Source organism: Nonomuraea sp. K271, assembly GCF_009908215.1.
Lineage (GTDB): Bacteria > Actinomycetota > Actinomycetes > Streptosporangiales > Streptosporangiaceae > Nonomuraea > Nonomuraea longispora.
Window position 1 is genome coordinate 1 of the sequence record NZ_JAAAHR010000066.1, and the last position, 44,529, is coordinate 44,529.

45 protein-coding genes and 1 riboswitch are annotated in these 44,529 nt (G+C 71.3%); of the genes, 32 read left to right on the forward strand and 13 right to left on the reverse strand.

Annotation, left to right across the window (positions count from 1 at the left end; all coding sequences use genetic code 11):
- Positions 1 to 84: 84 nt before the first annotated feature.
- The 5 genes from GUY59_RS22840 to GUY59_RS22860 all read left to right on the forward strand — a co-directional run bounded on the left by GUY59_RS22840 (position 85) and on the right by GUY59_RS22860 (position 4,841).
- A complete protein-coding gene (locus tag GUY59_RS22840) occupies positions 85 to 351 on the forward strand; it encodes a hypothetical protein (protein ID WP_138203395.1) in 267 nt (88 codons plus the stop codon).
- Positions 351 to 2,120 carry an IlvD/Edd family dehydratase gene (locus tag GUY59_RS22845; protein WP_138203393.1) on the forward strand — a complete coding sequence of 590 codons (1,770 nt, stop codon included), beginning with the start codon at positions 351 to 353 and terminating at the stop codon, positions 2,118 to 2,120. The genes GUY59_RS22840 and GUY59_RS22845 overlap by 1 nt, the downstream gene beginning before the upstream one ends.
- Positions 2,107 to 3,114 (forward strand): C-terminal binding protein, encoded by a 1,008-nt coding sequence (locus tag GUY59_RS22850; protein ID WP_171055481.1) that lies wholly within the window; start codon positions 2,107 to 2,109, stop codon positions 3,112 to 3,114. Before GUY59_RS22845 ends, GUY59_RS22850 begins: the two co-directional genes overlap by 14 nt.
- Positions 3,115 to 3,366: 252 nt before the next feature.
- Positions 3,367 to 4,320, forward strand: coding sequence for an endonuclease/exonuclease/phosphatase family protein (locus GUY59_RS22855; protein ID WP_138203392.1), 954 nt, complete (start codon positions 3,367 to 3,369; stop codon positions 4,318 to 4,320).
- An 89-nt stretch (positions 4,321 to 4,409) separates the two neighbouring features.
- Complete coding sequence (locus GUY59_RS22860) at positions 4,410 to 4,841, forward strand: peptidase inhibitor family I36 protein (protein ID WP_138203390.1); 432 nt, start codon at positions 4,410 to 4,412, stop codon at positions 4,839 to 4,841.
- Positions 4,842 to 4,905: 64 nt separating this feature from the next.
- Here GUY59_RS22860 and GUY59_RS22865 read toward each other — a convergent pair whose 3' ends face one another.
- Positions 4,906 to 5,214, reverse strand: a complete 309-nt coding sequence (locus GUY59_RS22865; RefSeq protein ID WP_201761224.1) for a hypothetical protein — start codon at positions 5,212 to 5,214, stop codon at positions 4,906 to 4,908.
- 3 nt (positions 5,215 to 5,217) lie between these two features.
- A complete protein-coding gene (locus tag GUY59_RS22870; RefSeq protein WP_132339722.1) occupies positions 5,218 to 6,297 on the reverse strand; it encodes a WD40/YVTN/BNR-like repeat-containing protein in 1,080 nt (359 codons plus the stop codon).
- Between the two features lie 153 nt (positions 6,298 to 6,450).
- Here GUY59_RS22870 and GUY59_RS22875 point away from each other — a divergent pair, with 153 nt between their 5' ends.
- Positions 6,451 to 7,242, forward strand: coding sequence for a helix-turn-helix domain-containing protein (locus GUY59_RS22875; protein ID WP_138203388.1), 792 nt, complete (start codon positions 6,451 to 6,453; stop codon positions 7,240 to 7,242).
- A 137-nt stretch (positions 7,243 to 7,379) separates the two neighbouring features.
- On the opposite strand, the gene GUY59_RS22880 is transcribed toward GUY59_RS22875, so the two are convergent.
- The gene (locus GUY59_RS22880) at positions 7,380 to 8,492 is read right to left on the reverse strand and encodes a globin domain-containing protein (protein WP_138203386.1); all 1,113 of its coding nucleotides are present in this window, start codon (positions 8,490 to 8,492) and stop codon (positions 7,380 to 7,382) included.
- A 467-nt stretch (positions 8,493 to 8,959) separates the two neighbouring features.
- On the opposite strand from GUY59_RS22880, the gene GUY59_RS22885 reads away from it, so the two are divergent.
- From GUY59_RS22885 to GUY59_RS22895, 3 genes are read left to right on the forward strand one after another with little or no spacing between them, the layout of a single operon-like run.
- Positions 8,960 to 9,646, forward strand: a complete 687-nt coding sequence (locus GUY59_RS22885; RefSeq protein WP_138203384.1) for a gamma-glutamyl-gamma-aminobutyrate hydrolase family protein — start codon at positions 8,960 to 8,962, stop codon at positions 9,644 to 9,646.
- A 9-nt stretch (positions 9,647 to 9,655) separates the two neighbouring features.
- Entirely contained in the window at positions 9,656 to 10,585 is a 930-nt protein-coding gene (locus GUY59_RS22890; protein ID WP_138203382.1) for an alpha/beta hydrolase, read from the forward strand.
- Positions 10,567 to 11,346 (forward strand): enoyl-CoA hydratase/isomerase family protein, encoded by a 780-nt coding sequence (locus tag GUY59_RS22895; protein WP_132339732.1) that lies wholly within the window; start codon positions 10,567 to 10,569, stop codon positions 11,344 to 11,346. The genes GUY59_RS22890 and GUY59_RS22895 overlap by 19 nt, the downstream gene beginning before the upstream one ends.
- A 356-nt stretch (positions 11,347 to 11,702) precedes the next feature.
- On the opposite strand, the gene GUY59_RS22900 is transcribed toward GUY59_RS22895, so the two are convergent.
- Positions 11,703 to 12,884: an acyl-CoA dehydrogenase family protein gene (locus GUY59_RS22900; protein ID WP_138203380.1), complete on the reverse strand. Its 1,182-nt coding sequence runs from the start codon at positions 12,882 to 12,884 to the stop codon at positions 11,703 to 11,705.
- Positions 12,885 to 12,910: 26 nt separating this feature from the next.
- Complete coding sequence (locus GUY59_RS22905; RefSeq protein ID WP_132339736.1) at positions 12,911 to 13,501, reverse strand: class I SAM-dependent methyltransferase; 591 nt, start codon at positions 13,499 to 13,501, stop codon at positions 12,911 to 12,913.
- Between the two features lie 129 nt (positions 13,502 to 13,630).
- Between GUY59_RS22905 and GUY59_RS22910 the strand changes: the two genes are divergently transcribed.
- The 12 genes from GUY59_RS22910 to GUY59_RS22965 all read left to right on the forward strand — a co-directional run bounded on the left by GUY59_RS22910 (position 13,631) and on the right by GUY59_RS22965 (position 27,544).
- Positions 13,631 to 15,235: a sensor histidine kinase gene (locus GUY59_RS22910; protein WP_236667416.1), complete on the forward strand. Its 1,605-nt coding sequence runs from the start codon at positions 13,631 to 13,633 to the stop codon at positions 15,233 to 15,235.
- Positions 15,232 to 15,909: a response regulator gene (locus tag GUY59_RS22915; RefSeq protein ID WP_138203378.1), complete on the forward strand. Its 678-nt coding sequence runs from the start codon at positions 15,232 to 15,234 to the stop codon at positions 15,907 to 15,909. The genes GUY59_RS22910 and GUY59_RS22915 overlap by 4 nt, the downstream gene beginning before the upstream one ends.
- 50 nt (positions 15,910 to 15,959) lie before the next feature.
- Positions 15,960 to 16,547, forward strand: coding sequence for a phosphoribosylanthranilate isomerase (locus tag GUY59_RS22920; protein WP_138203376.1), 588 nt, complete (start codon positions 15,960 to 15,962; stop codon positions 16,545 to 16,547).
- Positions 16,547 to 17,329 (forward strand): GNAT family N-acetyltransferase, encoded by a 783-nt coding sequence (locus GUY59_RS22925; protein ID WP_138203374.1) that lies wholly within the window; start codon positions 16,547 to 16,549, stop codon positions 17,327 to 17,329. Before GUY59_RS22920 ends, GUY59_RS22925 begins: the two co-directional genes overlap by 1 nt.
- Positions 17,330 to 17,507: 178 nt before the next feature.
- Positions 17,508 to 18,089, forward strand: coding sequence for a CDP-alcohol phosphatidyltransferase family protein (locus GUY59_RS22930; protein WP_132341170.1), 582 nt, complete (start codon positions 17,508 to 17,510; stop codon positions 18,087 to 18,089).
- A 4-nt stretch (positions 18,090 to 18,093) separates the two neighbouring features.
- Positions 18,094 to 20,598, forward strand: coding sequence for a mannose-1-phosphate guanyltransferase (locus GUY59_RS22935; protein ID WP_138203372.1), 2,505 nt, complete (start codon positions 18,094 to 18,096; stop codon positions 20,596 to 20,598).
- Positions 20,599 to 20,874: 276 nt separating this feature from the next.
- Complete coding sequence (locus GUY59_RS22940) at positions 20,875 to 21,387, forward strand: FHA domain-containing protein (RefSeq protein ID WP_132341167.1); 513 nt, start codon at positions 20,875 to 20,877, stop codon at positions 21,385 to 21,387.
- A 67-nt stretch (positions 21,388 to 21,454) separates the two neighbouring features.
- Positions 21,455 to 22,114, forward strand: a complete 660-nt coding sequence (ftsR, locus tag GUY59_RS22945; RefSeq protein ID WP_165960082.1) for a transcriptional regulator FtsR — start codon at positions 21,455 to 21,457, stop codon at positions 22,112 to 22,114.
- A gap of 132 nt (positions 22,115 to 22,246) precedes the next feature.
- On the forward strand, positions 22,247 to 22,717 hold the full coding sequence (locus GUY59_RS22950) for a bifunctional nuclease family protein (protein WP_090771501.1): 471 nt from the start codon (positions 22,247 to 22,249) through the stop codon (positions 22,715 to 22,717).
- Positions 22,718 to 22,864: 147 nt separating this feature from the next.
- Complete coding sequence (locus GUY59_RS22955; protein WP_132341165.1) at positions 22,865 to 23,485, forward strand: MerR family transcriptional regulator; 621 nt, start codon at positions 22,865 to 22,867, stop codon at positions 23,483 to 23,485.
- Between the two features lie 58 nt (positions 23,486 to 23,543).
- A riboswitch (glycine riboswitch) is annotated at positions 23,544 to 23,642 on the forward strand.
- A 179-nt stretch (positions 23,643 to 23,821) separates the two neighbouring features.
- On the forward strand, positions 23,822 to 26,653 hold the full coding sequence (gene gcvP / locus GUY59_RS22960) for an aminomethyl-transferring glycine dehydrogenase (protein ID WP_138203370.1): 2,832 nt from the start codon (positions 23,822 to 23,824) through the stop codon (positions 26,651 to 26,653).
- A gap of 93 nt (positions 26,654 to 26,746) precedes the next feature.
- Positions 26,747 to 27,544 carry a tetratricopeptide repeat protein gene (locus tag GUY59_RS22965; RefSeq protein WP_138203367.1) on the forward strand — a complete coding sequence of 266 codons (798 nt, stop codon included), beginning with the start codon at positions 26,747 to 26,749 and terminating at the stop codon, positions 27,542 to 27,544.
- A gap of 90 nt (positions 27,545 to 27,634) precedes the next feature.
- On the opposite strand, the gene GUY59_RS22970 is transcribed toward GUY59_RS22965, so the two are convergent.
- Complete coding sequence (locus GUY59_RS22970) at positions 27,635 to 27,982, reverse strand: hypothetical protein (RefSeq protein ID WP_138203365.1); 348 nt, start codon at positions 27,980 to 27,982, stop codon at positions 27,635 to 27,637.
- Positions 27,983 to 28,063: 81 nt separating this feature from the next.
- Here GUY59_RS22970 and GUY59_RS22975 point away from each other — a divergent pair, with 81 nt between their 5' ends.
- Complete coding sequence (locus GUY59_RS22975; RefSeq protein WP_138203363.1) at positions 28,064 to 28,735, forward strand: alpha/beta hydrolase family protein; 672 nt, start codon at positions 28,064 to 28,066, stop codon at positions 28,733 to 28,735.
- On the opposite strand, the gene GUY59_RS22980 is transcribed toward GUY59_RS22975, so the two are convergent.
- Together GUY59_RS22980 and GUY59_RS22985 are read right to left on the reverse strand one after the other, a co-directional pair.
- Positions 28,702 to 28,899, reverse strand: coding sequence for a DUF5999 family protein (locus GUY59_RS22980; RefSeq protein WP_132341476.1), 198 nt, complete (start codon positions 28,897 to 28,899; stop codon positions 28,702 to 28,704). The two genes, GUY59_RS22975 and GUY59_RS22980, sit on opposite strands and share 34 nt — an antisense overlap.
- A 199-nt stretch (positions 28,900 to 29,098) precedes the next feature.
- Positions 29,099 to 29,659: a TetR/AcrR family transcriptional regulator C-terminal domain-containing protein gene (locus GUY59_RS22985; RefSeq protein ID WP_171055480.1), complete on the reverse strand. Its 561-nt coding sequence runs from the start codon at positions 29,657 to 29,659 to the stop codon at positions 29,099 to 29,101.
- Positions 29,660 to 29,773: 114 nt separating this feature from the next.
- On the opposite strand from GUY59_RS22985, the gene GUY59_RS22990 reads away from it, so the two are divergent.
- A complete protein-coding gene (locus GUY59_RS22990; RefSeq protein WP_171055479.1) occupies positions 29,774 to 30,172 on the forward strand; it encodes a hypothetical protein in 399 nt (132 codons plus the stop codon).
- Positions 30,173 to 30,239: 67 nt separating this feature from the next.
- On the opposite strand, the gene GUY59_RS22995 is transcribed toward GUY59_RS22990, so the two are convergent.
- The 3 genes from GUY59_RS22995 to GUY59_RS23005 form a co-directional block, all read right to left on the reverse strand.
- The gene (locus tag GUY59_RS22995; protein ID WP_138203360.1) at positions 30,240 to 31,592 is read right to left on the reverse strand and encodes an RNA polymerase sigma factor; all 1,353 of its coding nucleotides are present in this window, start codon (positions 31,590 to 31,592) and stop codon (positions 30,240 to 30,242) included.
- 180 nt (positions 31,593 to 31,772) lie between these two features.
- The gene (locus tag GUY59_RS23000; protein WP_132341484.1) at positions 31,773 to 32,087 is read right to left on the reverse strand and encodes a hypothetical protein; all 315 of its coding nucleotides are present in this window, start codon (positions 32,085 to 32,087) and stop codon (positions 31,773 to 31,775) included.
- Positions 32,088 to 32,130: 43 nt separating this feature from the next.
- Positions 32,131 to 33,276: an AMP-binding protein gene (locus tag GUY59_RS23005; RefSeq protein ID WP_161714654.1), complete on the reverse strand. Its 1,146-nt coding sequence runs from the start codon at positions 33,274 to 33,276 to the stop codon at positions 32,131 to 32,133.
- Positions 33,277 to 33,378: 102 nt separating this feature from the next.
- Between GUY59_RS23005 and GUY59_RS23010 the strand changes: the two genes are divergently transcribed.
- Positions 33,379 to 34,272, forward strand: a complete 894-nt coding sequence (locus GUY59_RS23010; protein WP_201761231.1) for an o-succinylbenzoate synthase — start codon at positions 33,379 to 33,381, stop codon at positions 34,270 to 34,272.
- Positions 34,269 to 35,930, forward strand: a complete 1,662-nt coding sequence (menD, locus tag GUY59_RS23015) for a 2-succinyl-5-enolpyruvyl-6-hydroxy-3-cyclohexene-1-carboxylic-acid synthase (RefSeq protein ID WP_171055602.1) — start codon at positions 34,269 to 34,271, stop codon at positions 35,928 to 35,930. The genes GUY59_RS23010 and menD overlap by 4 nt, the downstream gene beginning before the upstream one ends.
- Here menD and GUY59_RS23020 read toward each other — a convergent pair.
- Together GUY59_RS23020 and GUY59_RS23025 are read right to left on the reverse strand one after the other, a co-directional pair.
- Positions 35,927 to 36,820, reverse strand: coding sequence for a 5'-3' exonuclease (locus GUY59_RS23020; protein ID WP_132340729.1), 894 nt, complete (start codon positions 36,818 to 36,820; stop codon positions 35,927 to 35,929). The genes menD and GUY59_RS23020 overlap by 4 nt on opposite strands.
- Before the next feature lie 31 nt (positions 36,821 to 36,851).
- A complete protein-coding gene (locus GUY59_RS23025; protein ID WP_138208040.1) occupies positions 36,852 to 38,096 on the reverse strand; it encodes a PP2C family protein-serine/threonine phosphatase in 1,245 nt (414 codons plus the stop codon).
- 146 nt (positions 38,097 to 38,242) lie between these two features.
- Here GUY59_RS23025 and GUY59_RS23030 point away from each other — a divergent pair, with 146 nt between their 5' ends.
- The 7 genes from GUY59_RS23030 to GUY59_RS23060 all read left to right on the forward strand — a co-directional run bounded on the left by GUY59_RS23030 (position 38,243) and on the right by GUY59_RS23060 (position 44,132).
- Positions 38,243 to 39,352, forward strand: a complete 1,110-nt coding sequence (locus GUY59_RS23030) for a M24 family metallopeptidase (RefSeq protein WP_252375220.1) — start codon at positions 38,243 to 38,245, stop codon at positions 39,350 to 39,352.
- Between the two features lie 156 nt (positions 39,353 to 39,508).
- Complete coding sequence (locus GUY59_RS23035) at positions 39,509 to 40,342, forward strand: hypothetical protein (protein WP_132340719.1); 834 nt, start codon at positions 39,509 to 39,511, stop codon at positions 40,340 to 40,342.
- On the forward strand, positions 40,339 to 40,977 hold the full coding sequence (locus GUY59_RS23040; protein WP_132340717.1) for a hypothetical protein: 639 nt from the start codon (positions 40,339 to 40,341) through the stop codon (positions 40,975 to 40,977). The genes GUY59_RS23035 and GUY59_RS23040 overlap by 4 nt, the downstream gene beginning before the upstream one ends.
- A gap of 27 nt (positions 40,978 to 41,004) precedes the next feature.
- The gene (locus GUY59_RS23045) at positions 41,005 to 41,763 is read left to right on the forward strand and encodes a protein phosphatase 2C domain-containing protein (protein WP_132340715.1); all 759 of its coding nucleotides are present in this window, start codon (positions 41,005 to 41,007) and stop codon (positions 41,761 to 41,763) included.
- 150 nt (positions 41,764 to 41,913) lie between these two features.
- On the forward strand, positions 41,914 to 42,780 hold the full coding sequence (locus tag GUY59_RS23050; RefSeq protein ID WP_138208041.1) for a terpene synthase family protein: 867 nt from the start codon (positions 41,914 to 41,916) through the stop codon (positions 42,778 to 42,780).
- A gap of 258 nt (positions 42,781 to 43,038) precedes the next feature.
- Positions 43,039 to 43,632, forward strand: a complete 594-nt coding sequence (locus GUY59_RS23055; RefSeq protein ID WP_132340709.1) for a GTP-binding protein — start codon at positions 43,039 to 43,041, stop codon at positions 43,630 to 43,632.
- 23 nt (positions 43,633 to 43,655) lie between these two features.
- Positions 43,656 to 44,132: an Lrp/AsnC family transcriptional regulator gene (locus GUY59_RS23060; protein WP_138208042.1), complete on the forward strand. Its 477-nt coding sequence runs from the start codon at positions 43,656 to 43,658 to the stop codon at positions 44,130 to 44,132.
- The last annotated feature ends 397 nt before the right edge of the window (positions 44,133 to 44,529 follow it).

Below are 44,529 nucleotides of genomic sequence, written 5' to 3' on the forward strand. Positions count from 1 at the left end.
GGGCAACTTCCCGCAAGCGTTCAGCCACATCGGGATCATCGCCAGCGGCGTCAACCTCGCACGAGCGAAAGCAGGCACCACGGCATGATCGACCGACTCGTCATCCTCGGCGCCACCGGCGACCTCACGCTTCCCTTCACCGCGCAGCCGGTGCTCTCCGAACCGCCTGACTGTGCCCGGCCGCTCCTGGATGTGCTGCTCGGGAACGCGGCCCTGTCCATCCGCGGCGACGAGGCCCAAGAGGACCGGCGGGTCCTCGCACCGGTCACGCCGGCTTGGCCCGGCGACATGGTGACGCTTGCCGAGCATCCGGCCGCATCGGACGGGCCTGCACCGGTGAGGAGCAGTTGATGGCGTCGACCGAACGCGCCACGGGCGGCCTGCGCAGCCAGGCCTGGTGGGACAACGCGGGCAATCCGGAGATGACTGCTCTGTATCTCGAACGCTATCTCAACTTCGGGCTGACCCCGGCCGAGCTCCGGTCCGGCAGGCCGATCATCGGCATCGCCCAGACGGGCAGCGACCTCGTGCCCTGCAACCGCCACCACCTCGACCTCGCCGACCGGGTCAGAGACGGGATCCGCGACGGCGGTGGCATCCCGCTCGAGTTCCCCGTCCATCCGCTGCAGGAGACCGGTAAACGCCCGTCTGCCGCGCTGGATCGCAACCTCGCCTACCTCGGACTGGTCGAGGTGCTCTACGGGTATCCCCTCGACGGGGTCGTGCTGACGACAGGCTGTGACAAGACCACGCCCGCGTGCCTGGCCGCGGCGGCGACGGTGAACATCCCGGCGATCGTCCTGTCCGGAGGGCCGATGCTCAACGGCTATCGCGAGGGCGAGCGGATAGGCGCGTCGGGCTCAGGGCTGGTGATCTGGCAGTCGAAGCGGCTGCTGGCCACCGGGGAGATCGACTACGACGAGTTCATGGCGCGCGTGTGCGCTTCCGCACCCAGCATCGGTCACTGCAACACGATGGGCACCGCGTTGTCGATGAACAGCCTGGCCGAGGCCCTGGGGATGTCCCTGCCGGGCTGCGCGGCGATCCCGGCCCCCTATCGCCGGCGGGCGCAGATGGCCTACGACACGGGCCGTCGAGCGGTGGATCTCGTACGCGAGGACCTCACCCCGCGCAAGATCATGACCATGCGAGCGTTCGAGAACGCGATCGTGGTCGCCTCGGCCATCGCCGCCTCCACGAACGTGCCCATCCACATCAACGCCATCGCGCGGCATGTCGGGGTGCCGTTGTCGATCCAGGACTGGCAGCGGGTCGGGGGCGACATCCCCGTGCTGGCGAACGTCGCCCCAGCCGGTGAGTTCCTCGGCGAGGACTTCTACCGCGCCGGCGGTGTCCCCGCCGTCATGCGGTCGTTGCTGACGGCAGGGCGCCTGCACGGCGACGCCGTGACCGTTTCCGGGCATACGGTGGCCGAGAACCTGGCCGACGCCCCGCCGGCCGACCCGACGGTCATCCGTCCCTTCGACGATCCGCTCGCCGCGCGCGGCGGGCTTCTCGTCATGACGGGCAACCTGTTCGACTCCGCGGTCATGAAGACCTCGGTCCTCACCGGCGACCTCCGCGCGGTGTCCGACTATCGCGCCGTCGTCTTCGACGGGCCTGAGGACTACCACGCCCGCATCGACGATCCCGAACTGGGCCTCGACGAGGACTGCATCCTCGTCATCCGCTACACCGGGCCGATCGGCTATCCGGGATCGGCCGAGGTCGTGAACATGGAGGTCCCCGCCGCGCTGCTCCGGCGGGGCATCGCCACGTTGCCCACGCTCGGTGACGGCCGCCAGAGCGGCACCTCGGACGCACCGTCCATTCTCAACGCCAGCCCCGAGGCCGCGGTCGGCGGCAATCTCGCCATCCTGCGCACCGGCGACCAGATCCGTATCGACATGGACAACGCGCGCGTCGACGTCCTGCTGTCCGACGAAGAGATCGCCGCCCGGTGGGCTGACCACACACCGCCGGTGGTCGAGAACCAGACACCGTGGCAGGAGATCTACCGCTCCACGGTCGGGCAGCTGGACACCGGGGGTTGCCTGGAGCTCGCCCTGTCCTACCAGGACCTCGTACACACCAAGGGGATTCCCCGTGACTCGCACTGACGCCAGGGGCACCATCATGATCGCCGACTACGACTTCGGCGACGTGGACATCGAGCGCGCGATCATCGAGGGCGCCGGGTTCGAGCTGCTCGCCGAGCAGTGCAAGAGCGAGGACGAGGTGATCGAGAAGGGCCGCGACGTCGATGGCGTGCTGACCCAGTACGTTCGGGTCGGTTCCCGCGCCATCGACGCGTTCACCCGGTGCCGGGTGATCGCCCGCTACGGCACGGGCGTGGACATCGTCGATGTCGACGCCGCGACGCGGCGAGGCATCCAGGTCACGAACGCGCCGAACGAATGGTGCGCGGAGGAGGTCGCCGATCACGCGGTCGCGCTCTGGCTGGCCGCCGCCCGCAAGATCTGCGTGTACGACCGGGAGACCCGGAAGGGTGTATGGCAGTGGCAGAGCGGGGAGCCGATCTGGCGGCTGCGGGGACGGGTGTTCGGGCTGCTGTCCTTCGGCTTCATCGCCCAGCTCATCGCCGAACGCGCCAGAGCGTTCGGCGTCGAGGTCTGGGCGCACGACCCGTTCCTCGACGAGTCCGGACTCCGATCGCGCCAGGTGCGGCCGGTGTCCTTCGACCAGCTCGTGGAAGGCGCCGACTACCTCGTGGTCCAGGCGCCGCTCACCCCTGAGACACGCCACGCCTTCGACCGTACGACGCTGCGCAGGATGAAGCCGACGGCGATCCTCATCAACACCGGTCGTGGCCCGATCGTGGAGGATGCGGCGATCCACCAGGCACTGACCGAGGGATGGATCGCGGGCGCAGCGCTGGACGACCTGGAAGAGGAGCCCGCGAAACAGCGCGACTGGCGTCCGCGCAACCCCCTGTTCGCGCTGCCCAACGTGATCATCTCTCCCCACGCCGCCTACTACTCCGAGGAAGCCATCACAACAGTGCGGAGCATCGCCGCGGAAGAGGCTGTACGGGTCCTGACCGGGCGAAGTGCCCGTAGCCCGGTCAACGACGTGACGGCCGGCTCTCCCTGAGGAACCCGGGCAGGAGGTCGTGGCCCTGCGAACGCTTCGTGCCGATGCGAACGTCGCTGCCCGGAAGGCCGGCAGAGCGGTGTGACCTGGATCACGCAGGAGGGCGCACGGCGTGATCGGCCATCAGGAAATCTCCACCATGCCCTCTCGCCGTCCGATCGGGAGGGATCTCTGTCCGCTGTCTGTCTGGTGCCGGACAATCCCCTTCGGCAGGATCGCTGGGAGCTGATCACGAAGAAAGGGACGGCTCTCATGCGGATCTCGCGCGTGCCCGGCTTCGGGCGCCTGTTATGGACGGTGGCGGCCTTCCTCGTCACCACCGCTGCCCTTCAGACGGCTCCCGCGCCGGCGGCCTCCTCGGCGACCGCGACGTACAAGATCTGGCACTGGAACATGGCCGGGCATCATTCGCACCTGGGCTCGACCACGAACGGCATCATCCAGGCGATCGCCGGATCGATCAGCTACCGCAACCCGGACTTCGTGTCGATCAACGAGATCTGCCGCAACCAGTACAGCGCCGTGATCGATGTCCTGCAGGGCATGGGCTGGCCGCAGAACGCCACGAACTTCGCCCGCTACGAGCCGGTGACGGCGGCAGGCGACCCCGGCTACTGTGCCGGGCACGGCATCGGCATCGCGATCTTCAGCCGTTTCGCGCTGGGCGAGACACTCCGGCAGACCCTGCCGTACGACGGGTCGGGCAAGCAGCGCAAGCTCCTCTGCTCGCACGTCGCCGCGCGACCCGGCACCAGATTCTGCACCACCCACCTGACCACGGTCGCCGCCTCCAAGTCCGCCCAGCTGGGCCAGGTGCACGGCGTCCTGGAGTCCTACCGCTCCAGGGGGGACGTCCCGATCATCGCGGGCGACTTCAACGTGCAGCCGGACTCACCGCTCCTGGACACCTGGTACGACGCCACGGTCAACACCGACGCCAACCACGGCAACACCGGCCGCTACCACGAGCTCGACGATCGCGAGGCCGTGTGCCCCGGTTGGGGCGAGCAGACGACCGAGAGCAACAAGCTCGGGGCCTGCGGCCAGTCGGGGAAGGTCGATCTGATCTTCGTCCCCGCCGAGCGGCTGGCCCGCTACAGCGCCGACGCCCATCCGATCGGGCACGTCTGCGGCGGCAACCGCGACAAGCCCTGCTCCGACCACCGCATCGTCGACGCCACCGTCTCGGTCACGACCGGGAAGTGAACCGACCTCCCTGAGCGACCCCAAGCAGGTCGCCCTGGTTCGTCGCGCCCGAAATCCGTCGGGCGCCACTGACAACAGAAAGGCAAGCCATGCATCTCACGAAGAAGGCCGCCGCCACCATGCTGATGGCCGGAGCCTGTGTCGCCGGAACGTCCGGTGCGGCCTTCGCCACGCCCGAGCGCGCCGAGCTCCCGGGTGTCGTCTCGACAGAGGCCGGCGGCGTGCCGGTGGCCACCGCGGCGGCCGGCAGCCTCTGCGTCTATCAGGCCCGGGACTATACGTCGGGACGGTACTGTCTCAGCACCGGCGACGGCGACCTGCGCGACAACCGCTATCACGTCGGCACCGCGTCGGTGAACGACACGGTGAGTTCGTTTGTCAACCGGACCGGCTATGTCGTCGAGTTCTGCAACGTGGTCAACTTCGGCACGCCCTGCGTCTACGTTCCCCCGATGAGCCAGTCGCCGGACCTCGGCGACTGGGACAACAGGTTCTCCTCCATCCGGTTCCACCCGGCCTGACCGGCAAGCCGTCCGGCCCGGGCCGCTCATCCGCGGACCGGGCCGGGTAGCCGCCGGGCCCGGCTCAGGCGAGCGCGGGCAGCACGTAGACCTCGGCGCCCGGCGGCAGCGCGCAGTCGAGGCTGCCCAGCCCCCGGGCGTTCTCGCCGCACACGATCATGCTGATGTGCCTGCGGATGCGGCCGTACTCGTCGCGCAGCCGCTCCTCCAGCAGCGGATGCGTGCGCCGGAGCATGTCGAGGGCCGAGCCGAGCGTGGGCGGGGAGTCGCGGTCGGCGCCCACCGCGAAGACCTTGACCTCCTGCATCCCGCTCACCCACCTGCGCAGCGAGCTGGGCAGCACGAACACGACCAACATCACCGGTCTGCTCATGAGTCAGAGCACCGCCGCGCGCACGGTGAGCACGTCGGGCAGGTGCCGGCCGACCAGCGACCAGGTCTCGCCGTCGTCGCGCGAGCAGTGGACCTCGCCGTCGCGCGTGCCGAAGAACACCCCCGCCTCCGACGCGGTCATCGCGTCACGCAGCACGGCCGCGTGCACGGGCCCCTCGGGCAGGCCCGCCGAGAAGGGCTGCCACGTCTCGCCGGCGTCGTCGCTGCGGTGGACGCGGTAGCGGTGGCCGACGGGCGTGCGGTCCATGTCGGCCGTGAGCGGCAGAACGAAGGCCGTGCCGGGCCGCGACGGATGGGCCACGATCGGGAAGCCGAAGTCGGACGGCAACGCCGAGCCGATGTCGTGCCAGCTGCCGCCGAAGTCGTCGCTGCGGTAGACGCCGAAGTGGTGCTGCAGATAGAGCCGGTCCGTCACGGCCGCGTCGGCGGCGACCTTGTGCACGCACTGGCCGAACTCGGGGAACTGGGCGCCCTCCGGCAGGAATGGGGCGCGGATGTTCTGGTTGGCCGCCTCCCACGACAGGCCGCCGTCGCTCGTGCGGTAGAAACCGCCGGTCGAGACGGCCACCCCCATGACCGCCGGGTCGGTGGCGTGGCAGACGATCGTGTGCAGGCACAACCCGCCGCCGCCCGGCTCCCAGAGCGGGCGGTGAGGGTGCTCCCACAGGCCCTCGACGAGCCGGTAGGTGACCCCGCGGTCCTCGGAGCGGAACAGCGCGCCCGGCTCGACGCCCGCCCACACCACGCCGGGCTCGGACGGGGAGGGCGTCAGCTGCCACACCCTGGCGAGCGTGGCCTCGGTCTTCTCGGGGAAGGCGATGGGCGGCTGCTCGGCCTCCTGCCAGGTCTGCCCGAGATCATCGGAATACATGACCGACGGGCCGAAGTGGCCGTATTCGACGCCGGCCAGGAGCCGGGGCGTGGCGCCGCGCGTGTCGATGGCCACCGAGGGCACCGCGATCGTGGAGAACTGGATCGGCTGCATCTCGAACGGGCCGCCGTCCGCCGAGCGGGCCAGGAACAGGCCCTTGCGGGTGCCGATCGCGAGCACTGCGTCACTCATGACATGCTCCCATGTTCGCTTTGCGGCCATCGTGCCACGCGCCACCGACAGTTACCGAGGTCTGGGAGATTCCCGTCGCCCGTCACCGGTCCTGTGGCGCATGACCTGGGAGGTAATCGTCATCATTCTTCCCCAGGCACTAGCGTTCCGGACATGGGAGCGGTAGCCGTACATGATGAGTCTTTTGGTGATGTGCTGCGGTCGTGGCGGCAGCGGCGGCGGGTGAGCCAGCTCGACCTGGCCATCGAGGCCGGCGTCTCCGCCCGCCACATCAGTTTTCTTGAGACCGGCCGCGCCCGGCCCAGCCGCGCGATGGTGCTCAAGCTGGCAGAGGAGCTGGAGGTGCCGCTGCGGCACCGCAACCGGCTGCTGGTGTCCGCGGGGTTCGCGCCCGTCTATGCCGAACGGGCGGTGCGGGCTCCGGAGATGCACGTCGTACGCCAGGCGCTGGACCGGATCCTGGCCGGGCACGAACCGTATCCGGCGCTCGTCGTGGACGCCGCCTGGAACCTGGTGGCCGCCAACCGGGCGGCCGGGATGTTCACGGACGGCGTACCGGCGGAGCTGCTGGCGGAGCCGGTCAACGTGATGCGCCTGTCACTGCACCCCGACGCGATGGGCGGGCGCCTGCTCAACCTGGCCGAGGTACGGGCCCACCTGCTGCACCGGCTGCGCAGGCAGGCCGAGGCGTCCGGCGACGGGCGCCTGGCCGAGCTCCACGACGAAGTGGCGTCCTACACCTATCGGGGCGTGGATTTGAACGTGGCGCACGTGCCGGGGCCCGGCGACATCCTGCTGCCGCTGCGCGTCGCCGCCGGTGACCGGGTGTTGTCGATGTTCACCACGATCGCGACGTTCGGCACGCCGATGGACGTGACGGTCTCGGAGCTCGCCATCGAAACCTTCTGGCCCGGCGACGAGGAAACCGCCGCCTCCTTCCGCTGACCAGTTCCCACACGCGTCCACTGCCGCGCGCCCGGCCGACACCTCCCGGTGGCCGCCGAGGCCCGGCCGCCTCCCCGCCGCGCGTCGCGCCGCACTGCCGGGAGCGCTGGTGGAAGCGCCGGCCGGGTCCCGCATCGTCAGGCGTGCACGGCGTCGCGGTGGATCCGCGACAGCGGTACGCCGTCCCGCTGCAGGCAGCGCACGGTCTCGTTCACCATGGGCGACGGGCCGCAGACGTACACGTCGTGCTCGGTCCAGGAGCGTAAGCGCCGGGTGACGTCGGGCAGGTGGCCGCGCATCCCGTCGTACGACGGCTGGTCCGACACCACGGGCACGACCCGCAGCCAGGGGAAGGCCGACTCCATCCTGATCAGGTCGGGCAGGTCGTACAGCTCTCCGGCGGTGCGGGCGCCGTACAGCAGGTGGATGGCGGGCCGGCGGCCGGAGGCGATGATGGACTCGACGATCGCCTTCAGCGGCGCCAGGCCCGTGCCGCCTGCCACGCACAGCACGTCCCGTACGCTCTGCTCGCGCGGTGTCATCGTGCCCGTCGGCGGCCCCAGCATGACGGTGTCGCCGACCCGCGTGTGCCTGGTCAGGGTCGTCGACACCCAGCCGCCGGGCACCGAGCGCACGTGCAGGCTGATCGTGTTGTCCTGGCGCGGCGCGTTGGCGATGGAGAACGTGCGCCACACGCGGGGCCAGCGCGCCGTCTGCACGGTGACGTACTGGCCGGATGTGTACGGCAGCCGCTGCGCGGGCCGCAGCGTGATGACCGCGATGTCCTGGTGGCGCAGCTCGTGACCGACCACCTCGGCCACCCACCAGGCGGGCGAGACCCCCGCGTCGGCCTCGGCCGAGTCGATCATCAACGTGGCGGCGGCCTCGTACGCCGTCACCCAGGCCTCCTCGATCTCGGCGGTCCAGACGTCGGCGGCGAAGCGGCGGACCGTGGCGAGCAGCGCCCTGCCCACGGCCGTGTAGTGCTCGGCCACGACGCCGTACTTGCGGTGGTCCCTGCCCATCTGGCCGAGGTACGCCGCCATGCTGTCCGGGCTGTCCAGGCTCCACACGATCCTGGTCAACGCGCTGAACAGCCGGTCGCGCTGAACGTCCAGAGCCGGCGGGAACAAGCCTCGCAGGTGCGGATTCTCAGCGAAAAGCCGGCCGTAGAAGTAGGCCGTGGCCTGCTCGGCCACCGGCTCGATGACGGAGAAACTCTCCTTGACCAGGCGCGGATTCAACGACATATCTCCACCCCACTTGTGACCGGAACGGCATTCCGGTCTTGTCGTTCACCTCCCTGACGGTTCCGGGTCGTGAGCGCAGGTCCGTCCCCGGCAGCTCCGATGCGCTCGCAAATGAGTCTTACACCACCGATGACGCGTCACAACCATTTCCCTCCAATAAGGTGCGAAGCAGATCTCGTGCCGCATTGGTCGTACGATATTTCTCGGTTTTTGAACATAAATCCCGAACAAAAGTCACTTTCATCTTTTTCTCTTACTGAGTCAGGTCGAGAGGCGGCGGAGGCCCGCCGGCGGGCGCGAGCGCCGTCCACCGCTCGGCCGCGTGGGAGCCGCGTGGGAGCCACGTGGCGGCAGGGGATCTTGAGGAGGGGTGACATATCGGAAAGACTGTGCGCCATGATGGGCATGTAGCCGTCACCTCGACCGGCTGGTGGCCGAACGAACTCCACCATGCCCCTGGAGATCGCATGTCCCGTCCGCTGATCGGTATCACCGCCTACTTCGAGGCCGCCCGCTGGAGCGACTGGGTGCGGGAGGCCGTGCTCTCGCCGCCCTCGTACGCCAAAGCGGTCGACCGGGCCGGAGGAGCTCCCGTGGTGCTCCCGCCGCTCGGCCTGCACGCCATCGACGACTACGTACGCGGCCTGCGGGGCGTCGTCCTGGCCGGAGGGGTCGAGGTGGACGCCTCCGCGTACAACGGCGAGCGCGACGACCGCGTCCCCGAGAGCCAGCCGCACCGCGACCGCTTCGAGCTGGCCCTGGCCAGGGCGGCGGTCAAGGCCGACGTGCCGATCCTCGCCATCGCGAGGGGCATGCACGTGCTCAACGTCGCCCAGGGCGGCACGCTGATCCCCTGGCTGCCCGAGGTGCTCGGCAACCACCGTCACGCCGAGCCGGGCACCCCGCACACGCTCCAGATCAGCGTGTCGAGCAAGCTCGGCAAGGCGGTCGGCGACCGGGTCGAGGTCGTCGCTCCGCACCACCAGTCGGTGCGCCGCCTCGGCAACGGCCTGCTCGCCGTCGCCTGGGCCGACGACCAGATCGTCGAGGGCATCGAGGTGCAGGGCCACAGGTTCGGCGTGGGCGTCCAGTGGCATCCCGAGCGCGACGTCGAGGACCGGCTCTTCGATGCGTTCATGGAGGCGGCCCGCTAGGCTGCGATCATGCCGCTGCACCCTCAGTCGCGGGACTACATCGCCGTCCATCCGTCGGATCTGGGCGTTGATCCGGCCACGCTCGACCTGGCCGGGATCCAGGAGTTGCGCGCACATGACGGCCTGGCGGCCCAGCGCGGTCCGCTCACCAAGCTGCCGTACGTCCGCGACGAGCGCGCCGAAGGCGTGCCGATCCGGATCTACCGCGCCGACCCCGGCGACGCCCCGCTGCCGGTCGTGGTCTACTTCCACGGAGGCGGATGGGTGCTCGGCAGCGTCAAGCGCAACGACGCGCTGGGGCGCGACCTGGCCATCCGCACCGGTGCGGTGGTGGTGTCCGCCGACTACCGCCTGGCCCCCGAGCATCCCTTCCCCGCCGCCGCGGACGACGCGTGGACGGTGGTGCGCGACATCTTCGCCAGGCCCGCCTTCTACCAGAGCAACGGCCGCGTGGCGGTCGTCGGCGACAGCGCGGGCGGCAACCTCGCGGCCGTCGCCGCCTGGCAGGCCCGCGACGCCGGGCTGCGGCTGGCCCACCAGGTGCTCGTCTATCCCGTGCTCGACGTGGCGATGGACACACCCAGCTACACGGAGTTCGCCAAGGGCTTCGGGCTGGAGGCGGCGGAGATGGCGTGGTTCGCCCGCCAGTACGCCCCCGACGCCGACCCGGCCGACCCACGGCTGTCCCCGCTGTGCCTGCCCGACGTCGCGGGCCTGGCTCCCGCCACCATCGTGACGGCCGACCACGACGTGCTCCGCGACGAGGGCGAGAGCTACGCGCGGCGCCTGAAGCAGGCGGGCGTGCCGGTCGGGCTGCGCAGGTTCGGCGGCGCGGTGCACAACTTCTTCGGCCTGCCCGGCCTGTTCGACCAGGCGGGCGATGCCCGCGACCACATCGCGCGACGGCTGCGAGAGGCGCTGTGTCCTACACCAAGCTGAAGATCGACACCCCTGCCGACGGGGTGCTGCGGGTCACGATCAGCGAGCCCGGCCGGCTCAACGCCGTCGACGCGGCCGCCCACCGCGAGCTGGGCGAGATCTGGCGCGACGCCGACCGCGACGACGGCGTGCGCGCCGTGCTCGTCCGGGGGGAGGGCACGGCGTTCTCCGCCGGCGGCGACCTGTCCATGATCGAGGAGATGACCCGCGACCACGCCACGAGGCTGCGCGTCTTCACCGAGGCCCGCGACATCGTCTACAACGTGCTCAACTGCTCCAAGCCGATCGTGTCGGCCATCCAGGGCCCCGCCGTCGGCGCCGGGCTCGCCGTCGCTCTCCTGGCCGACATCTCCGTCGCCGGGCGCACCGCGCGGATCATCGACGGTCACACCCGGCTCGGCGTCGCCGCCGGCGACCACGCCGCGATCGTCTGGCCGCTGCTGTGCGGGCTGGCCAAGGCGAAATACCACCTGCTGCTGTGCGAGCCCGTCACGGGCGAGCAGGCCGAGCGGATGGGCCTGGTCAGCCTGTGCGTCGACGACGACCAGGTGCACGACAGGGCGATGGAGATCGCGGTCCGGCTCGCCCAAGGCGCGCAGGAGGCGATCAGGCTGACGAAATACTCGCTCAACAACTGGCTGCGCCTGGCCGGGCCGTCCTTCGACGCCTCCCTCGCCATGGAGTTCCTCGGCTTCACCGGGCCCGACGTGCGCGAGGGCGTGCGCGCCCTGCGGGAGAAGCGGCCGCCGTCGTTCGGCTGAGCGCCGGGTGTGCTTGCCGCCCGCTCGGGTAGGCGCACCCCCAGGTCGACCAGATGGTCGCGCCGGCACCGGCGGGCACCCGTTCGCCGAGGCCGAGACCGCCGCCCGGGGGACGCGGAGCCGAGGGTCTCGCAGGCGTCCGGCGCACTCCGTACGACAGCGAAGGGGGATACAGCGCCGCGGCGACGGGCCCGGTGGACGGCCCGGCGGACGAGCAGGGCGGACGAGCGGGGCGGACGAGCGGGGCGGACGAGCAGGGCGGACGAGCCGGAATGGGCGTCGGCGCTCCACGCCTTCGGGGCCGTACCGGCCGGAGGGCCGCCGGACGTCTCCCGGGCCGCACCGGCCCAAGGCCGCTAGAAGCTGCGGGGGAGTCCGAGCACCTGGGTCGCGAGGTAGTTGAGCAGGAGCTCCTCGGTCACAGGTGCCACCTTCGCGATCCGGGCGTCGGTCAGCAGCCTGGCCACCGGAAATTCGTGGGAGTAGGCCATCCCGCCGTGCGTCTGGAATGCCGCGTCGGCCGCCTCCCAGGCCGCCTGCGAGCTCGTGAGCTTGGCGATGTTGGCCTCGGTGCCGCACGGCAGCCGCCGGTCGAAGCACCACGCGGCCTTGTAGATCATCAGCCTGGCCAGCTCGATCTTGGCCTTGACCTGTGCCAGCGGGAAGGAGATCGCCTGGTTGGCGCCGATCGGCCGGCCGAACACCTCCCGCTCCTTGGCGTAGTCGACGGCCACCCGCAGCGCTACCTCCGCGGTGCCGAGCGCCGAGGCGGCCAGCAGGACCCGCTCCGGGTTGAGGATGTCCCACAACACCGCCACGCCCTGGTCGGCCTCGCCGACCACGTTGGCGGCGGGCACCCGCAGGTCGTCGATGAAGACCATGTTCGACGGCGTCGTGTTCGCGCCCATCTTGGGGATCGGCCGGTACGTCAGCCGCCCGGCGGCGACCGCCTCGGGCACGTTCACCAGCAGCACCGTCAGCCCGTGGGTGCGTGGGCGCGCCGCGGCGGCGGGGACCGTCCTGGTCACCAGCAGCATCCAGGTGGCCCGCTGCACGCCGGTGATCCAGATCTTCTGCCCGTTGACCACGAAGTCGCCGCCGTCACGCCTGGCCGACGTGGTGATCGCCAGCGAGTTGGACCCGGCGTCCGGCTCGGTCAGCGCGAAGCAGGTCTCGACCTCGCCGGTGGCCAGCCTGGGCAGCAGTTCCGCCCGCTGGCTCGCGCTGCCGTGCCGGTCGATCGTGAGCGCGCCGAAGCCGGGGGTCAGCACGTACGTGAACGCCGACCCGCCCGCCGCTCCCGACGCCGACAGCGTCTCCGTGGCCACCGCCAGCTCCAGCAGCCCCTGTCCGCCGCCGCCGTGCTCCTCCGGCACCGCCAGGCCCAGCCAGCCGCCCTTGGCCAGCTCGTCCCAGACCTCCTCGGGCCAGCGCCTGTCGCTCTCGCACCGCTGCCAGTAGCCGAGGTCGTAACGGGAGCAGATGTCGCCGATGCCGCGCTGGACGGCGAGGGCGCTGTCCGGAAGGGTGAAATCCATCACACCATCGTAGAAAGACGTTCTGATCAGGGTCGAGGCCGCCGGGCGTGGAACACGAAGGCCGGGGGCGGGTTGCGCCACACCGTACGCCCCGGCACGACCTCCTCGAAACGCTCGGCCAGCAGCGCGCGGAAACGCCGGGCCCTGCTGAGCGGGATGGCGTGCACGTAGGAGAACGTGGTGAACGCCGCCACCGGGCTCATCGCCGACGTCACGGCGCGGAGCAGCTCATGCTGCGTCTCCTCGGGGAACGCCGCCCACGGCAGCCCGCTGACCACCACGTCCGCCTGCCGAAGCCCCCGCTCGCGCAGCAGCTCACCGAGTTTCGCCGCGTCGGCGTGCGCCACGTCCACGGTGGGGAAACGGTCGGCGAGCAGACGCGCCATCAGGTCGTTGACCTCGACGGCGAGATGGTGGCCACGACCGGCGAGCCGCTGCTGGATCTCCGCGGTGAACGGGCCGGTGCCCGGCCCCAGCTCCACCACGGTCGGCTCGCCCCGCTCGGGGATCGGCGCGCAGACGTTGGCCGCCAGCCGCCGGGAACTCGGGGCGACCGCGCCGATCTTGGAGGGGGCACGCAGGAACTGGCCTAGGAAGAGTGAGGTGTCGTTCGACATGGCACGACTTTATGGGCAGGATCTTGATAGGTCGCTCCATCCTCAGGGCGGATGTGCGGCCAGTTGGAGGAGGCGCGGTCGCCCAGCGGGAGGATCGGCCTTCCACGCTGGGCGGATACCGTTGTGCCCATGCGCTGGCGCGGTGTCCCTCTCGATGTCCTGCTCGCCGTCTCCGGCGTGGGCCTCGACCTGCTCACGACGGCGCACGCGGGCGACACCGAGTTCCTGCCCGCCGAGATGAACGTGCCCATGGCGCTGCTGGCTGGCCTGCCCATGGGGTTCGTCCGGCACCGGCCGGTGCCGGTCACCTGCTATCTGGCCGTGCTGCTCGTGGTGACCGACCAGATCGGCTCGTTCACCTCCAACACCGCGCAGATCCTCATCTGCGTCGCGCTCGGCGTGGCCGGGCACCGCTCCGGCCTGCGGGCCACCACTGCCGCCGTGGCCGTCACGATCGTCGCCACCGCCCGCAACATCGCCGACCCCGGCTTCGCGCCCACCGCCAACACCTGGATGTACTCCGTCCTCCTGCCGGTCTTCCCCGCGGTCCTCGGTGCCTACCTGCGCAGCACGGCGGGACGGCTGGAGGAGCGCGACGTCACCCCCGACGCGCTGCTCGCCGCCGGCGGGGTCGCCATCACCGTGCTGAGCACGTGGAGCTCCTGGCACCTCGGCGAGCAGCCCGTCTGGGTGGTCGGGCTGCTCGCCGTCGTGGGCGGACTGTCGCTGGGCATCGCCAGGCGGCTGCCGGGGCTGGTGTTCCTGCTGCAGGGCGTGCTGCTCGTCTCCGCCGACACATACCTGAACAACACCGTCAACACCTGCGTCATCCTCACCCTGACCGCGATCGGCGTGTTCTCCATGCGGGTGGGGTCGTGGGCCTGGGTCGCCGCCGCCTACCTGACCGGGTGCCTGCTCACCGCGATCGCCGTCGTCGGCCACGAGACCGAGATCACCCCGTTCCGCGTCGGCGTCCTGATGACGCTGGTCGCCACGCCGATCGCCATCGGCCGTTACCTCGGCATGAGACAGGCCGCCCTGGCCGCCGAACGGCTGCGCGCCGAGGAGTCCGCCCGCGCGGCCGTCGCCCAGGTGCGCGCCGACCAGCTCGCCGAACGCGAGCGCATCGCCCGCGACGTTCACGACATCGTCGCCCACCACGTCGGCGCCATGGTGCTGCGCGCCGGCGCCGCCCGCTACGCCGCGCCCGACGGCCCCGTCGCCGACGCGCTCACCGACATCCGCGACGCGGGCCACCAGGTGCTGCAGGACCTGCGGGAGCTGCTCGACCTGCTGCGCGACCCCGACAGGCAGCCCGGCCTGCTGGCCAACCCCGCCGACGTCATCCGCGAGGCCGCCGACCGCGTGGCCGCCGCGGGCCTCGACGTCGACCTCGATCTCGACCCGGCCGCCGACCGCACTCCGCTGATCGCCCGTGCCTCCGCCGCCCGTATCGTCCAGGAAGGACTCACCAACGTGCTCAAACACGCCGGACCAGGCACGCAGGTCCGCGTCAGCGTCACCCCGTCAGGCGACGGACTTTCCGTGGAGATCCGCAACGGCCGGCCGCCCACCGCCATGGAACGCCTGCCCTCCTCCGGGCGCGGGCTGGCCGGCATGCGCGAACGTGTCCGCGCCCTCGGCGGCACCCTGTCCGCCGGCCCCGACGGCGACGGCGGCTGGCTCCTGGCCGCCCGCCTGCCCGCTCGCCTGTCCCAGAGGAGCCCCGCGTGATCCGTGTGCTGATCGCCGACGACCAGGCACTCGTACGCGCGGGCGTGCGCATGCTGCTGCAGGCCGCGGGCGACATGGAGGTGGCCGGGGAGGCCGTCGACGGCGCCGAGGCGGTGCGCCTGGCCGAGCACCACCTGCCCGACGTGATCCTCATGGACCTGCGCATGCCCAAGGTCGACGGCCTGGAGGCGATCAGACGTGTGCTCAGGGCCCGTCCGGCAGCCAGGATCGTGGTGCTGACGACGTTCGCCGAGGACGCCAACGTCTACGCCGCCCTGCGCGCGGGCGCCGTCGGGTTCCTCGTCAAGGACGACGACCCCGAGCGCATGGTGGACGCCGTGCGCCGCGCGGCCGCCGGCGAGCAACTGCTGGCGCCGTCGGTGCTGCGCAGGGTCGTGGAACGCTTCCTCGCCGCCGGGGAGGAGCACGTCGCTCCCGCGCCGCCCGCCGGGCTGACCGACCGGGAAGTCGAGGTGCTCGCCCTGGTGGGGGCGGGCCTGTCCAACGCGGAGATCGCCGAGGAACTGCACGTGGGCGTCACCACGGTCAAGACCCACATCGCGGCGGCGATGGACAAACTGGGCCTGCGCAACCGCATCCAGGCCGCCGTCGTCGCCCACCGCACCGGCCTGGTCGACGCCTCTTTCCGCCCCGTACGCCCGCGCCGCGGCTGAGCGCTGTCCGGGGTCGCCGGTGGGCGGGCGCCGCCGCTACAGTCGGGGGTGTGTACGTGAAGATCTGCGGGCTGACCGATCCCGGGCAGGTGGCGGCCGCCGTCGAGGCGGGGGCCGACGCCGTCGGGCTGGTCATGACCCGCAGCCCTCGCAGGATCACCGTCGAGAAGGCGGCCGCGCTGGCCGCGCTCGTCCCCGCCCGAGTGCTCACCGTCGGGGTGTTCCGCGGCGAGGACCCCGAGACGGTGCGCGCGGCCGCGCTGGCGTCCGGGGTGCGGGCCGTGCAGTTGCACGGCCGGCATCCGCACGGCGACTTCACCGCGCTGAAGGACCTCGGCGTGCGCCTGGTCAGGGCCGTCGACGCGGAGGCCGACCTGCGGTGCGGCGCCTTCGACGAGGATCTGCTCATCGTCGACGCGCCCCACGCGGGATCGGGCCTGCCCTGGGACTGGGCGGCCGTGCGCGGGCGGCCCTCCGGCCGGTGGCTGCTGGCGGGCGGCCTCGACCCGGCCAACGTCGCCGGCGCGATCGCGGACGCCGAGCCGTGGGGGGTCGACGTCTCCAGCGGCGTCGAGACGTCGCCGGGGGTGAAGGACCCGGCTCTCATCAGGGCGTTCATGAAGGCCGTGCGCGACTGATGGACGTGCTGACCGGCGCGGCGCCGGCCGACCTGGCCCGCGCCATCGGCTTCGTCCATGCCTTCGCCCGCCGCAGGGCGCCCATCGCGCTGCCGGTCCCCGGCGGGTTCGCGGTGCTGGACGACCGCTTCCCCGGCTCCTACGACGACAACAAGCTGATCGTCGGCTCCCGCGGCCCGAGCGCCGGCGAGCTGCTGCGCGCGGCGGACGAGGTGCTCGCCGGGCGGGCGCACCGGCTGGTGTGCGTGGACGACGACCGGCTCGGCGCCGCTCTCGCGCCCGCCTTCGCCGCCGCCGGCTACGAGCACGAGACCAACCTGATCATGGCCTACCGCGGTGAGGTACCCCACGATCCGCCGCCGGCCGACCGGCTGGAGCTGCCGGAGTTGCTGCCCGTGCTGCGCCGCGACTGGCGTCAGGTGATGCCCCAGGCGCAGGACGACGTGATCGACGGGCTCGCCCGGCGCGTGGAACGCCGGCTGCGCGGCGCGGACCTGGTGGGCTTTCGCGCGGTCCGAGCCGGTGACGGGCCGGACGGCGAGATCGCCGCCAGGGCCGACCTGTACGTCGACGGCGGCATCGCCCAGATCGAGAGCGTCTTCACGAGCATGCCGCACCGGGGCAAGGGCCATGCGCGGGCCCTGATGGCCGCGCTGCTCGCGGAGGCGGCCGAGGCCGAGCTGATCTTCCTGGTGGCCGACGCGGACGACTGGCCGAAGGACTTCTACGGCAGGCTCGGCTTCGAACCCCTCGGCTCCACGCACGCCTTCCTCCGCGCCTGACGGCCGCACTCGGCGGGCGCAGGGCAGGGGTGTCCGCGCGCGGCGAGCCGCCCAGCCGCTCGTCGGACCGGCGGGAACAGGCGAGGGCGGGCCGGGCTTCCGGATCGCTGGAGGGGCGGGCTGGAAGGGGTTCGGACGGGAGCGCTGTGTTGGAGTTCCACGCAGTAGGGTCTGCTGCGTGAGCGATACTTCCGCCGAGGACCGGATCTGGACGGTTCCTAACCTGCTGAGCTTCCTGCGCCTCCTGGGCGTCCCCGTGTTCCTCTGGCTGGTTCTGGGGCCCAAGGCGGACGGGTGGGCGATCGGGATCCTCGCGGTCGCCGGGTTCACGGACTGGCTCGACGGGAAGATCGCCAGGGCTTTCAACCAGACGAGCAGGCTCGGCAGGATCATCGATCCGGCGGCCGACAAGCTCTATGTCTTCGCCACCATCTTCGCCCTGTTGCTGCGCGACGTCATCCCGTGGTGGCTGGTCGCGGTCATCGTCGGACGCGAACTCTTCGTTGCGTGTTCCTTCCCCGTACTGCGCAAACACGGCTATAAGGCACTTCAGGTGCATTTTCTGGGCAAGGCCGCCATGTTCAATCTCATGTACGCCTTCCCTCTCCTCTTCCTTGCCTCCCACACTGGGTGGTATGCCGATATAGCCCGAATTGTCGGGTGGGCGTTCGCACTATGGGGAACGGGCCTGTACTGGTGGGCGGGGGTGCTGTATGTGGTACAGGTGCGCCGGCTCGTAACCTCGGCCAAGAAGGAGTGATCGGGTGAAGGCGGTCGTCATGGCAGGCGGGGAGGGCACTCGGCTGCGTCCGATGACCGCCAACCAGCCCAAGCCCCTGCTCCCCGTGGCCAACCGCCCGATCATGGAGCACGTCCTGCGCCTGCTCAGGCGGCACGGCATCACCGACACCGTGGTCACCGTCCAGTTCCTGGCCGCGCTCGTGCGCGCCTATTTCGGCGACGGCGACGAACTCGGCATGAACCTCCAGTACGCCACCGAGGACCTGCCCCTCGGCACCGCCGGCAGCGTCAAGAACGCCGCCGACCGCCTCCGCGACGATCGTTTCCTGGTCATCTCCGGCGATGCCCTGACCGATTTCGATTTAACGGACATGATCCGGTTTCACCGCGAGAATGCGGCTCTCGTGACGATCGGGCTGAAACGCGTACCGAATCCGCTCGAGTTCGGGATCATCATCGTCGACGACGAGGGCAGGGTGCAGCGGTTCCTGGAGAAGCCCACCTGGGGCCAGGTCTTCTCCGACACCGTGAACACCGGCGTCTACGTCATGGAGCCCGAGGTCCTCGACGCGGTGGCCACCGGAGAGCCCGTCGACTGGTCCTCCGACGTCTTCCCCGCCCTGCTCGCCCGCGGCGCGGCCATCTATGGCTACGTGGCCGACGGCTACTGGGAGGACGTCGGCACCCACGAGAGCTATCTGAAGGCCCAGGCCGACGCCCTGTCCGGCAAGGTCGCGGTGGACATCGGCGGCTTCGAGCTCTCGCCCGGGGTCTGGGTCGCCGACTCCGCCGCGGTCGACCCCGACGCCGTGCTCAAGGGCCCGCTGCTCATCGGCGACTACGCCAAGGTCGAGGCGGGGGCCGAGTTGCGCGAGTACACCGTGCTCGGCAACAACGTGGTCGTCCGCGAGGGCGCCTTCCTGCACCGCGCGGTCGTCCACGACAACGTCTACCTCGGGCCGGGGGCCCACCTGCGGGGCTGCGTCATCGGCAAGAGCACCGACGTGATGGCCGGCGCCCGCATCGAGGAGAACTCCGTCATCGGCGACGAATGCGTCATCGAGGCGGAGGCGTACGTCTCCAGCGGCGTCAGGGTCTACCCGTTCAAGACCATCGAGGCCGGAGCGGTCGTCAACACCAGCGTGATCTGGGAGTCGCGCGGCCAGCGCAACCTCTTCGGCACACGGGGCGTCAGCGGCCTGGTCAACGTCGAGATCACCGCCGAGCTCTGCGTCCGCCTGGCCAGCGCGTACGCCACCACCCTCAAGAAGGGCGAGCACGTCGTCACCTCGCGCGACTGCTCGCTGGCCGCCAGGGCGCTCAAGCGAGCCGTCATCGGCGCGCTCACCGCGGGCGCGATCAACGTGCTGGACCTGGAGGCGGCTCCGCTCCCGGTGGCCCGCTTCCACACCGCCAGGGGTTCGGCGGCCGGCGGGATCGCGCTGCGCACCACGCCGGGAGACCCGCAGAGCGTGGACATCGTCATCATGGACGACCGCGGCGCCGACCTGCCTCCGGCCGCGCAACGCAAGCTGGAGCGGGTCTTCTCCCGCCAGGAGTTCCGCCGTGCCTTCCCCGGCGAGATCGCGGAGCTCGCCTACCCCGCCAGGGCCGTCGAGGACTACACCCACGAGCTGCTGCGCCACGCGGGCGTGACCGGGGTCAAGGACATGAAGGTCGTCGTCGACTGCGCGGGCGGCACGTCCTCGCTGGTGCTGCCCACGCTGCTCGGCCGGGTCGGCGTCGAGGTGCTCACCGTCAACGCCCGCCTCGACGACATCTCGCCCACCGAGACGCTCGCGGGGCGGCGGCGTGACCTGCAGCGCCTGTCCGAGCTGGTCGGCTCGTCGCGGGCGGCCTTCGGCGTCAGGTTCGACCCGGTCGGCGAGCGCATCGCCCTGGTGGACGAGATGGGCCAGCTCATCAGCGAGGAACGCGCCCTGCTCGTCGTGCTCGACCTGGTCGCCGCCGAACGCAGGAGCGGCCGGGTGGCCCTGCCCGTCACCACGACCCGGGTGGCCGAACAGGTGTGCCGCTTCCACGGCGTGCAGGTGCAGTGGACGTCGACCGCGCTCGACGCCCTCACCTCGGCCGCCGCCGGTCCCGACATGATCTTCGCGGCGGACGGGCGCGGCGGCTTCGTGGTGCCGGAGTTCAGCCCCGCGATCGACGGGCTGGCCGCGTTCCTGCGCCTGCTCGGCCTGGTCGCCCGCACCCGCCTGTCGCTCAGCCAGATCGACGCCAGGATTCCCGAGGTCAGACTTCTCAGGCGGACGGTGCCGACACCGTGGGCGGCCAAGGGCGCCGTCATGCGCTCGGTCATCGAGGCGGCCGAGGCCGAGCCCGAGGGCCGCCGCATCGACACCACCGACGGGGTGCGGGTGGCCCGCGACGACGGCAGCTGGGTGCTGGTGCTGCCGGCCGCCGCCGAGCCCGTGACCGACCTGTGGGCGGAGGCGTCCGACATGGACGGCGCGCAGGCACTGCTCGAACGCTGGGCCCGCATCGTGGAACAGGCCGCCACATGACCGCCGGCACGCCGTGGCTGGGGCCGGGAAAACGGGCGGAGCACGATGTGCGCAGAAGGTCCCGCAAGATCGTAATGTAGAAAGGCGCGGCGGCATGGACCGCAGGGCGGGGGCGGCGGTAACTTTGTCTGCGTCCTGACCACAGTCCAGCGCCGCCGTCTTGACCTTTGCCGCTGATCAGCGTAAGTTGCGGCATTCGCAAACTTGAAAAAGCGAAGCGAGGCGCGCTCCAGAGCACCGTCGCCGCGTCTTCGCGGTAGGAGGCCGAGCCGATCGATGCCGAGCGTCTACTGCACGCAGTGCGGGCACGCCAACCCCGAGGATGCCCGTTTCTGTTCCCGCTGTGGGTCACCGCTGACCAGACTCGAGGTCTCCGGGGACACCACGTCGACGATCTCGGTGGCGGGAATCGAGGCGTATGAGGCTGAGACAGGCGACATGCTCCTGGCCGAGCGGGCGCTGGTCGAGCAGCTGCCGCCCGGCGCGGCTCTGCTCACGGTGACCAGGGGGCCCAACCAGGGCAGCCGCTTCCGGCTCGACAAAGACCTGACCACGACCGGGCGCCATCCGGAGAGTGACATCTTCCTCGACGACATCACGGTCTCCCGCCGCCACGTCGAGTTCTACCGCCACCGCGGCGGTCAGTTCTCGGTGCGCGACGTGGGGAGCCTCAACGGCACCTACGTCAACAGGGAGCGGATAGAGGAGGTTCCCCTGCACTCCGGTGACGAGGTGCAGATCGGTAAGTTCCGCCTTGTCTTCCTGATGCGGGGCAACTCCGGGGCATGAGGGGGCGAAGCGGGCGACCGGCGTACGCCGTCTCGTGCCTGGCCATGCGGCAAGGGGAGGAGCGCGCATGACGTCACAGGCGGCACGCTCGCACATGAGCATCGGGGAGGTGCTCGCGCTGCTGCAGGGCGAGTTTCCCGATGTCACCATCTCCAAGATCCGGTTCTTGGAGGGGGAAGGGCTGATCGAGCCCGAACGCAGCCCGTCCGGCTACCGGAAGTTCACGCACCTGCACGTGGAGCAGCTGCGTTTCATTCTCACCGAGCAGCGTGACCACTACCTGCCGCTGCGGGTGATCAAGGACAAGATGGCGGAGGGCTTCGGCCGCCCGCGAGCCGTCCAGGACAACGACCAGCAGGAGATCAGGCTCAGCAGAGCCGAGCTGATCGAGGCCGCGGGCATCGACGAGGAGACCCTCGACGAGCTGGAGGACTACGGCCTGCTCGCCCCGGTGGCCCGCCGCTACGACGAGGAGGCGCTCACGGTGGCGCGCACCGTCGGCGCCCTGGCCCGCTTCGGCCTGCGCGCCCGGCACCTGCGCGCGGTCAAGGCGGCGGCCGAGCGAGAGTGCGGCCTGGTGGAGCAGACCGTCGCGCCGATACTCAAGCGCCGCGCCCCCGGCGCCATCGGCGAGGCCGACGAGGCGGCCAGGGAGCTTTCCTCGCTCCTGCTCGACCTGCACGCATCCCTTGTGCGCACGGGCGTCCGGTCCGTCCTGGGGCGTTGAGACCGCAGCGAGCTGGGAGGCGGGGGCACATTCCAGGCCCGCCGGGTGTTACGTTGAATTGCAGAAGCCAGTCAGCAGAAGCAACGACCAAATAGCTGTGCCGGGACACCGGTCAGGAATACGGAGCAGCCCGTGTTGCAGATGGAGGTTGTGGGCGTTCGGGTTGAAATGCCCACAAATCAGCCGATCGTCTTGCTGAAGGAGGCACACGGGGAGCGGTTCCTTCCTATATGGATTGGCATGACGGAAGCCACGGCCATCGCCCTGGCCCAGGCAGAGGAGCCTCCGCCGCGGCCGCTCACCCACGACCTCTTCCGAGACGTGCTGAGTGCTCTGGGCGTAGGCCTGCGGGCGGTCAACATCGTCGCTTTGCGTGACGGCATCTTCTTCGCCGACCTGGTGTTCTCCAACGGCGTGGAGGTGAGCGCGCGGCCGTCCGACTCGATCGCGCTCGCCCTGCGCACGGGGGCGCGCATCTTCGCCAGCGAAGAGGTCGTCCAGGAAGCCGGGGTGATCATCCCGGACGACCAGGAAGACGAGGTGGAGAAGTTCAGGGAGTTTCTTGACACGATCACTCCCGAGGACTTCGGCCGGGCGGGGTAGGTATTTCAGTGCATTTACGCTTCACGACGCGCCGAGCCGGATCGTTGACTGAGCATGGTCGCGGTCCTACGGTGCAAGTGAAACCCGTGGCTGCGCTTCACATACCCCCAGATCAGGCCACGGGATGAGAGAAAGCCGGAGGTCCGCGTGGCGGTCAGCAGCGGCGAGGGAAAGACGGCCGGCCAGGAAGATCCGGTGCGGCGCGAGAGCGCGCGGCAGCGTGCCGGGGAGCAGGGCCTGCTCTTCGACGAACAGCCCGCGGCGCTGCCGGGTGACATCGGATACCGCGGGCCGACGGCGTGCTCGGCGGCCGGCATCACCTATCGGCAGCTCGACTACTGGGCGCGCACGGGCCTGGTCGAGCCCACGATAAGAGCCGCGCAGGGCTCCGGCTCCCAGCGTCTCTACAGCTTCCGCGACATCCTGGTCCTCAAGGTCGTCAAGCGGCTCCTCGACACCGGGGTGTCGCTGCAGCAGATCCGCACGGCCGTGCAACACCTGCGTGACCGCGGGGTGGCCGACCTCGCACAGATCACGCTCATGAGCGACGGCGTCAGTGTTTACGAGTGCACCTCGGCCGACGAGGTGATCGACCTGCTCCAGGGCGGCCAGGGCGTGTTCGGCATCGCGCTCGGCCGGGTCTGGCGCGAGGTCGAGGGCTCCCTCGCGGAGCTGCCGGGGGAACGCGCGGCGGCCGAGGACACCGTCCCGGCCGACCACCCCGCTGACGAACTGGCCCGGCGCCGCCGTGCCCGCCGCACCCGGTGAGCACGGCTCCTGACATCCGTACGAACCGGGCGTAGTAACCTGAGGGCAGAAAGGCCGACGACCCCGTGCGGGAGAGTCCCCGGGCCCCTGGGCTCCGGGGCGCCGAAGGAGCAACCCTCCCCGGAATCTCTCAGGCATCCCGTACCGCTCGGGCGAGGCAACTCTGGAAAGCAGGCGCACCCGCCAGGCGCGCCTCACCGACGGTGCAAGCCCCACCGGGGGTGAAGCTCTCAGGTCGCGACCCCGCGCTTGTCCGGGGTCCGCGCTGACAGAGGGGGAGATCCGGCACACGCCCGCGCCCTGGCGCCGGTCTCCACAGCCTCGGGAGGCATCTCCATGACCGATCTGTCCGCTCCGCCGTTCTCGTCCCGGCACATCGGCCCCTCGGAGTCCGAGCAGCAGCGCATGCTCGAGGCCGTGGGCTTCGAGTCCGTGGCCGACCTGGTCGCGGTCGCCGTGCCCGAGTCCATCAGGGCGAAAGACCGGCTCACGCTGCCCGCCCCCGCAGGCGAGGCCGAGGCCATCGCCGAGCTGCGCGCCCTGGCCGATCGCAACCAGGTGGTCACCTCGATGATCGGGCTGGGCTACCACGACACGGTCACGCCCGCCGTCATCCGCCGTAACCTGCTGGAGAACCCGGGCTGGTACACCGCCTACACCCCCTACCAGCCGGAGATCTCGCAGGGCCGCCTCGAGGCGCTGCTCAACTTCCAGACCGTCGTCTCCGACCTCACCGGCCTGCCCGTCTCCGGCGCCTCGCTCCTCGACGAGGCCACCGCCGCGGCCGAGGCCATGACGCTGGCCCGCAGGGCGGGCAAGTCGAAGAGCGCCGTGTTCGTGGTCGACGCCGACGCGCTGCCCCAGACCAAGGCCGTGCTCGCCACCAGGGCCGAGCCGCTCGGCATCACGCTCGTCGAGCACTCCCTCCACGGCGAGCTGCCCGAGTGCTTCGGCGTGCTCGTACAGTACCCCGGCGCGTCGGGGCGGCTGCGCGACTTCCGCGCCGTGGCCGCCGCCGCGCACGAGGCGGGCGCCCTCGTCGTGGCCGCCGCCGACCTGCTGGCGCTGACGCTCGTGGCCGCACCCGGCGAGCTGGGCGCCGACATCGCCGTGGGCTCCTCGCAGAGGTTCGGGGTGCCCTTCGGGTTCGGCGGGCCGCACGCCGCCTACATGTCCGTACGCGAGGGCCTGCAGCGGCAGCTGCCCGGCCGTCTGGTCGGCGTGTCCGTCGACGCCGACGGCGACCCCGCCTACCGCCTGGCCCTGCAGACCCGTGAGCAGCACATCCGCCGCGAGAAGGCCACCAGCAACATCTGCACCGCGCAGGTCCTCCTGGCCGTCATCGCCGGCATGTACGCCGTCTACCACGGCCCGGAGGGCCTTCGCCGCATCGCCCGCCGGGTGCACCGCCACGCCGTCGCCCTGGCAGAAGGGCTGCGCGGGCAGGGCCTGGAGGTCGTGCACGCCGAGTTCTTCGACACCGTGCTCGTACGCGTGCCGGGGCGGGCGTCCGCCGTGGTCGCCGCCGCGGCCGAGCGGGGCGTCAACCTCTGGCAGGTGGACGCCGACCACGTCTCGGTCGCCTGCGACGAGAAGACCGGGGCCGCCGAGTTGGCCACGGTGCAGGCCGCCTTCGGGGTCACCACCCCCTGCACCGACGCCGAGGGCACCGCCGACGCGCTGCCCTCCTCGCTGCTGCGCGAGTCCGGCTACCTGACCCACCCGGTCTTCCACAGCCACCGCTCCGAGACCGCGATGCTGCGCTACCTGCGCAAGCTGCAGGACAAGGACATCGCGCTCGACCGGTCGATGATCCCGCTCGGCTCCTGCACGATGAAGCTCAACGCGACCACCGAGATGGAGCCGATCACCTGGCCGGAGTTCGCCGCCGTGCACCCCTACGCGCCCGCCGCCCAGGTCGAGGGCTACCTCGAGCTGATCGGCACGCTGGAGCGCTGGCTGGCCGAGGTGACCGGCTACGACGCCGTCTCCATCCAGCCCAACGCCGGCTCCCAGGGCGAGTTCGCCGGGCTGCTGGCCATCCGCGCCTACCACCGCGCGGGCGGTGAGAGCCGGCGGGACGTCTGCCTCATCCCCTCCTCGGCGCACGGCACCAACGCCGCCAGCGCCGTCATGGCCGGCATGAGGGTCGTGGTCGTGGCCTGCGACTCCGGCGGGAACGTCGACCTGGACGACCTCGACGCCAAGATCGCCAAGCACCGCGACGCGCTGGCCGCGATCATGGTGACCTACCCGTCCACGCACGGCGTCTACGAGGAGACCATCACCGAGATCTGCGCCAAGGTGCACGAGGCTGGCGGCCAGGTCTACGTGGACGGGGCCAACCTCAACGCGCTGGTCGGGCTGGCCAAGCCCGGCGAGTTCGGGGCCGACGTGTCCCACCTCAACCTGCACAAGACGTTCTGCATCCCGCACGGCGGCGGCGGGCCCGGCGTCGGCCCGGTCGCGGTCCGCGGCCACCTGGCCCCCTACCTGCCCGGCCACCCCCTGCGCGACGGTTCGCCGGTGGGGCCCGTCTCCGCGGCCCCCTACGGGTCGGCGGGGATCCTGCCGATCTCGTGGGCGTACGTCAGGATGATGGGCTCCGACGGGCTCACGGCGGCCACCGAGCAGGCCATCCTGTCGGCCAACTACCTCGCCAAGCGGCTGGCCCCCCACTACCCGGTGCTCTACACCGGGCGCGGCGGGCTGGTGGCCCACGAGTGCATCATCGATGTGCGCCAGATCACCAAGGAGACGGGCATCACCGTCGACGACGTGGCCAAGCGCCTCATCGACTACGGTTTCCACGCGCCCACCATGTCGTTCCCCGTGGCCGGGACCCTCATGATCGAGCCGACCGAGAGCGAGGACCTCGGCGAGCTCGACCGGTTCGCCGACGCGATGATCGCCATCCGGAGCGAGATCGCGAAGGTGGCGTCCGGCGACTACGACAAGACGGACAACCCTCTGCGTAACGCGCCGCACACCGCGGAGTCGGTCAGCGCCGACGAATGGCACCACCCCTACGCGCGGACCGAGGCCGCCTACCCGCTGCCGTCGCTGCGCGACGGCAAATACTGGGTGCCGGTCCGCCGCATCGACCAGGCCTACGGCGACCGCAACCTGGTGTGCGCGTGCCCCCCGCTGGAGGCTTACGAGGACTAGTCACCGGGTGAGCCAGGCCTTCGGCGTCAACCCGGCAGACATGATCGCCGGAAGTCGTTAGGCTCGGGGCGACCGTCGCCAGAAGGAGCTCTCTTGACGTCCTCAGAGCTGGAGACCCCGCCTCTCGACACCGCCCGGCGCCTGGCCGAACGCGGCGACCTCGACGGCGCCGCCGCCATTCTGCGCGAGCTCGCCGCCGACCCCGACGAGCCCGACAGGGCGCAGGCCGCCGTCGGGCTGGCCGTGGTGCTGGAGGAGCGCGGCGACGTCGAGGCCGCCAGGGCGGCCGCGAGGACCGCGCTGGCGACCGGCCACCCCGAATACGCCTCCCAGGCCGCCTGCCACCTGGCCCAGGGGTTCGAGCGGGAGGGGCGGGCCGAGCAGGCCAGGGCCGCCTGGCAGGCCGTGCTGGGGGTCGGCGCGGCGGGGTACGTCCCGCTGGCCCATCTCGCGCTGGCCCGGCTGGCCGTGCGGGCGCACGACCTGGAGGAGGCGGAGCGGGAGCTGCGGGCCGCGATGGCCGGGGGCGACGGCGAGATCGCCGCACACGCCGCGCAGGAGCTGGCCGACCTGCTGATGGAGCACGGGGAGCCCGGGGCCGCGGCTGAGCTGCTCCTGGACGCCCTGGAGGCCGCGCCCGGGGACGAGGCACCGGGGCTGCGGGTCCGGCTCGGCATCGCGCATCTGGAGCTGGCCTGCGCGGAGTTCGCCGAGACCGTGGAGGGCGGCGCGGACGCGCAGACGAGCGCGCTGGCCATCGAGCTGCTCGCGCGCACCCTGCCGTTGCGCGGGCGCGACGACGACGCGGCGCGGGTCTGGTCGTACGGGCTGGAGCACGCCGACGAGACCCTGGCGGCGGAGGTCAGGCTCCGCTACCAGCGCGACACCTGATCCGGCCCGCAGGCCTGCGGCGGGTCCGGGTGGACGCCCTGGGACGGCGGAGGTGCTCCCGTTCCCTCCGTCGGTCCCGTCGTGGTGAGGTCAGCCGCGGCGCATGACGGCCGCGGCGGCGGCCACGTTGATGACGACGATGGCCAGCCACGTGATGATCAGCCCCACCAGGCCGGCGTTGGCTGACGCGATGGCCGTCAGCGGGATGCCCATGGCCATCGAGCCCAGCGCCACCGGGATCATCGGCGCCCCCGGCGTGGACTTCTTGTGCGGCGGGGCTGCGTCGCGGTCGAGCTCGGCGCGTACGCGGGCGGCGATGGTGGCGTCGAGGCGCTCAGCGAACGAGTCGACGAGCGCCTCCTCATAGTCAGGCCCGAGATCGCGACGGGCGTCGAGCGTGGCCTGGAAATCTTCCCTGAGGGGGCGCTGGTCCGGCATATGGTCATCATCCATCCCGGATGCGGTGTCGTCATCCGACCTGAGAGGTAGCGCGCCCTCCTCCCCAGGTACGGTGCTGGCATGGAGGTGACGACCCCTCGCGGGCCCGCGCTCGTGGAGATCGACGAGGTGCCCGACGCGCGGCTGCTGCTGGTCCTGACCCACGGATCGGCCGGGGGAGTGGACGCTCCCGACCTGCTGGCCGTGCGCGAGGCCGCCATGGGCGTGGGCGCCAGTGTGGCGCGGGTGACGCAGGCGTTCAGGGTGGCGGGGGCGCGGGCGCCGGGCTCGCCGGACAGGCAGGACGAGGCGTGGGAGATCGTGCTGTCGGAGCTGCGCTCGCGTCTGCCAGGGCTGCCGCTCGTGCAGGGTGGGCGGAGCAACGGGGCACGGGTGGCGTGCCGCACGGCGAAGGCGGTCGGCGCGGCGGCGGTGGTGGCGCTGGCCTTTCCGCTGCATCCGCCGGGGAGGCCCGAGCGATCGCGGGCCGGCGAGCTACGTGGCGCCGGGGTGGACGTGCTGGTCGTGAACGGTGATCGTGACCCCTTCGGGGTGCCGGACGCCGCGGATGCCGCGCGCCTGGTGGTGCTGCCGGGGGAGGGCCATGACCTGAAAAAGGACCCCGCCCGGGTGGGCGAGGTCGTGGCGGGATGGATCACCCGCTACGGCGGGCCGCCACGGCAGGGCAGCCGCGGCCGGCGGCGCCGCCCGCGTGGGGATCAGGCCGCGCCCACCAGCGGATCGGGCCGGTGAGGCGCGATGACGGTGCCGCTGGGCAGCAGTTCGCCGGTGTCCTCGAACAGGACGACGCCGTTGCAGAGCAGGCTCCACCCCTGCTCGGGGTGGCAGGCGAGGGTGCGTGCCGCCTCGCGGTCAGGCGCCTCGGCATCCGGACAGGCCGGGTCGTGCGGGCACATCGGCGTGCCTCCGATATCTCGTGGGATGCTCCCGTTCTGGAGGGGCGGGAGCCGGCTCGGTTGTTGTCCTGGCAAGTGTGCGACTGTGTCACGCGTTCCGACATAGCCCGTTCGGGCTGTTACAGGAGGATCCCTGGTGCGTGTGACCTTCGACACAGCGTGCCTTATGCAGGATAACCGGCCAAGCGCGACACGCGCATCACGTTTGCAATCCCTTGAGGAGAGCGTCGAGCCCACGCTCGAAGTCGGTATCTGCTCTTTCATCCCGTCTGACCCATTCATCGACGTCTGGGTCGGCCCAACCTGATTGCTGCACCTCGACGGCGACGCTGCCGAAGACGAAGGCCCGGAGCGTGCGCACGGCCTCGGCGGCGTCGGGCAGTCCCGCGTCGGCGAGCTGTTCGACCTGCTCCTTGACGGCGAGCGCGGTGGCGCCCTTGGGCGGCTTGGTCAGGGCCAGGGCCAGCACACCTGGATGCTCGCGCAGTGTCTCCCTGCTCGCCCTGCACCAGGCCCTGGCCGTCTCCTGCCAGGTCGGGCGCTGCTCGACCTGGACGGCGGTGACGTGCTCGGCCAGCGCGTCCATCAGGGCCTCCTTGCCCCGGGGCAGGTGGTGATAGATGGCCATGGCCTCCACCTGCAGCGCGTCGCCCAGGCGGCGCATGGTGAGCCGGCGCAGGCCCTGGCCGTCGGCGATGTGGAGCGCGGCCTCGATGATGCGCTCGCGGGAAAGGGGCACGGGTGGTCGCTTGGCGGGCATGGAGATCATCTTACTATGTAAAGGAGCTCGCCACGGGCCGATTTCCGCACGTGTCGCGCGACGGCGTACCCTAAGCATCGGGACGAGTGACCACAGCGTGAAGGGGCCGAGTCGATGGCGTTTTTCCGTCCGCGGGTGAGCCGGGAGGCAGAGGTTCGCTTCCACGCGGACCAGGAGATCTCCAGGAGCTACCCCGAGCTGATCGAGAAGGCCCGTGAGGCCGAGCGGACGCTGCGCGAGCTGAAGGCCGCGGAGGCCGACGACATCGAGCTGATGGCCGCGGGCCAGGCCCTCGACCGGGCGCTGACGGACGCGCTGCGTGCCGCCGAGGCTGGGCAGCGGGCCACGTTCGGGGTGAAGGCCTACGACGACCGGATCGCGCGCCGCAAGGCCAAGGCGACGCCAGGAGGCGCGATGTGGACGGCCGAGGTCGAGCGCCTGCGCACGCTGCGCGAGCACAACCGGCTGTGGAACATCCCGCGCATACCGCGCCCGGTGCCCGCCACCGCCTGACACCCGGCCGCTCCAGGAGCGCCGCGGAAGAGATGAGCCCCGGCACGCTGTGTGCCGGGGCTCTCCGTCAGCTGGCCCAGTCGAGCAGCGGGCGGGTGTTGCTCGGGTGGCGCAGCTTGGACAGCGACTCCTTCTCCAGCTGGCGGATCCGCTCCCGGGTCAGCCCCAGGTGCTTGCCGATCTCGTCCAGCGTGTGCGGCTTGCCGTCCACCAGACCGAAACGCAGTGCCATGATCTTCGACTCGCGCGGCGAGAGGTTGTCGAGCACGCCGCGCAGCTGGTCGCCCAGCAGCTGGCGGTCGACGATCTCCGACGCCTCGGGGGAGTCGACGTCCTCGATGAGGTCGCCGATCGTGGTCTCGCCGTCCTCGCCGATCGTCGCGTTCAGCGAGATCGGCTGGCGGCTGGTGCGCAGCAGCTCCTCGATCTGATCGGGGGTCTTGTCCAGCTCGACCGCCAGTTCCTCGGGGGTCGGCTCGCGTCCCAGACGCTGGTGCATGTCACGCTCGATGCGCGACAGCTTGGACAACATCTCCAGCACGTGCACAGGCAGCCGGATCGTACGCGCGGAGTCGGCGAAGCCACGCTGGATGGCCTGCCTGATCCACCACATGGCGTACGTCGAGAACTTGAACCCCTTGGTGTAGTCGAACTTCTCCACCGCCCTGATGAGTCCGAGGTTGCCCTCCTGGACCACGTCGAGCAGCGACATGCCGCGGTCGGTGTACTTCTTGGCCACCGACACGACCAGGCGCAGGTTGGCCTCCAGCATGTGGTCCTTGGCCCGCTTGCCGTCCTTGACGACCATGTGCAGGTCCTCCCGCAGGTCGGGCGGCAGGTCGGGCTGCGTCTCGAGCTTGTACTCGGCGTACAGTCCGGCCTCGATCCGCCTGGCCAGCTCGACCTCCTGCGCCGCGGTGAGCAGTGTGCGGCGGCCGATGGACTTCAGGTAGGTGTGCACCGAGTCGCCCATGACCGACTGGGCGTCGTCCAGATCGGTCGATTCGCCGTCGTCCTCGGCGTTCAGGTCGACCTCTTCAGGTACGTCCTCCTCATGCTCCGGCTTCGGCTCCGCGGGGACGGCGGTCTGCACGTCGGCGGGGGAGGCGATTTTTGCCTCGGCCGCCTTGCGGCCGGTAGTCTTTGCCCGCGAAGGCTTCTTGGAAGTCTCTGCCTTCTTCTGACTGGTCTTCTGACTGTTCTTGCTGGGGGTGGCGGTGCTGAGAGACGGCTCGTTCTCGGCGGCCAGGCTCACGCCGGCCTCTGACAGCTCCCGCAATATCGTGCGGCCCTCAGAGGGGCTGATGCCGGCTCTGCCGAACGCGTCCCGCAGTTCCGCCAGAGATAGGTGACCCTGGGTTCGCCCTCGTTCGAGCAGTTGGTCGAGAGACGCCGGGGTCGCCAAGGCGGTTCTGGGCATGAGGACACCTCCTCCGTACGGAGTCGAAGCGATCAGGCAGGTTGTGGTGGGGCGGCTTCGTGTCCGCACGGCGCACCAGTATCAATAACGCCAATCGCCGCCATTTGTTCCCCGTGCGGACGAATGTCATGAAAAAGGGGTGGATCGCCCCTTTCGGCGGACCACCCCTCGGCTCGTTCGCTAGTCGCCCACCTCGATCGAGACCTCGGGCATCGGCATGGGGTCGGCGTCCTCCATGCGCTCGCCGGTCCAGTATTCGATGACCTGGCCGGGATCCGGGTTGACCTCGCGGGAGACGACGACGTCGTCGCCGGTGGGGCCGGGTGTCGAGGCCTCCGGGTGGCTGGACGGCGACGCCTTCTCCACCACGGCCCGGGTCTCCTCGCCCCTCTGCTCCAGCTTGCCCGCCGAGGCGGCCGCCGCGATTGAGGCGCCTCCGACCACGATCACGCCGACGACGGCCGCGGATGCCCACATCTTGCGGGTCTGGTCCATGAAGGCTCCCTCCCTTTCCCCGGTTTGACGCAGCCGCAACTCATCAGGTTCCTGCCCTCAACCGCACAAGGTCGGTCTTTCCGTTCGGCAACAGCGGCAGCCGGGGCTCCAGGCGTAGTTCGCGCGGGGCGGCATAGGGGGGAAGCCTATCGCGGCAGTATGCCGTTAATTGTGCAAGCGTGGGAGGTGTGTCGGGGTTGACCGGGACGACGACGGCCGTGACCCGCTCACCCCACTCGGGGTCGGGTGCGCCGAACACGGCGGCGTCGGCCACCTCGGGATGCGTGCACAGCACGGCGGTCACGGCGCCGGCCACGACCTTCTCGCCGCCGGTGTTGATGACGTCGTCGGCACGGCCCAGCACGCGCAGCCGGCCCCCGGTCAGCTCGCCGAGGTCGGAGGTGACGAACCAGCCGTCCTCGAGCGGGGCGGGCCCGCCGAAGCGGTAGCCGGAGAAGAGCACGGGCCCGGCGACCCTGATCCGGCCGTCCTCGCCGACTTTGAGATCTACATTGTAAAGGGGCTGGCCGTCGTACACGCAGCCGCCGCACGTCTCACTCATTCCGTACGTCGTCACCAGCCGTGCCCCGAGCTCCGCGGCCCGCTCCAGCAGGTCGGGCCGGGCGGCGGCGCCGCCGAGCAGGATCGTGCGGAAGACCGACAGGTCCGCCCCCAGCTCCACCAGGCGGTGCAGCTGGGTGGGCACCAGGGAGACGTGGTCGGCGCCCGAGGCGAGGACCGCATGCGGGTCGAACGACGGATGGATGATCGGCTCGCTGCCGGACAGCAGGGAGCGTACGAGCACCTGCAGCCCCGAGACGTGCGAGACCGGCAGACAGCACAACCAGCGCTCGCCCTCAGAGGCCTCGACGCGGCGCAGTGAGGCCGTCGCCGAGCTGTGCAGGGCCGCGGCCGAGAGCAGCACGCCCTTGGGGGCGCCGGTGCTGCCGCTGGTGGCGATGACGACCGCCACGTCGCCGGGGACGCCTTCGCCGCCGCCGTGCAGGGCCCCGTTGACGTGGGTGGGGCGCAGCGCGGCCAGCGGCGCCTCGGAGTGGCCGGGCGGGAGGGGGAGCACGGCGGGGCCGTCGCCCTCGAGCGCGTCGCGGATCGCCGCGAACAGGGCGGGTCCTGGAGGCTGCACAATGGCAAGAAGCGGACGGTCCGGATGCGACGGGTTCCTCCACATGCTCGTAAGGTTAGTGGCGACAGGTCGGACAGATGTGCAGGGAGGGTCGTGACGCGTTCTCCCGCGGCGCCCGAGGTCAGTGCCCATGTCTTCCGCATCCCGATGCGCACGCGTTTTCGCGGGCAGACCCTCAGGGAGGGGGTGCTGCTGCACGGTCCGGCCGGATGGGGCGAGTTCTCCCCGTTCCCCGAATACGGTCCGCGCGAGTGCGCCCGCTGGCTGGCCTGCGCCCGTGAGGCGGCCTTCGAGGGCTGGCCGGAGCCGGTGCGCGACAGCGTTCCCGTGAACACGACGGTGCCGGCCGTCGATCCCGTGCGGGCCCACGACATGGTGCGCCGCTCCGGCTGCGGCACGGCGAAGGTCAAGGTGGCCGAGCGGGGCCAGACGTTCGACGACGACGTGGCGAGGGTCGAGGCCGTGCGCGACGCGCTCGGGCCGTCGGGCCGGCTGCGGATCGACGTCAACGGCGCGTGGGAGGTCGGTGAGGCCGTGCGCCGGCTCAACCGCCTCGGCCGGTTCGACCTGGAATACGCCGAGCAGCCGTGCGCCACCCTCGAGGAGCTGGCGGCGGTGCGGCGCGCGTGCGACGTGCCGATCGCGGCCGACGAGTCGATCCGCAGGGCCGAGGACCCGCTGCGGGTCAGGGCGGCTGAGGCGGCCGACATCGCGGTGGTCAAGGTGCAGCCGCTGGGCGGGGTGCGCGCGGCGTTGCGGGTGGTGGAGGCGTGCGGGCTGCCCGCGGTGGTCTCCAGCGCGGTCGAGACGTCGGTGGGGCTGGCCGCGGGGCTGGCGCTGGCCGCGGCGCTGCCGTCGCTGCCGTACGCGTGCGGGCTGGGGACGATGTCGCTGCTGTCGGGCGACGTCGTGGACGACTCGCTGGTGCCGGTGGACGGGCGGCTGGCCGTGCGGCGCCCGACAGTGAATTATCAGCATTTGTCGTCATATGAAATCGAATCTCCCCAGTGGCTGAGCCGGATGCAGGAGGCGTCACGTTGAACCCCGCTACCGCGCTGGCCACGGTGCTGGTCGACGAGCTGGTGCGCTGCGGCCTGACCGATGTCGTGCTGGCCCCCGGCTCCCGCTCCGCGCCCCTGGCGCTGGCCCTGTACGCCGAGTCGCGGGTGCGCCTGCACGTGCGCATCGACGAACGGTCCGCGTCCTACCTGGCGCTGGGGCTGGCCAAACGCTCCGAGCGCCCGGTGGCGCTGATCTGCTCGTCCGGCACGGCCGTGGCCAACTTCCACCCGGCCGTGATCGAGGCGAGCGAGGCGGGCGTGCCGCTGCTGGTGCTCACCGCCGACCGCCCGCCCGAGTTGCGCGGCACCGGCGCCAACCAGACGATCGACCAGCTCAAGGTGTACGGCGGCGCGACCCGCTGGTTCGCCGAGGTCGGCGTGCCGGAGGACCGGCCTGGGCAGGTGGCCTACTGGCGGTCGCTGGCCTGCCGCGCCTACCAGCGGGCGTCGGGCCCGGCCGCGCCGGGGCCCGTGCACCTCAACCTGGCCTTCAGGGAGCCGCTGATCCCCGATGGCGACACCACGTGGTGCGAGCCGCTCGACGGCGCCGCCAACGGCCCCTGGGTGCGGGCCAGGGTCGCGCCCCCGCCGGTTGCCCTGCACCTCCCGCCGACCAGGCGCGGGGTGCTCGTGGTCGGCGACGGCGCCGCCAACGTGCGCCGTTACGTCGCCGCGGCCGGCATGGCGGGCTGGCCGGTGTTGTCGGAGCCGAACGGCGGCGGCCGCTACGGCGACCACGCCGTCTCCACCTACCACCACCTGCTGGGCACGCCCGAGTTCGCCGACACGCACCTGCCCGACGTGGTGGTCACGCTGGGCCGCCCCGGGCTGTCGCGGCCGCTGTTGTCGTGGTTGCAGCGCGCGGGGGAGCACATCGTGGTGGCGCCCGACCTCGACCGCTGGCCCGACCCCACCAGGTCGGCCACGCAGGTGGCGCAGGCCGTGGAGATCCCGGTGGCCTCCGGCGACGACACGTGGCTGCACTCCTGGCGTCAGGCCGACCAGGCGGCCAGGACGGCGCTGGACGAGGTGCTCGACGTGTCGGGCACGAGCGAGCCGCGTCTGGCCAGGGACCTGGTCGACGCGCTGCCCAACGGGGCCCTGCTGTTCTGCGGCTCCTCGATGCCGATCCGCGACCTGGACCAGGCGATGCGGCCGCGGCGCGGCATCCGGCTGATGGCCAACAGGGGCGCCTCCGGCATCGACGGGCTGGTCTCGACGGCCATGGGGGCGGCGCTGACGCACAACGGCCCGGCGTACGCGCTGATGGGCGACCTGTCGTTCCTGCACGACCAGAACGGGCTGATCCTCGGGCCCCGCGAGCCCAGGCCCGACCTGTGTTTCGTGGTCGTCAACAACGACGGCGGCGGCATCTTCTCGCTGCTGCCCCAGGCGGCGGTCCGCGACCCGTTCGAGCGGGTCTTCGGCACGCCGCACGGGGTGGACCTCGGCTATGCGGCGGCCGCGACGGGGACGCCGTACACGCTGGTGGAGGAGATCACCGAGCTGCCCAAGGCGCTGCGCGGCGAGGGGCCGCGCGTGGTCGAGGTGCGCACCGACCGCCAGGAGAACGTGCTCGTGCACGCCCGCCTGCGCGACGCCGCGCAGGCGGCCGTCCGCGCCCTGCTGGAGGACTAACCGCCCAGGGCGTCGAGCAGCCGGTTGAGCGGCGTGTCGAGGCCGTGGCGGTCGGCCAGGCGGACGAGCGCGTCGGGGTCGCGCGGCTTGGCCGGCAGGGTGAGGTCGGCGGCGGGCAGTGGCGCGTCGGAGGCCACCTCGACGACGGCGGGGGCGGCGCGTAGATAGTCGCGGGCCACGGCCAGGCGGGTGCGGCTGCCGGCCGGGAAACCGTCGGTGACGCCCGCGTCGAGCGCTTCGAGCATGGCGTCCAGCGAGCCGAAGCGGGTGATGAGCGCCGCCGCGGTCTTCTCGCCGACGCCGGCGACGCCGGGCAGGCCGTCGCTGGGATCGCCGCGCAGGGTCGCGAAGTCGGCGTAGGCCCGTCCCGGGATGCCGTATTTGGCGGTGACGAACGCCTCGTCGACAATCTGCAGATTGCGGATGCCGCGGGCGGTGTAGAGGACGCGTACGGGACGGGCGTCGTCGACGAGCTGGAACAGGTCGCGGTCGCCGGTCACGATGTCGACGGCGCCGGCGGCCTGGTGGGTGAGCGTGCCGATCACGTCGTCGGCTTCGTAGCCCGGCGACTCCAGGCGGGCGATGCCGAGCGCGTCGAGCACGTCCTGGATGATCGCGATCTGCGGCACGAGCGCCTCGGGGACCTCCTCGGCGTCTCCGTGGGCGACCCGGTGCGCTTTGTACGTCGGGATGGCCGCCACCCGGAAGGCGGGCCGCCAGTCGGCGTCCATGGTGGCCGCGAGCGCGGTGGGGGAGTGGCCGCGCACGAGGGTGGCGATCATGTCGATCAGGCCGCGCACGGCGTTGACGGGCTTGCCGTCGGGCCCCTCGATCGACACGGGGACGCCGTAGAAGGCGCGGAAGTAGAGCGATGGGGTGTCCAGAAGCATGAGCACGCGTCTATCGTCGCACTCCCGCCGCTCACCTGGGCCGCTCCTCCTCGCGCGCGGGGACGCCGACCGCGAGCAGGCACGCGTCGTCCTCCGGGTTGGGGCCGCCGATGCGGGCCAGCAGGCGGTCGAGGCCCGGCTCCAGGTCGCGGGCCGACACGTCGCGGGCGGCGGCCATGACCAGGTCGAGGCCCACGTCGATGTCGCGGGTGCGCCGCTCGACCAGCCCGTCGGTGAACATCAGCAGCAGGTCGCCGGGCAGCAGCCGGGTGGTCGCCAGCTCGTACGGGCCCGGCCAGTCGGCGCCGAGCAGCACGCCGCGCGGCTGGGTGAGCCGGGTGGCCACGCCGTCGCGGACCAGGACGGGGGCCAGGTTGCCCGCCTGGCTCCAGGCCAGCACGCGCGTCTCGGGGTCGAGGTGGCCGATGATCGCCGTGGCGGTGGTGTCCTTCAGCTGGTGCATGACCAGCTCGTTGAGCCAGGCCAGCAGCCGGTGGGCGGGCCGGCCGGTCATGGCCAGGCCGACGAGGGCGTGGCGGAGCTGGGCCATGCGCGCGATGGCGGGCAGGCCGTGGCCGGAGACGTCGCCGATGGCCAGCAGCAGGCGGCCGTCGGGCGCGGGAGCCGCCTCGAACCAGTCGCCGCCCAGGTTGGCGGTCTTCTCCGCGGGCACGTAGCGCACGGCGATCCTGGCGTGCGGCAGGTCGAGGCGCCCCGCGGGCCCCGGCAGGATGGCCTCGCGCAGCGCGAGCATGACGTGGCGTTCCTCGGCGGCCTGCTCGCGGGCCTCCAGCAGTTGTCGGCGCGACTCCGAGACCATACGCTCGGCGCGGCGGCGGCCGGTGATGTCCTGGATGACGCCGTGCATGCCGACCGGCCCGCCGACCGGCCCGCCGACCGGCCCGCCGGGCTCGGACAGCGGTTCGAGCACGACGCGCAGGTCGCGCAGCTCGCCGGTGCCCGCTGCGCGGCGGATGCGGAACTCAGCCTGCACCGGCTCGACCCCGCGTACGACGGACCACAGCAGCCGGTCGAGCGCGCCCATGTCGGCCGGTTCGACGAGGCCGGCCAGCTCGGGCAGCGGGATCGGGCCCAGCGCGGGGTCGCGCCCGAAGATCACGTAGACCTGGTCGGACCAGATGGTCTCGCCGGTGTGCAGATGCCACTCCGCCCAGCCCATGTTGCCCAGCCGCTGGGCGTGCGCCAGCCGTACGGCGAGCAGCTCGGCGTCGCTCTCGCGCGCGGGCAGCTCGGCGGCGCCTATGACGTCGGCCATGCGGTCTCACCCTCGAAGCGCAGCGGAACTGGACAATTGGCATCACAGTACGTGATCAGCATCGAACGGAGTGTAGCGATGTCTTCCCGTGTTGTGAGAGCTTTTCGCGGATTTTAGGAGGCGTCGTCAGGAGTACATTTGGGCCTGTGACGTCCTCAGATCTGTATCCCGTGTCCCGTCTTGCCGCCGTCCAGGAGGCCACCGCCAAGGGCGGCCTCGACGCCCTGCTCCTCACTCCCGGTCCCGACCTGCGCTACGTCAGCGGCTACGACGCCAAGCCGCTGGAGCGGCTGACGTGCCTGGTGGTGCCCGCCTCGGGCGAGCCGTTCATGATGGTGCCCAGGCTGGAGGTGCCGGCCGCGCAGGCGTCGCCGGCCGCGCGGCTGGGGCTGGAGTTCGCGGCGTGGGACGAGACCGACGACCCCTACGCGGTCGTGGCCGCGCGCCTGGGCCGGGTGGCCAGGGTGGGGCTGGCCGACCGCATGTGGGCCATGTCGTCGCTGCGGTTCCGCGAGGTGCTGCCGGACGCCGAGCAGGTGCTGGCCGGCAGCGTGCTGCGGGAATTGCGCATGCGCAAGTCACCGGCGGAGGTGGCGGCGCTGCGGGAGGCGGGCCGAGCCGTCGACTCCGTCCACCGGCGGGTGCCGGAGTTCCTGCGGGCCGGGCGCACCGAGCGCGAGGTGGGTCGCGACATCGCCGAGGCGATCCTGGCCTCCGGCCACGCGACGGTCGACTTCGTCATCGTCGCCTCCGGGCCCAATGCCGCCAGCCCGCACCACGACGTCTCCGACCGGGTGATCGAGGCCGGTGAGCCGGTCGTGGTCGACATCGGCGGCCAGCTGCACAACGGCTACTGCTCCGACTCCACCCGCACCTACAGCGTGGGCGAGCCGCCCGAGGAGTTCGCCTCCTACTACGAGGTGCTGCGCCGGGCCCAGGACGCGGCGTGCGCGGCGGTGCGGCCGGGGGTGGCCTGCGAGTCGATCGACGCCGCGGCCCGCGACCTGATCACCGAGGCCGGCTACGGCGACGCCTTCATCCACCGCACCGGCCACGGCATCGGCATCGAGACGCACGAGGAGCCGTACATCGTGGCCGGCAACGGCGAGGCGATGGAGCCCGGGTTCGCGTTCTCGGTCGAGCCGGGCATCTACCTGCAGGGCAGGCACGGCGCCAGGATCGAGGACATCGTGGTCTGCACCGAGGACGGCGGGGAACGCCTCAACGCCACCCCCCGCGACCTGGTGATCGTCTAGTGCCTGTCAGATTCCTCCAAATCGGTCGCCATTCGTGACACGACGACTCCTTTACGTGTGCTTAGGTATTCCCTGACTTGTTGTGTGCCGGAGTGGAGTTGAAGGGTGTCAAGGTACGGCTGGTGTCATTCGGCGTTCGCGCCTGCGGTGAGCCTGATGGTCTCGATGCTGTTACTGGTGTCGGGGGCGGTGGGCGCGCTGCTGACGCTTGTGGGCGCGACCACGGCGCCGGCGGGCGCGGCGCTCGTGGTCACGCTCATCATCGCGGTGTTCCTGACCGCCGTTCTGCGGATCGTCAGGGCCGTGCCCGACATCCGGAGGGAGAGCGCCGCCACGGCGCGTGCGGTGGCGAACGTGCAGGCGGTGAAGCCGGGTGACGACACCCTGGTGGGGCGCCGGCTGCGGTTGTTCCGGGAGGCGGCCGAGGCGGGCAACGACTGCGAGGCGGTGTTGAGCGCCCGCTCCGCGCTCGACGACAGCGAGATGGCCAACAAGCACCACCTCGACCACGCGCTCATCTGGGCGCTGCCCGTCTTCGGCTTCATCGGCACCGCTCTCACCATGGCGGGCATGGTCACCTCGTTCTCCGACGCCCTCGACGACCAGGGCGATCCCAGCGTGCTGATCGACGCGCTCAAGCAGCACGTGCTGCCCGAGCTTGCCTCCGCGTTCGGCGTCACCCTCATAGCGCTGTTCCTGAGCGTGGTCGCCTTCGGCGCGATGGCCCTGGTGGAGCGGGCCGAGCGGGCCAGCGTGGTGGCGGCCGACGACGTGTTCCTCATCTACATCGCGCGCCTGCCCGCCAAGCAGGCCGCTCCCGCCATGCAGGGCCTCACCCAGGAGCTGGCGCAGTCCCGGCAGGAGATGGCCCAGACGAGGGGCAGGACCGAAGAGCTGGTCAAGGGCCTCGACGCGCTGCGCACCGCCGTCGAGCGGCTGAGCGCGGCCGAGACCCGCCCGCAGAAGTACACCCTGGTGAGAGAACCGTGAGGAAGCGGCCCTCGACCTCGTTCGCGCCGCCGCTCGACCTGCGCTTCATCGACCTGTTCATGGCCATCGTGCTGGCGCTGTCGTTCATCGCGATCATGCTGACCGTCGTGGCGCGCATGTTGCCGACCGAGGACGCCACACAGCCGCAGCGGCAGCAGAAGAGCGTGGCCCAGCTCGAACGTCAGCTCGACGCGGCCGTGGCGGCCCAGCGCAAGGCCGAGGCTGAGCTGCGGGCCACGCGGCAGCAGATCGCCGACCAGACCGCCTTCGCTTTGCCCTGGTGGCTCATCGGGTTCTGCGCGCTGCTCGGCGTGCTGGCCGTGTTCATGAACTGGCGCATCCGGTTGTGGAGCAAGGGGAGCCTGCCCCGCCTGCGCACCTGGTTACTGGTGACCGTGGTGATCGCCGTGGTCACGGTCGTGATCAGGGAGCTGAGCGACCGCGACGGCTACCTGCTGCTGGCCGAGATCCCCTGGTGGGCGGCCGACGCCCTCTGCCTCGGGCTGCTGCTGGTCGCGTACGTGCTGATCACCGGCATCCGGGACAGCCAGGCCAGGCTCAGCGAGATCCGGGCTCGGCCGGTGGACGGTCCCGCCCTCGGCGAGGAGCGCCGGCGCGTGCCCTCCGCCCGCTGACCCGGCGGGTGTGGCACAGTCACTGCCATGTTCACTGAGGTCGCCTACGCCACCAGCGCCGGCTCCGGGCGGGGGAACGAGGACCTGGTGATCGCCGGGCCGGCATGGATCGTCGTGCTCGACGGGGCCACCGCGGCGGCCGGGGTGGACAGCGGGTGTGCCCACGACGTCTCCTGGCTGGTGGCACGGCTCGGGGGAGCGCTGGCGGCGCGGCTGTCCACCGGCCGCGACGACGACCCCTTGGCCGATGTCCTGGAGTCGGCCGTCGAGGAGGTGGCGGAGGCCCACGGCGGCGCCTGTGACCTGGGCAACCCCGACTCTCCGTCCTCGACGGTGGCGATGGTGCGCACGGACGGCGGGCGGGTCGACTACCTCGTGCTGGGGGATTCGCCGGTCGTGTGCTCCCTGCCGGACGGCGGGGTCCTGACGGTGGTCGACGACCGGCTGGAGCGGCTGCCGGGCGGGCGGCCGTACTCGCTGGAGCTGGTGCGTCGGATGCGCAACGCGCCCGGCGGCTTCTGGGTGGCGGGCGCTCGCCCCGAGGCCGCCAGGGAGAGCGTGTGCGGGACGGTGGCGGCCGACGGGGTGGCGGTGCTCACCGACGGGGTGGCGCGGCTGGTCGACTGGTACGGGTGGAGCTGGGCGGAGTTTCTGGCGGCGCTGGCCGCGCGAGGGCCGGCGGCGCTCATCGCGGCCGTGCGGGAGCTGGAGTCGGCCAGGGGGCCGGTGTGGGGCAAGGCGCACGACGACGCCACCGTGGCGTGGGCACGGCCGGCTTCGTCATGACCCGCACCCTGGCGCCGCGGGACGCCCGGCAGGCCACGCCGCAGGCACCTTGATCGCACCTCCACGATAATGAAACAATTCGGTAACAGGACATAACCGGATATTGGGGGTCGTCGCCCATGACCCGCGAGCCGATCGAGCGGCCCTAGGATGCGGGACGACGAGCTGAACGAGGCGTTCGAGCTCGGGCGGACGTGCGCGCTGGCCGCCGAATGCGGCAGAGACCTGCGGCGGTGCGCGGAGATGTACAGCGGGCTGTTTCCCGCGGCGGCCTTCGACGCGGAGTGCTACAACGCCCTCACCCTCACCATGGCCTTCAGCGCGCCCTGGGCCAGCGCCGGCCGCCTGAAGGTGGTCAACAGGGCCGCCCTGTGGGTGATGGCCGTCGACCGGCTGGTCAACCACACCGCGACCACCCGCGAGCAGGTGGATCGCCTGGTCCGCGAGTGCCTGTCCGTCGCCGACGGCGGCGTGCCCCGGTCGGCCGCCACCCGGTTCCTCGCCGACCTGCGTGACGAGCTGGCCACCGTCAGGGAGTTCGGCGATCTGCGCGTGGTCTGGCGCGGTCAGCTCGCCCGGATGCTGGCGGGTCTGACCAGGGCCTGGGTGTGGCGCGACACGGACGTCGTGCCGACGCTGGAGCGCTATCTCGACAACGCCGACAGCCGCGGCTCGTGCTTCGTCGACGTGTCGCACTGGATCTACGCCGCCGACCGCTGGGCCAGGACGCACCTGGAGGAGCTGCGGGACGTCAGCACGCTGGTCCAGCGTTACCTGCACCTGCTTGGGGACGTCGCCTCCTACCGCAAGGACGTGAGCTGGGGCGACCTGAACGTGTTGTCGCTCGGCGTCAGCAGCGCCGAGGTGGGCGAGGCGATGGCCGAGCTGGCGCGTGAGGCGGCCGACCTCATCGAACCGGTACGCGAGCGCAGCCCCCGCACCGCCACCTACCTGCGACGACAGATCGGCTTCACCGCCGGTATCAACGGAATTTCGGACTTCGACCGTACGGCGTAAAAGACTTGTCGGATTCCTTGACAGACAAGCTTGACACCAGGCGAGCGGTATCGGCGAATAAGGGCGTTATGGGCAACAAACCGTGACATTTTGTTTCTTGTAAAAGCTTGCGGCTTGAGAGGAAAATGTGGCGTTGCTAGGGTGTCTCGATGCCAGGCATGTGGATCGACCTCCTCAACGCGCCTTGACAGGTACCACTGACCACGGCACCTCACGGGCGGGGTCGTGCATGCGCGGGAGACGTACAGGCGGTGCTGGATGGAATTCGGTCACACTGACCGTTGGCGGCTTCCCACGGCGATCAAGATACTGATCGCCGGGGGCTTCGGCGCGGGGAAGACCACCATGGTCGGAGCCGTGTCCGAGACCCGGCCCCTTCGCACGGAAGAGGCGCTCACCCACATCGGCGCGCACATCGACGACCTCGCGGGCGTCGAACGCAAGCTCACCACCACCGTGGCGATGGACTTCGGCCGCATCACGATCCGCAACGACTACATGCTCTACCTGTTCGGCACCCCCGGCCAGGAACGGTTCTGGTTCGTGTGGGACGAACTGGCCGTGGGCGCGCTCGGCGCCGTGGTGCTGGCCGACACCCGCCGCCTCGACGACTGCTTCCCCTCCGTCGACTATTTCGAGAAGCGCGACCAGCCGTTCATCGTGGCGCTCAACTGCTTCGACGGCAGCAGGCCCTTCACCGTCGGCGAGGTGCGCTCGGCGATCGGCCTGGAGCCGGACATCCCCATCGTGCTGTGCGACGCTCGCAGGCGCGACTCCGGCAGGGAGGTGCTCATCACGCTGATGGAGCACGCGATCCGCAGGGGAGTCACCCCGGTCGGGACCATGTCGTGACCATGACCGGCTACCTTTGACCGGTGGAGGAAATCGACCGCCGGATCGTCACGCTGCTGGCCCGCGACGGCCGCATGAGCTTCACCGATCTGGCCAGGGAGACCGGGCTCTCGGTCTCGGCCGTGCACCAGCGCGTACGCAGGCTGGAGAAGCGAGGAGTCGTCCGCGGATACGCCGCGATCATCGACCACGACGCCGTCGGCCTGCCGATGACAGCATTCGTGTCGATCAAGCCGATCGACCCCGCGGCCCCCGACGACGCTCCTGACCGGCTGGCGCACCTGACGGCCATCGAGGCGTGCCACAGCGTGGCGGGCGACGAGAGTTACATCCTGAAGGTGCGCGTGTCCTCGCCGGTGGCGCTCGAGGACCTGCTGCAGCAGATCCGCGCCTCGGCCAACGTCTCGACCCGCACCACGGTGGTGCTGAGCACCCCCTACGAGCACCGCGCCCCCGAACTGGCCGGCGAGCCCGCCCCGGGCCACGAGCGCACCGGCTGACCGTACGTTCTTACGAAGTCCGTACGGTCGCCTCCCGCCCCGCCTGCCGGAGGGTGCGCCGGTGCCAGGCTGTTGACCATGGACGACCGCAGGCCCCTCACCCCGCGCCCCGGCACCGCCCCTCGGCCCGCGGGTGCGGATCCCCTGGCGGGCCAGGATCCGCACCCGCGAGCCACGCCAGGAGATCCGGAGGTCGGCCCCTGCGGGAGGAACGTGGCCGATGATGTGGACGTGTCCCCGTTCGGGGCAGGGGCACCGCGCACCTGGTGGGGGAATGCGAGGCGGGCGATGGGGGAGTCCGGACGGCGAGATCTCGGACGTCGTGCCGGCAACCCGCCGCATCCCGATCCTTCCCGCCCCGGCGGGCCGGGGCGGGAAGGATCGGGATGCGGCGGGT

Bases quoted from the DNA above. Each gene is read 5' to 3' on its own strand.
- GUY59_RS22885 (WP_138203384.1), top strand. From the start codon at position 8,960: ATGTCCCGTCCGCTGATCGGTATCACCGCCTACTTCGAGGCCGCCCGC.
- gcvP (WP_138203370.1), top strand. From the start codon at position 23,822: ATGACCGATCTGTCCGCTCCGCCGTTCTCGTCCCGGCACATCGGCCCC.
- GUY59_RS22975 (WP_138203363.1), top strand. From the start codon at position 28,064: ATGGAGGTGACGACCCCTCGCGGGCCCGCGCTCGTGGAGATCGACGAG.
- GUY59_RS22840 (WP_138203395.1), top strand. From the start codon at position 85: ATGATCGACCGACTCGTCATCCTCGGCGCCACCGGCGACCTCACGCTT.
- GUY59_RS22860 (WP_138203390.1), top strand. From the start codon at position 4,410: ATGCATCTCACGAAGAAGGCCGCCGCCACCATGCTGATGGCCGGAGCC.
- GUY59_RS22925 (WP_138203374.1), top strand. From the start codon at position 16,547: ATGGACGTGCTGACCGGCGCGGCGCCGGCCGACCTGGCCCGCGCCATC.
- GUY59_RS23020 (WP_132340729.1), bottom strand. From the start codon at position 36,820: ATGCTTCTGGACACCCCATCGCTCTACTTCCGCGCCTTCTACGGCGTC.
- GUY59_RS22985 (WP_171055480.1), bottom strand. From the start codon at position 29,659: ATGCCCGCCAAGCGACCACCCGTGCCCCTTTCCCGCGAGCGCATCATC.
- GUY59_RS23035 (WP_132340719.1), top strand. From the start codon at position 39,509: ATGGTCTCGATGCTGTTACTGGTGTCGGGGGCGGTGGGCGCGCTGCTG.
- GUY59_RS22970 (WP_138203365.1), bottom strand. From the start codon at position 27,982: ATGCCGGACCAGCGCCCCCTCAGGGAAGATTTCCAGGCCACGCTCGAC.
- GUY59_RS23050 (WP_138208041.1), top strand. From the start codon at position 41,914: ATGCGGGACGACGAGCTGAACGAGGCGTTCGAGCTCGGGCGGACGTGC.
- GUY59_RS22845 (WP_138203393.1), top strand. From the start codon at position 351: ATGGCGTCGACCGAACGCGCCACGGGCGGCCTGCGCAGCCAGGCCTGG.
- GUY59_RS23025 (WP_138208040.1), bottom strand. From the start codon at position 38,096: ATGGCCGACGTCATAGGCGCCGCCGAGCTGCCCGCGCGCGAGAGCGAC.
- GUY59_RS23010 (WP_201761231.1), top strand. From the start codon at position 33,379: ATGCGCACGCGTTTTCGCGGGCAGACCCTCAGGGAGGGGGTGCTGCTG.
- GUY59_RS22870 (WP_132339722.1), bottom strand. From the start codon at position 6,297: ATGAGTGACGCAGTGCTCGCGATCGGCACCCGCAAGGGCCTGTTCCTG.
- GUY59_RS23055 (WP_132340709.1), top strand. From the start codon at position 43,039: ATGGAATTCGGTCACACTGACCGTTGGCGGCTTCCCACGGCGATCAAG.
- GUY59_RS22910 (WP_236667416.1), top strand. From the start codon at position 13,631: ATGCGCTGGCGCGGTGTCCCTCTCGATGTCCTGCTCGCCGTCTCCGGC.
- GUY59_RS23000 (WP_132341484.1), bottom strand. From the start codon at position 32,087: ATGGACCAGACCCGCAAGATGTGGGCATCCGCGGCCGTCGTCGGCGTG.
- GUY59_RS22900 (WP_138203380.1), bottom strand. From the start codon at position 12,884: ATGGATTTCACCCTTCCGGACAGCGCCCTCGCCGTCCAGCGCGGCATC.
- GUY59_RS22855 (WP_138203392.1), top strand. From the start codon at position 3,367: ATGCGGATCTCGCGCGTGCCCGGCTTCGGGCGCCTGTTATGGACGGTG.
- GUY59_RS22940 (WP_132341167.1), top strand. From the start codon at position 20,875: ATGCCGAGCGTCTACTGCACGCAGTGCGGGCACGCCAACCCCGAGGAT.
- GUY59_RS22875 (WP_138203388.1), top strand. From the start codon at position 6,451: ATGGGAGCGGTAGCCGTACATGATGAGTCTTTTGGTGATGTGCTGCGG.
- GUY59_RS23045 (WP_132340715.1), top strand. From the start codon at position 41,005: ATGTTCACTGAGGTCGCCTACGCCACCAGCGCCGGCTCCGGGCGGGGG.
- GUY59_RS22865 (WP_201761224.1), bottom strand. From the start codon at position 5,214: ATGAGCAGACCGGTGATGTTGGTCGTGTTCGTGCTGCCCAGCTCGCTG.
- GUY59_RS22980 (WP_132341476.1), bottom strand. From the start codon at position 28,899: ATGTGCCCGCACGACCCGGCCTGTCCGGATGCCGAGGCGCCTGACCGC.
- GUY59_RS22995 (WP_138203360.1), bottom strand. From the start codon at position 31,592: ATGCCCAGAACCGCCTTGGCGACCCCGGCGTCTCTCGACCAACTGCTC.
- ftsR (WP_165960082.1), top strand. From the start codon at position 21,455: ATGACGTCACAGGCGGCACGCTCGCACATGAGCATCGGGGAGGTGCTC.
- GUY59_RS22905 (WP_132339736.1), bottom strand. From the start codon at position 13,501: ATGTCGAACGACACCTCACTCTTCCTAGGCCAGTTCCTGCGTGCCCCC.
- GUY59_RS23005 (WP_161714654.1), bottom strand. From the start codon at position 33,276: ATGTGGAGGAACCCGTCGCATCCGGACCGTCCGCTTCTTGCCATTGTG.
- GUY59_RS22890 (WP_138203382.1), top strand. From the start codon at position 9,656: ATGCCGCTGCACCCTCAGTCGCGGGACTACATCGCCGTCCATCCGTCG.
- GUY59_RS22880 (WP_138203386.1), bottom strand. From the start codon at position 8,492: ATGTCGTTGAATCCGCGCCTGGTCAAGGAGAGTTTCTCCGTCATCGAG.
- GUY59_RS22990 (WP_171055479.1), top strand. From the start codon at position 29,774: ATGGCGTTTTTCCGTCCGCGGGTGAGCCGGGAGGCAGAGGTTCGCTTC.